53 protein-coding genes (1 of these 53 cut by a window edge) are annotated in these 53,492 nt (G+C 37.1%); 27 read left to right on the top strand and 26 right to left on the bottom strand.

Features of this window, described 5'->3' with window-relative positions; all coding sequences use genetic code 11:
* Positions 1 to 366: 366 nt before the first annotated feature.
* The 7 genes from rpmH (at position 367) to glpX (ending at position 7,759) form a co-directional block, all read left to right on the top strand.
* A complete protein-coding gene (gene rpmH, locus PCNPT3_RS13455) occupies positions 367 to 501 on the top strand; it encodes a 50S ribosomal protein L34 (RefSeq protein ID WP_015466401.1) in 135 nt (44 codons plus the stop codon).
* 10 nt (positions 502 to 511) lie between these two features.
* Positions 512 to 868: a ribonuclease P protein component gene (rnpA, locus tag PCNPT3_RS13450; RefSeq protein ID WP_015466400.1), complete on the top strand. Its 357-nt coding sequence runs from the start codon at positions 512 to 514 to the stop codon at positions 866 to 868.
* A complete protein-coding gene (gene yidD / locus PCNPT3_RS14090; RefSeq protein ID WP_015466399.1) occupies positions 835 to 1,107 on the top strand; it encodes a membrane protein insertion efficiency factor YidD in 273 nt (90 codons plus the stop codon). Before rnpA ends, yidD begins: the two co-directional genes overlap by 34 nt.
* Positions 1,108 to 1,112: 5 nt before the next feature.
* Complete coding sequence (gene yidC / locus PCNPT3_RS13445) at positions 1,113 to 2,795, top strand: membrane protein insertase YidC (protein WP_015466398.1); 1,683 nt, start codon at positions 1,113 to 1,115, stop codon at positions 2,793 to 2,795.
* 331 nt (positions 2,796 to 3,126) lie between these two features.
* The gene (mnmE, locus tag PCNPT3_RS13440) at positions 3,127 to 4,494 is read left to right on the top strand and encodes a tRNA uridine-5-carboxymethylaminomethyl(34) synthesis GTPase MnmE (protein ID WP_015466397.1); all 1,368 of its coding nucleotides are present in this window, start codon (positions 3,127 to 3,129) and stop codon (positions 4,492 to 4,494) included.
* 1,043 nt (positions 4,495 to 5,537) lie between these two features.
* The gene (locus PCNPT3_RS13435) at positions 5,538 to 6,107 is read left to right on the top strand and encodes an anthranilate synthase component II (protein WP_015466396.1); all 570 of its coding nucleotides are present in this window, start codon (positions 5,538 to 5,540) and stop codon (positions 6,105 to 6,107) included.
* A gap of 635 nt (positions 6,108 to 6,742) precedes the next feature.
* Positions 6,743 to 7,759 (top strand): class II fructose-bisphosphatase, encoded by a 1,017-nt coding sequence (gene glpX / locus PCNPT3_RS13430; RefSeq protein ID WP_015466395.1) that lies wholly within the window; start codon positions 6,743 to 6,745, stop codon positions 7,757 to 7,759.
* 67 nt (positions 7,760 to 7,826) lie between these two features.
* Here the strand turns inward: glpX and coaA are convergent, their stop codons facing one another.
* The 7 genes from coaA to aroE form a co-directional block, all read right to left on the bottom strand.
* Complete coding sequence (coaA, locus tag PCNPT3_RS13425; protein WP_015466394.1) at positions 7,827 to 8,777, bottom strand: type I pantothenate kinase; 951 nt, start codon at positions 8,775 to 8,777, stop codon at positions 7,827 to 7,829.
* Complete coding sequence (locus PCNPT3_RS13420) at positions 8,758 to 9,420, bottom strand: hypothetical protein (RefSeq protein ID WP_015466393.1); 663 nt, start codon at positions 9,418 to 9,420, stop codon at positions 8,758 to 8,760. Before PCNPT3_RS13420 ends, coaA begins: the two co-directional genes overlap by 20 nt.
* 117 nt (positions 9,421 to 9,537) lie before the next feature.
* A complete protein-coding gene (locus tag PCNPT3_RS13415; protein WP_015466392.1) occupies positions 9,538 to 10,140 on the bottom strand; it encodes a thiol:disulfide interchange protein DsbA/DsbL in 603 nt (200 codons plus the stop codon).
* Between the two features lie 18 nt (positions 10,141 to 10,158).
* Positions 10,159 to 11,163 (bottom strand): serine/threonine protein kinase, encoded by a 1,005-nt coding sequence (locus PCNPT3_RS13410; RefSeq protein ID WP_015466391.1) that lies wholly within the window; start codon positions 11,161 to 11,163, stop codon positions 10,159 to 10,161.
* 53 nt (positions 11,164 to 11,216) lie between these two features.
* A complete protein-coding gene (ccoG, locus tag PCNPT3_RS13405; protein ID WP_015466390.1) occupies positions 11,217 to 12,620 on the bottom strand; it encodes a cytochrome c oxidase accessory protein CcoG in 1,404 nt (467 codons plus the stop codon).
* A 194-nt stretch (positions 12,621 to 12,814) separates the two neighbouring features.
* Positions 12,815 to 13,081, bottom strand: coding sequence for a YihD family protein (locus tag PCNPT3_RS13400; protein WP_015466389.1), 267 nt, complete (start codon positions 13,079 to 13,081; stop codon positions 12,815 to 12,817).
* 8 nt (positions 13,082 to 13,089) lie between these two features.
* Positions 13,090 to 13,908 (bottom strand): shikimate dehydrogenase, encoded by an 819-nt coding sequence (gene aroE / locus PCNPT3_RS13395; RefSeq protein ID WP_015466388.1) that lies wholly within the window; start codon positions 13,906 to 13,908, stop codon positions 13,090 to 13,092.
* A 279-nt stretch (positions 13,909 to 14,187) separates the two neighbouring features.
* Here aroE and PCNPT3_RS13390 point away from each other — a divergent pair, with 279 nt between their 5' ends.
* Complete coding sequence (locus PCNPT3_RS13390; protein WP_015466387.1) at positions 14,188 to 15,159, top strand: LysR substrate-binding domain-containing protein; 972 nt, start codon at positions 14,188 to 14,190, stop codon at positions 15,157 to 15,159.
* 90 nt (positions 15,160 to 15,249) lie between these two features.
* Here the strand turns inward: PCNPT3_RS13390 and PCNPT3_RS13385 are convergent, their stop codons facing one another.
* Both PCNPT3_RS13385 and PCNPT3_RS13380 read right to left on the bottom strand, forming a co-directional pair.
* Positions 15,250 to 15,471 carry a helix-turn-helix domain-containing protein gene (locus PCNPT3_RS13385; protein ID WP_015466386.1) on the bottom strand — a complete coding sequence of 74 codons (222 nt, stop codon included), beginning with the start codon at positions 15,469 to 15,471 and terminating at the stop codon, positions 15,250 to 15,252.
* A 10-nt stretch (positions 15,472 to 15,481) separates the two neighbouring features.
* Positions 15,482 to 16,024: a DUF2975 domain-containing protein gene (locus PCNPT3_RS13380; RefSeq protein ID WP_015466385.1), complete on the bottom strand. Its 543-nt coding sequence runs from the start codon at positions 16,022 to 16,024 to the stop codon at positions 15,482 to 15,484.
* Positions 16,025 to 16,325: 301 nt separating this feature from the next.
* On the opposite strand from PCNPT3_RS13380, the gene PCNPT3_RS13375 reads away from it, so the two are divergent.
* Positions 16,326 to 18,215 (top strand): methyl-accepting chemotaxis protein, encoded by a 1,890-nt coding sequence (locus PCNPT3_RS13375; RefSeq protein ID WP_015466384.1) that lies wholly within the window; start codon positions 16,326 to 16,328, stop codon positions 18,213 to 18,215.
* Positions 18,216 to 18,285: 70 nt separating this feature from the next.
* On the opposite strand, the gene PCNPT3_RS13370 is transcribed toward PCNPT3_RS13375, so the two are convergent.
* From PCNPT3_RS13370 to PCNPT3_RS13315, 12 genes are all read right to left on the bottom strand, one after another.
* Positions 18,286 to 18,621: a YggL family protein gene (locus PCNPT3_RS13370; RefSeq protein ID WP_015466383.1), complete on the bottom strand. Its 336-nt coding sequence runs from the start codon at positions 18,619 to 18,621 to the stop codon at positions 18,286 to 18,288.
* A gap of 69 nt (positions 18,622 to 18,690) precedes the next feature.
* Positions 18,691 to 20,742, bottom strand: a complete 2,052-nt coding sequence (locus PCNPT3_RS13365) for a hypothetical protein (protein ID WP_015466382.1) — start codon at positions 20,740 to 20,742, stop codon at positions 18,691 to 18,693.
* A gap of 27 nt (positions 20,743 to 20,769) precedes the next feature.
* A complete protein-coding gene (locus PCNPT3_RS13360; protein WP_015466381.1) occupies positions 20,770 to 21,555 on the bottom strand; it encodes a glycosyltransferase family 2 protein in 786 nt (261 codons plus the stop codon).
* On the bottom strand, positions 21,552 to 22,556 hold the full coding sequence (locus PCNPT3_RS13355; RefSeq protein WP_015466380.1) for a glycosyltransferase: 1,005 nt from the start codon (positions 22,554 to 22,556) through the stop codon (positions 21,552 to 21,554). Before PCNPT3_RS13355 ends, PCNPT3_RS13360 begins: the two co-directional genes overlap by 4 nt.
* Positions 22,556 to 23,680 carry an FAD-dependent oxidoreductase gene (locus PCNPT3_RS13350; RefSeq protein ID WP_015466379.1) on the bottom strand — a complete coding sequence of 375 codons (1,125 nt, stop codon included), beginning with the start codon at positions 23,678 to 23,680 and terminating at the stop codon, positions 22,556 to 22,558. The genes PCNPT3_RS13355 and PCNPT3_RS13350 overlap by 1 nt, the downstream gene beginning before the upstream one ends.
* The gene (locus PCNPT3_RS13345; protein ID WP_041771315.1) at positions 23,677 to 24,033 is read right to left on the bottom strand and encodes a DMT family transporter; all 357 of its coding nucleotides are present in this window, start codon (positions 24,031 to 24,033) and stop codon (positions 23,677 to 23,679) included. Before PCNPT3_RS13345 ends, PCNPT3_RS13350 begins: the two co-directional genes overlap by 4 nt.
* Position 24,034: 1 nt before the next feature.
* Positions 24,035 to 24,850: a sugar phosphate isomerase/epimerase family protein gene (locus tag PCNPT3_RS13340; protein WP_015466377.1), complete on the bottom strand. Its 816-nt coding sequence runs from the start codon at positions 24,848 to 24,850 to the stop codon at positions 24,035 to 24,037.
* 3 nt (positions 24,851 to 24,853) lie between these two features.
* On the bottom strand, positions 24,854 to 25,630 hold the full coding sequence (locus PCNPT3_RS13335; protein ID WP_015466376.1) for an NAD(P)-dependent oxidoreductase: 777 nt from the start codon (positions 25,628 to 25,630) through the stop codon (positions 24,854 to 24,856).
* A gap of 505 nt (positions 25,631 to 26,135) precedes the next feature.
* Entirely contained in the window at positions 26,136 to 26,480 is a 345-nt protein-coding gene (locus PCNPT3_RS13330; RefSeq protein WP_015466375.1) for a YggL family protein, read from the bottom strand.
* Positions 26,481 to 26,752: 272 nt separating this feature from the next.
* Entirely contained in the window at positions 26,753 to 27,616 is an 864-nt protein-coding gene (locus tag PCNPT3_RS13325; protein WP_015466374.1) for a YicC/YloC family endoribonuclease, read from the bottom strand.
* Between the two features lie 264 nt (positions 27,617 to 27,880).
* Positions 27,881 to 28,708: an HDOD domain-containing protein gene (locus PCNPT3_RS13320; RefSeq protein ID WP_015466373.1), complete on the bottom strand. Its 828-nt coding sequence runs from the start codon at positions 28,706 to 28,708 to the stop codon at positions 27,881 to 27,883.
* A 92-nt stretch (positions 28,709 to 28,800) separates the two neighbouring features.
* A complete protein-coding gene (locus PCNPT3_RS13315; RefSeq protein ID WP_015466372.1) occupies positions 28,801 to 29,232 on the bottom strand; it encodes an HIT family protein in 432 nt (143 codons plus the stop codon).
* Positions 29,233 to 29,360: 128 nt separating this feature from the next.
* Between PCNPT3_RS13315 and PCNPT3_RS14210 the strand changes: the two genes are divergently transcribed.
* The 4 genes from PCNPT3_RS14210 to PCNPT3_RS13300 all read left to right on the top strand — a co-directional run bounded on the left by PCNPT3_RS14210 (position 29,361) and on the right by PCNPT3_RS13300 (position 33,494).
* Positions 29,361 to 29,579 carry a DUF1289 domain-containing protein gene (locus PCNPT3_RS14210; RefSeq protein ID WP_156801544.1) on the top strand — a complete coding sequence of 73 codons (219 nt, stop codon included), beginning with the start codon at positions 29,361 to 29,363 and terminating at the stop codon, positions 29,577 to 29,579.
* A 2-nt stretch (positions 29,580 to 29,581) separates the two neighbouring features.
* On the top strand, positions 29,582 to 29,911 hold the full coding sequence (locus PCNPT3_RS13310) for a DUF2956 domain-containing protein (RefSeq protein WP_015466371.1): 330 nt from the start codon (positions 29,582 to 29,584) through the stop codon (positions 29,909 to 29,911).
* A 9-nt stretch (positions 29,912 to 29,920) separates the two neighbouring features.
* Complete coding sequence (dapB, locus tag PCNPT3_RS13305; protein ID WP_015466370.1) at positions 29,921 to 30,652, top strand: 4-hydroxy-tetrahydrodipicolinate reductase; 732 nt, start codon at positions 29,921 to 29,923, stop codon at positions 30,650 to 30,652.
* 802 nt (positions 30,653 to 31,454) lie between these two features.
* Positions 31,455 to 33,494: a DUF885 domain-containing protein gene (locus tag PCNPT3_RS13300; protein WP_015466369.1), complete on the top strand. Its 2,040-nt coding sequence runs from the start codon at positions 31,455 to 31,457 to the stop codon at positions 33,492 to 33,494.
* Between the two features lie 97 nt (positions 33,495 to 33,591).
* On the opposite strand, the gene PCNPT3_RS13295 is transcribed toward PCNPT3_RS13300, so the two are convergent.
* The 3 genes from PCNPT3_RS13295 to PCNPT3_RS13285 form a co-directional block, all read right to left on the bottom strand.
* Positions 33,592 to 34,242 carry a hypothetical protein gene (locus PCNPT3_RS13295; RefSeq protein WP_015466368.1) on the bottom strand — a complete coding sequence of 217 codons (651 nt, stop codon included), beginning with the start codon at positions 34,240 to 34,242 and terminating at the stop codon, positions 33,592 to 33,594.
* Positions 34,243 to 34,252: 10 nt separating this feature from the next.
* Positions 34,253 to 35,353: a YcbX family protein gene (locus PCNPT3_RS13290; protein WP_015466367.1), complete on the bottom strand. Its 1,101-nt coding sequence runs from the start codon at positions 35,351 to 35,353 to the stop codon at positions 34,253 to 34,255.
* Between the two features lie 370 nt (positions 35,354 to 35,723).
* Positions 35,724 to 36,083, bottom strand: a complete 360-nt coding sequence (locus PCNPT3_RS13285) for a DUF1422 family protein (RefSeq protein ID WP_015466366.1) — start codon at positions 36,081 to 36,083, stop codon at positions 35,724 to 35,726.
* Positions 36,084 to 36,420: 337 nt separating this feature from the next.
* Here PCNPT3_RS13285 and sthA point away from each other — a divergent pair, with 337 nt between their 5' ends.
* On the top strand, positions 36,421 to 37,851 hold the full coding sequence (gene sthA, locus PCNPT3_RS13280) for a Si-specific NAD(P)(+) transhydrogenase (protein ID WP_015466365.1): 1,431 nt from the start codon (positions 36,421 to 36,423) through the stop codon (positions 37,849 to 37,851).
* Here sthA and nudE read toward each other — a convergent pair.
* On the bottom strand, positions 37,848 to 38,411 hold the full coding sequence (nudE, locus tag PCNPT3_RS13275) for an ADP compounds hydrolase NudE (RefSeq protein ID WP_015466364.1): 564 nt from the start codon (positions 38,409 to 38,411) through the stop codon (positions 37,848 to 37,850). The genes sthA and nudE overlap by 4 nt on opposite strands.
* A gap of 255 nt (positions 38,412 to 38,666) precedes the next feature.
* Here nudE and yrfG point away from each other — a divergent pair, with 255 nt between their 5' ends.
* Positions 38,667 to 39,314 (top strand): GMP/IMP nucleotidase, encoded by a 648-nt coding sequence (gene yrfG, locus PCNPT3_RS13270; protein ID WP_015466363.1) that lies wholly within the window; start codon positions 38,667 to 38,669, stop codon positions 39,312 to 39,314.
* Here the strand turns inward: yrfG and PCNPT3_RS13265 are convergent.
* On the bottom strand, positions 39,311 to 41,824 hold the full coding sequence (locus PCNPT3_RS13265; RefSeq protein ID WP_015466362.1) for a penicillin-binding protein 1A: 2,514 nt from the start codon (positions 41,822 to 41,824) through the stop codon (positions 39,311 to 39,313). The two genes, yrfG and PCNPT3_RS13265, sit on opposite strands and share 4 nt — an antisense overlap.
* Before the next feature lie 180 nt (positions 41,825 to 42,004).
* Here PCNPT3_RS13265 and pilM point away from each other — a divergent pair, with 180 nt between their 5' ends.
* The 12 genes from pilM to trpS form a co-directional block, all read left to right on the top strand.
* Positions 42,005 to 43,063, top strand: a complete 1,059-nt coding sequence (gene pilM, locus PCNPT3_RS13260) for a type IV pilus assembly protein PilM (protein WP_015466361.1) — start codon at positions 42,005 to 42,007, stop codon at positions 43,061 to 43,063.
* The gene (locus PCNPT3_RS13255; RefSeq protein ID WP_015466360.1) at positions 43,063 to 43,632 is read left to right on the top strand and encodes a PilN domain-containing protein; all 570 of its coding nucleotides are present in this window, start codon (positions 43,063 to 43,065) and stop codon (positions 43,630 to 43,632) included. Before pilM ends, PCNPT3_RS13255 begins: the two co-directional genes overlap by 1 nt.
* Positions 43,619 to 44,191 (top strand): type 4a pilus biogenesis protein PilO, encoded by a 573-nt coding sequence (locus PCNPT3_RS13250; RefSeq protein ID WP_015466359.1) that lies wholly within the window; start codon positions 43,619 to 43,621, stop codon positions 44,189 to 44,191. The genes PCNPT3_RS13255 and PCNPT3_RS13250 overlap by 14 nt, the downstream gene beginning before the upstream one ends.
* On the top strand, positions 44,188 to 44,706 hold the full coding sequence (locus PCNPT3_RS13245; RefSeq protein ID WP_015466358.1) for a pilus assembly protein PilP: 519 nt from the start codon (positions 44,188 to 44,190) through the stop codon (positions 44,704 to 44,706). The genes PCNPT3_RS13250 and PCNPT3_RS13245 overlap by 4 nt, the downstream gene beginning before the upstream one ends.
* Positions 44,707 to 44,724: 18 nt before the next feature.
* Complete coding sequence (locus PCNPT3_RS13240) at positions 44,725 to 46,944, top strand: type IV pilus secretin PilQ (protein ID WP_015466357.1); 2,220 nt, start codon at positions 44,725 to 44,727, stop codon at positions 46,942 to 46,944.
* A 152-nt stretch (positions 46,945 to 47,096) separates the two neighbouring features.
* On the top strand, positions 47,097 to 47,612 hold the full coding sequence (gene aroK / locus PCNPT3_RS13235) for a shikimate kinase AroK (protein ID WP_015466356.1): 516 nt from the start codon (positions 47,097 to 47,099) through the stop codon (positions 47,610 to 47,612).
* Positions 47,612 to 48,682, top strand: a complete 1,071-nt coding sequence (gene aroB, locus PCNPT3_RS13230; protein WP_015466355.1) for a 3-dehydroquinate synthase — start codon at positions 47,612 to 47,614, stop codon at positions 48,680 to 48,682. The genes aroK and aroB overlap by 1 nt, the downstream gene beginning before the upstream one ends.
* A gap of 5 nt (positions 48,683 to 48,687) precedes the next feature.
* Positions 48,688 to 50,313 carry an AAA family ATPase gene (locus PCNPT3_RS13225; RefSeq protein ID WP_015466354.1) on the top strand — a complete coding sequence of 542 codons (1,626 nt, stop codon included), beginning with the start codon at positions 48,688 to 48,690 and terminating at the stop codon, positions 50,311 to 50,313.
* Entirely contained in the window at positions 50,306 to 51,124 is an 819-nt protein-coding gene (locus PCNPT3_RS13220; RefSeq protein ID WP_015466353.1) for a Dam family site-specific DNA-(adenine-N6)-methyltransferase, read from the top strand. Before PCNPT3_RS13225 ends, PCNPT3_RS13220 begins: the two co-directional genes overlap by 8 nt.
* Before the next feature lie 78 nt (positions 51,125 to 51,202).
* Complete coding sequence (gene rpe, locus PCNPT3_RS13215; protein WP_015466352.1) at positions 51,203 to 51,883, top strand: ribulose-phosphate 3-epimerase; 681 nt, start codon at positions 51,203 to 51,205, stop codon at positions 51,881 to 51,883.
* Entirely contained in the window at positions 51,871 to 52,533 is a 663-nt protein-coding gene (locus PCNPT3_RS13210) for a phosphoglycolate phosphatase (RefSeq protein ID WP_015466351.1), read from the top strand. The genes rpe and PCNPT3_RS13210 overlap by 13 nt, the downstream gene beginning before the upstream one ends.
* A gap of 16 nt (positions 52,534 to 52,549) precedes the next feature.
* Positions 52,550 to 53,492 carry the 5' portion of a tryptophan--tRNA ligase gene (gene trpS / locus PCNPT3_RS13205; protein WP_015466350.1) on the top strand. It continues 59 nt past the right edge of the window, so 943 of the gene's 1,002 nt are visible here — the first part of the coding sequence; the start codon lies at positions 52,550 to 52,552; the stop codon falls past the right edge of the window.

Raw genomic sequence — 53,492 nt, 5'->3', positions numbered from 1 at the left:
CATCATAATTAATTTTTAAGGAAATATTACCTAATAAGGGTGGGATATTTCATTATTTTAGACTTAATAAAAAGATCTTTGATAGATCCTTGCTTATTAATTACGCTTCTATATAATATTTGCACCCAAACCTTTAGGTAGGGGTAGTTGTTTAAATTAACCTTAAGAAGTTTTTCTTGTTGAGGTAATTATTTATTCGGCCAGAAAGAGGTATCTCTGATTGACTTTTGGTCTATCTATACATAGAATTCGCTCTCTTTTTAATCGGTTGATCATTTTATTTGTCGTTTTGTCTTTTTTAGAAAAGATAAACCGCTAAATTAAAAGATTGGCTACTGTACAGTACTTAACATAAGTGGAAAGAGCATGAAACGTACTTTTCAACCAAGCAACATTAAGCGTAAGCGTTCTCACGGTTTCAGAACTCGTATGGCGACTAAAAACGGTCGTAACGTACTAGCTCGTCGTCGTGCTAAAGGCCGCGCAAGCTTAAGCGCATAATTTCCCAGACGTGGTGAATTATTCGTATTCTCGGGAGTTACGTTTACTAACTCCCGAAGATTTTCAACCGGTATTTAAAAATGCTGTCCCTGCGGTTTCTCCTTACCTCACTCTTCTTGCACGAAAAAATTCCTTAGAACATCCTCGGATCGGAATGGCTATTCCTAAAAAGCATATTAAACGTGCTGTTGGGCGTAATCGTATTCGTCGTATAGTCAGAGAGAACTTTCGTCATCAGCAACATGATTTACCTGCAATTGATATTGTAGTAATTGCTAAAGCAGGTATTGCTGATTTATCAAATCAAGAGATCAATAAGGTTTTAGATAAATTATGGCGAAAATTAGTGCAGCGCTGCAGTGGCTAACCATTAAATTTATACGAGGTTATCAGTTAGGGATCAGTCCGCTGCTCCCGCCTCGTTGTCGTTTTATGCCAACTTGTTCTCAATATGCGATCGAGGCGATAAAATTACATGGAATAGTAAAAGGAGGTTGGCTTGCGAGCAAACGTCTTATAAAATGCCAACCATTCATTGAAGGGGGTTACGATCCTGTACCCACTTGTTGTGTAAAACATGATTTAATAAATAAAAGAAGAGATTAAAAAGTATGCAATCCCAACGCAATTTATTCTTGCTTGCCTTATTGTTTGTTAGCTTTTTGCTATATCAAGCGTGGGTTACAGAGCAAAACCCTCAGGTAAATGCAAATTTACAAACAACTGAGCAAACTCATAGCAATAATTCATCTGTTTCAGCAAGTCACAACTTTAGTGCCGATGTGCCCGCTTCGACAGCCCAAGTAACAGCCGGAGTTGATAACAATGTAACACCGTCTGCATCAGAAAAAACAGTGACTTTAGAGAATGACAAATTACGCTTAGAAATTTCTCTACTCGGTGGCGATGTAATTCTTGCAGAATTACTTGAGCATGACATCGATTTCAAATCTGAAACTCCATTTCGCTTATTAGAGAAACGTAAAGATTTCACTTATATCGCGCAAAGTGGCTTAATTGCGCAAGGCCCTGATGCAAGCAGTAAAGGACGCCCTCTTTATACTACTGCGCACGATACAAGATTGTTAGGTGAAGACCAAGAATCTGTGTCTATTGCATTACGCTTTGTTGATGCTAAAGGTAATGTGTTTACTAAGACCTTTACATTGCCTCGTGGCGGATACGCTTTAAATGTTGCTTATAATATCGAAAATAAGACAGATAAAGCCTTTGATGTGCAGTTCTACGGTCAATTAAAAGAAACCATTGAAAATCCAAGCGGTTCTGGCTCATCTAAAATGATGATGTCTGCATACCGTGGTGGTGCTTTCTCTACGACTGAGACGCGTTACGGCAAATATAAATTTGACGATATGCAAGATGCAGCGTTAAAAGAAACCACCAAAGGTGGTTGGGTTGCGATGCTTCAACATTACTTCGTTGCAGCTTGGATCCCCTCTGTAGATGACACAAACGTTCTTTATAGTAACGTTATTCGTGGAACAGATGCGGCTATCGGCTTTAAAGCTCCAGTGCAAACAGTTGAGGCTCATAGTGAAAAAACAATATCAGCTGATCTTTGGGTTGGTCCAAAGTTACAAGATGAAATGGCCGAAGTTGCGAGTCATTTAGATCTGACTGTTGATTATGGTTGGTTATGGTTTATTGCTCAGCCTCTCTTTAAATTACTACTCTTTTTCCAAGGTATCGTTGGTAACTGGGGTGTTGCTATCATTTTGATCACCTTTACAGTGAAAGGTGCGTTATACCCACTGACTAAAGCGCAATATACTTCGATGGCGAAGATGCGTTTATTACAACCTAAGATTAAAGAGTTACGTGAACGTTATAAAGACGATCGCCAAAAAATATCTAAATCAATGATGGAATTGTATAAGAAAGAGAAAGTAAACCCACTTGGCGGTTGCTTCCCTATTCTTCTACAAATGCCTATCTTCATTGCATTATATTGGTCTCTTATGGAAGCTGTGCAATTACGTCATGCACCGTTTGTTCTTTGGATCCAAGATTTATCAGTACAAGATCCCTACTATATAATGCCTATCTTGATGGGTGTGAGCATGTTCTTCATTCAGAAAATGTCTCCGACACAAGTAGAAGATCCAATGCAACAGAAAATCATGAAGTTTATGCCAATAATCTTTACGTTCTTCTTCTTATGGTTCCCTGCTGGGTTAGTACTTTACTGGTTGATGAGTAACATCGTTACTTTGATCCAACAAACTATTATTTTCAGACAGTTTGAGAAACAAGGTTTGCACTCCAAAAAATAGTGCTCTGCTTGTATCATAAAAAAAGGCGACGATATTAGTCGCCTTTTTTGTGTTTGTCGATAAACTGAGCGCTATTATTTCAGCGCTCTATTAATACCCATGTTACCTTCAAGCTAGCGCCCCAAATGGATCGCCAACTTTAACTTATCTTTGTTGTTGAGGTGTTGTTATAAAATATCAATATAAAATAATTATGTTTCAATTTTATGCCGAGAAGCTAAGCCCAATCTGGCTTGCTGATTTTGCATCTTGAAGTATCATGGGTATATATTAAATTAAGTCATTATCAGGCATTAAGATGTCTGCAATTATCACAGAAGGATCATGAATTATGACGAAGGTAACAGACACTATTGTTGCACAAGCAACCGCAACAGGCCGTGGTGGCGTGGGTATTATTCGTGTTTCTGGACCAGATGTTGAGCTTGTTGCTAAACATATTTTAGGTAAGTTACCCAAAGTACGTTATGCCGAGTATTTACCTTTTATGGATGATAAAGGTGAAGTATTAGATCAAGGGATAGCCCTATTTTTTAAAGCCCCACATTCCTTTACGGGTGAAGATGTTCTTGAATTACAGGGCCATGGTGGCCCGATAGTCATGGATATGTTGATCCAGGCTATTTTAACAATTAAAAACCTACGTGGTGCTGCGCCGGGTGAATTCTCTGAGCGTGCATTTCTGAACGATAAGATGGATCTTGCGCAAGCGGAAGCCATTGCAGATTTAATTGAAGCGACGTCAGAGCAGGCTGCGCGCAGTGCATTACATTCATTACAAGGTGAATTTTCTAATAAAATTAATGCACTCGTTGAGAGTTTGATCCATTTACGTATTTATGTCGAAGCCTCTATTGATTTTCCAGAAGAAGAAGTCGATTTTTTAAGTGATGGTAAAATAGCTTCAGATTTAGCACAAATAGTGGCGAATTTAGAGTCCGTAAAAAAAGAAGCGCAACAAGGCGCTATTTTACGTGATGGTATGAAAGTAGTGATAGCGGGAAGGCCTAATGCGGGTAAATCGAGCCTTTTAAATAGTCTTGTTGGCGCAGATCGTGCCATTGTGACTGAAATTGCGGGCACAACCCGTGATGTTATGCGTGAATATATTCATATTGATGGCATGCCTTTACATATTATCGATACCGCAGGTTTACGTGAAAGTGCCGATGAAGTTGAAAAAATCGGTATTGAACGTGCTTGGAAAGAAATTAAAACTGCAGATCGGGTGTTATTTATGCTTGATGCAACGACTACAGATTCAACCGATCCCTATGCAATTTGGCCTGATTTTATGAAGCAATTGCCGGAATCTGTAGGTTTAACGGTGGTGCGTAATAAAGCGGATCTAACCGGTGAGTCGGTATTAGTTAAAGAGGGTAATCAATATCCTGTTTATTCATTATCCGCTAAAACAGGTTTAGGAATGCAAGCTTTAAAAGAGCATCTAAAGGAATCTATGGGTTATACAGGCTCAACAGGAGGTGGCTTTATGGCACGTCGACGTCATCTTGAGGCGCTAGATAATGCACAACATCATTTACTCGAAGGAAAAGTGCAGCTTGAAGAATATAAAGCGGGCGAGTTACTGGCAGAAGAGTTAAGAATAACCCAGCAATATTTAAGTGATATTACGGGTGCGTTTAGTTCTGACGATCTTTTAGGGAAGATTTTCTCTAGTTTTTGTATTGGTAAATAAAAGCGTTCTTAATGATACTTGCGTGGGTTTAGGGGTAATAGCCTTACAATGAGTGTTTGATTTAAAGTTTTTTTGTAAGAGATTGACCATTTGATCATAAGGTTATTGTGCTAATTATTGTTTAAATTAAAATAAAATAATAATAACCTATTGATTTTATTGGTTTCGCTAATGTAAGACACGCTAACAATGAAAAAGTTTGTTTTTATTGTTCTTTTTTTTAGTGAATACGGCGTATTATTTAATCCGTAACGAGGAACAGGGTTTTACAGGAGTTGAATGTTGCTTCAAGTTACATTAGATAACAGGATGTTATTTTAAAGGGATATCAGGATGATTTCTCTTGGTTAGGATAACCACAGGACACTCTTAGGATAAGAGCAAATAAAGCCGGATGCTTTATTACAATGGACGTAAAGGATACTCTTAGGATAAGAGCAAATAAAGCCGGATGCTTTATACAATGGACGTAAAGGACACAACAGGATGTTGTGAAGGAACATCTTCAGGATGAAGAACAATAATGACGCGGATAGTTATTATTATGTCAGGATGACAAAATATGGACACCTTCTATGGATTGGGAGATGACCGATAAACAGGATTGTTTATTGTATATGGATATTTAAAAGGATGAGCCCGAAGGATTGGGAAGAGGATGCCTGGATGGCAGTAGTCAAATGGATTTTATGCAGGGAGCATCAACTGTCAAGGACTTGATAGAGTGACTAAAATAAGGGCAACTTCGGTTGCCCTTTCCTTTGCCTGTCATAAAATATTTTATCATCATCGCATAGCACTTTTCTGTTAAAAATTAATCTGCTTACGCCTTCTACTCCCCTTATTATATTACTTCTATGATCACGTGTATCGATAAATGATACTCTGCCTTTTAACAAACCTATCAAAGTGCTTTTTAGCCGATGCTTTACTGTGATTTGGCATAATAACATGTATAGTTTATGTTCTTTTTTTAGCTTGTTGAATGCATTTATTATCACGTGTTTTTATTCAGGGCCATGTTTTCAATAGGTTTGGTTTTTATGCTTCTTATGCTCGATAATTATGATTCTTTTACATATAACCTAGTGCAATACTTTGCACAATTAAATGTAGAGGTATTGGTTAAGCGCAACGATAAAATCAGTTTAGCTGAGGTCGCCTCGCTTGCACCTGAGCATATCGTCATTTCTCCTGGTCCTTGCACGCCTAATGAAGCCGGACTCTCTTTAGCGCTTATTGAGCGCTTTGCTGGGCAGATCCCTCTACTTGGCGTGTGTCTTGGCCATCAAAGTATTGCGCAAGTATTTGGAGGGAGAATTGTCCGTGCTCAGCAAGTCATGCATGGGAAAAACTCTTTAATCGATCATGACGGAAAAGGTGTTTTTAAGGGCTTAAAAAACCCTTTAAATGTCACTCGCTACCATAGTTTATTGATTGATCCTTTGAGCGTACCTGATTGTTTTGATGTGTCTGCGCGTGTGCAAGGCAGTGATGAGATAATGGCCATAAGGCATAAAACATTGGCACTCGAAGGTGTGCAGTTTCATCCTGAAAGTATTATGTCTGAGCAAGGTCTGAAATTATTAGAGAATTTCATTAAACTGACATAAATAAAAATGACAGTGTTGCTTTGGGATCGGCTCGTTTGAAAGGGCCTGTTTTTCTTGGACATAGATGCTTAGTCTAGATTTTTTAGAGAATAAGACCTATGAAAAATAAGACTTTTTTGTCTCTGTTAGATATTATCAATCGCCTTTACAGTAGGATATGCTCAAGCACTAAAGATATTATCAATGTGCTTATTTTAAAAGGATAATAGGCTATAATCGGAACACCAAAAATTAATCAGTATTGTATTAATTAAGGGGTCTATTTAGGTGTTTAGAAAAGTATTAAAGTAATACGTTGTGCGCTTACTTTTTAAAACACATAAATGAGCAGATAACGAGAGCATTATCTAAAAGTACGGTTGATCTGGGCTTTTTATCCAGAAGTACAAATAAAAGTGTGAGAGACTCATGGCACAGCATTGAGTCAAATAATAAGCACTAAGTCGGATAAATATTGAGTGAAAGAGACATGACATTGTTTAAATGTTAGTCATAAATGGAATAATATCACTTAGTAAGGTATCCAATAGAATATTTCACTTATGCACCTCGTGAAGAGACATATAATCGTTGTCTCATGCTGATAGTTAAAGTTGCATAGGTATACAATTTATAAAAATAGTGGAGCTACATTAATGAAACGTGAATTAGCAATTGAATTTTCTCGAGTAACAGAAGCTGCCGCCTTAGCTGGATTTAAATGGTTAGGTCGTGGCGATAAGAATATGGCAGATGGTGCTGCGGTAGAGGCAATGCGTCTTATTTTCAATCAAATCGATATTGATGGTGAAATTGTCATTGGTGAAGGTGAAATCGATGATGCACCGATGCTATATATTGGTGAAAAAGTAGGTACAGCTATAGAAGGCTGTAATGTGGTTGATATTGCAGTTGATCCTATTGAAGGTACGCGTATGACGGCGATGGGTCAATCAAATGCACTTGCGGTACTTGCGGTTGGCGAAAAAGGCTGTTTTTTACATGCTCCCGATATGTATATGGAAAAATTAATCGTGGGTCCTAATGCAAAAGATGCCATTAATTTAGAGCTTTCTTTAGAGCAAAACTTAAAAGCGGTTGCGTTAGCACTTGGTAAACCATTAACGGAGTTAACGGTTGCAACACTTGCGAAGCCTCGTCATGATCGCATCATTAAAGATATGCAAGGTTTAGGTTGCCGCGTTTTTGCAATCCCTGATGGTGATGTTGCTATCTCTATTCTTGCTTGTATGCCGGATAATCAAGTCGATGTCTTGTACTGTATTGGTGGCGCTCCAGAAGGCGTTATATCTGCAGCTGTGGTACGCGCTTTAGATGGTAATATGCACGCACGTTTACTGCCTCGTCCAATGGTTAAAGGGCCGACAGAAGAAAACATTCGAATAGGTGAAGAAGAAATTCGTCGTTGCGAAGCTGCGGGTGTTGAAGTCAATAAAGTCTTAAAACTTGACGATCTGGTAAAAAATGACAATATTATTTTCTCAGCTACTGGCATCACTAAAGGCGACCTTGTAGAAGGTGTCTCTTTAGATGGACGTATTGCAACGACAGAAACACTATTAGTACGTGGTAAATCTCGCACGGTGCGTCGTATACGCTCTATGCATTATCTTGATCGTAAAGATCAAAGATTAAAAGATATTATTTTATAAGATTGATTTTTTAATCGATATGAAAACGATAAAAACCGAACACGCTGGGTGTTCGGTTTTTTTTTATTTATTTTCGTAGTTTGACACTCGAAACTTGGTGGTTATAACCTTTTTTTAATATCAAATTTGCTCTATCACGCGTGGGGCGAATATTCTCAGAAAGATTGACGCCGTTAATTTCATCCCAAATTTTACTTGCGATATCAATTTGTTGTTGCTGGGTCATTTTAGAATAAGTATGAAAGTAGGCATCCGGATCGGTGAATGCGCCAACACTAAATTTAAGAAATCGTTGTAAGTACCACTGTTTGATCATGGCAGGCTCTGCATCGACAAAAATAGAAAAGTCGACGAAGTCAGAGACAAAAACACGAGTAGGGCGCTCCGGTTCATTGAGGGCTGTCTGTAAGACGTTCAGTCCCTCAATGATCACAATATCTGGTTTATTAATGGTGATTTTCTTATCGGGTAAAATGTCATAAGTTAAATGTGAATAAATAGGGGCGTCAATAGACTCTTTTCCTGATTTTATGGCAGCCACAAAATCAACTAAGGCTTTAGTATTAAAACTTTCAGGAAAGCCCTTTTTATGCATTAAATTATGCGCAACTAAATCTTTATTATTGCGCAAAAAACCATCGGTAGTAACCAGTGCAACCGACGGATGCTCTGGCCAGCGCGACAGTAAAGCCTGTAAAATACGCGCCGTTGTACTTTTACCTACGGCAACACTGCCTGCAATGCCAATGATATAAGGGACGTGCTCATGTTTTGTTTCTAAAAACTGATCGCGTACGCTATGACGTTTTTGCAGAGAGCCCACATATAAATTGAGTAAGCGAGATAAGGGTAGGTAAATGTCGATAACTTCTTGGATAGAAAGAGATTCATTGATGCCCTGTAATTGTTGCAAGTCATCAAGAGAAAGGGTTAATTCAACGTTGTTGCGTAAACGCGCCCATTGATCACGTTCAAAATGTATATAGGCATTATGGATATTATGTTGTTGGTTGCTCATTTTCTTCGTTCTCTTGCTCTATATAGATAGAATCTGCATTACCTTGAGGATCATCCGTGTAAATATGGTATTGGCCAGCAGGTTTAATTAAGCCTTCAAATAAATTAAGCAGGGAGACGGCAGAAGGGTCGAGATCGGTTTGTTTACTTAAACGTGTAAACGCAGCTTCATAATCACTTTGCACCCAGCAGCTATAAGCATAAAGGTCGATATAAGCTTCTTGTAACAGATAAACACCTTGAATTAAGACAATGTCTACATTATCAAAATCATATTCCACGGTAACGGGATGCATTATATTATCGCGTGTTACCGCTACTTTCACATGCCCAAATAGTTTAAGGGGTAATATTAATTGCTCGAACATTTCAGAAAAACGATAGGCGTTTAAGTAGTACTCTTCAGGGCTATTCATCGCATTAAAACGCACGCTGTCACTTGCACTCCAATCTTCTGTGTGCACAATGGCAACCGAGAGACCTTCTAAGCGTAACGCTTGTGCTACTTTTTCAGTTAAGTGACGTTTACCACCCCCTTCAATACCACTAATGGCAACAATCTGCGCTTTACAAGAGCCTTTTTGATTATGTAGATCGCGTAAAACAGATTTTATCTGTGCTGCATTATTAAATACAGTTTTCAAAATGAAAACTCCTTAAGAATAAAGTGCGGAAGTAAGCGCTTCATGGATATAACTTATAGAGGATATAATAAAGACCATACATGTGTAGGTATATGATCTTTATCACAAAGGGTTAATTTATTTCTTCGTTAGGTAAGTAATGAGTTCAATTAACTCTTCTTCACTACGTACAGATCCTGTATTCACTTGGTATTTACCATTGACGATAATGGCAGGTACAGCGCGAATATTAAAAGTCTCGGTATTGCGTTTCATCTGTGAAGCAAGACCTACAACAGGGAAGCTTTCCATTGCGCCTTGTGCTTCTTTATTTGAGATCCCCGCTTGTTCAAAGATGGCTAAAATATCTTTTTGGCCATTGATTGCACGGCGCTGTGTGTGTAATTGATCAAATATCATACTTGATACTTTATCTTCTACATTTAGCATTTCAGCAGCAGCTAAAGCGCGAGTAAGCTGTGGGCCCATGCCTTGACCTAAAAAGTCGACATGATTTTTCTTTATACTGACATTCTCATCTAAGTTAGCACGTAATGTTTTGATAATAGGTTCAAATTTAAAACAATGAGGGCAGTAATATGAGAAAAATTCCATGACTTCAGGGGTTTCTGTGGCCGTTTCTTTTACGACCTCATAATTAACGCCCTCTGTGAATTCCTTTGCTTGTGCGCTTAGAGGTAATAAAATTAACCCCAAAAAAAGTGCAAAAATCGTTTTCATTTCTTATGTCCTTTATACTCAGTATGGTTGTTGATAGTCAGGTTGTAGCGATAATGCTGGTGCCTGCATATTAATTAATTGTTGTTGTAAGGATTGTAACAAGTCCTTCCAGTATTGGTCTGTCTTAAACCAAGGAAAGTTCACTACAAAACTCGGATCTTTCCAGCGTTTGTTGATCCAGCTCACATAATGAATAATACGCATGCTACGTAAGGGCTCAATTAAAGAAAATTCCGAAAAATCAAAATCAAATTCTTCTTGGTAACCATCTAGTAGCATATTTAATTGTAATTGTTTATCTTGGCGAGAGCCATGTAATAACATCCAAATATCTTGAATAGCGGGTCCCATTTTACAGTCATCAAAATCAACGAGGTAGATTTGTTCTTGGTGGAGCATGATGTTACTGCTATGGCAGTCGCCATGTAAGCGAATACTTGTATAAGTTTGGGCTGCTAACTTTTCAGTTACGACTGTTTTTATTTCATGCATACAGCGAAACAATTTTGGGCGAATAAAGCGTGGGACATAGGGGCTTTTTTGTAGTGCTTCAATCGGCGCCGTTAACATGTTTTGTATATTGAGTGATTCACGGTGCTCAAAAGGTTGGACGCTAGAAATGCGGTGCATTTTACCGAGCGCAATTCCAATATCATACAATTGGTCAATATTATCGATTTCCATATTACGGGCAGATAATGCGCGAAACAGAGAGAAATAATAACCTTCGAAAAGGAATAATGTTTGTTCATTGAGTGTAACAGGCTCTGCGAGCAAACAACCCTGTTCTTTTAAAGTCAGTGAAAAATGGTGATCTTCAAGTAATTGCTCTTTACTCCAGCGTTGCGGGCGATAAAATTTTACAACATAACGAATATCATTTTCATCGGTAAAAAGAGACACTCTGTTTTCGTAAGAATTAAGCGCAATAAGACCAGTTTGAGGGTAAATACCAATACTGGCTAAAGCGTCTAATTGACGCTCTGGTGTCAACGATAAATAACTAAAATTTGCATCTTGCATAGGGGTCCCAATAAAACAGGCAAAGTACTGCCTGTTTAAGTGATTATCTTTGGCTATAAAGAGAGAAAGAAAGGTGTTTCTTGCTTTATTTCTTCAATATCATCAGCCTTACTGCTTAGTATTATAGTGATCATTACTTTTTTAGCTTTAATATCGTAGGGATCAACTGCAATCGCAATAGGCTGGGTGAAAACTTCTCCTGATTGTATCACTATCTCACTGGGACCAATAAGATAAGCGTCTTCTAAACCTGAAAAAGAGATTTGATAGGTTTGTGTGTTAATGGTTTTGTTGAGTATTTTTAAGGTGTAAGTATTTTCAATTAAACCTTCACTATTCTCGCGATATAATGCGCTTCTATCTCGAACAATTTCTAGCTCTGCACTGCTTAAATTAAATAAGTTAATTGCAAAGAGGCTGATCATTACCAGTAATAGCAAACCATAACCCACAATTTTAGGGCGTAATACTTTGGTTTTTTCTCCGGCGAGTTTATTTTCAGAAGTATAAGAGATAAGGCCTTTTGGGTAGCCCATTTTAAGCATCGTCGCATCACAAGCATCAATACAAGCCCCACAATTTATACATTCATATTGTAAGCCTTCGCGAATATCAATACCCGTTGGGCACACTTGAACGCAGAGATCACAGTCAACACAATCTCCGAGTCCTAACGCTTTAGGATCGCTTTTACGTCTGCGAGGGCCTCTTTGTTCGCCTCGTTTGGTATCATAACCAACGATATAAGTGTTTTTATCAAACATGGTGGATTGAAACCGGGAGTAAGGGCACATATGAGTACAAACAATTGAGCGCATCCAGCCTGCATTTGCATACGTTATGGTCGCAAAGAAAATAATACAGCCGGTAATTGTAACGCTACTGTTAAAAGTAAAAAAATCTAAATAGAGCTCATCGACAGGCACAAAATAAGAGCAAAAAGCCAGACCCGTTAGAATTGATACGCTTATCCAAGCACTGTGCTTGGCCGTTTTTCGAGAGAGTTTATGTAAGCTCCAAGGCGCTTTATCTAAGCATTTTCGCTTGTTAGCACTGCCTTCAAAATGCTCCTCAAACCAAATAAAAATAAATGTCCAGACGGTCTGCGGGCAAGTATAACCACACCATACGCGCCCTAGATAGGTTGTGAAAAAGAATAATGCAAAGGCTGCGATGATAAAAATCCACGCAAGTAAGGTTAAATCTTGAGGAAACAAAGTCATATTGAAGAGGTGATACTGTTGTTTTTCAAGATCAAATAAGACGGCTTGATGACCATTCCAACGTAACAGCGGGATTGCGATAAAAAACAAGATCAAACCCCACCCTGTATAGCGGCGCAGTTTTTGATACAAGCCATAAGTGGCACGGACATATATCCGTGAGCTCGGGTTGTAGCGATCTACGACATCTTTAGGTGTACTTTTTATTTCTTTTATTTTGATCTGTTCAAGCATCTGTTTTTACCGCAATAAGTGTTTTCATTAGTATAAATGAAAGGGATCTTGTAAAGCGAAACGTAGAGCACAAAATAACGCTTTTTTGACATTTTCATTAACAAATTTAACAAATAAAGGGGAAAGGGACAATAGGGAAGGATAAACGTTAAAAAAGAAGAAGGCTTTTAAAAGAAAGCCTTCGTATTATACTTTTATTTAAGTACACCACGGGCTTTTAAAAGTGCATTTTTAAAATCATCTTCAAAATCTTTTTTGATCCCTGGGATCATCTCATCTTTACCAATTTGAGCCATTTTCAAATGATAAATAAGCACTTCATCTGTTAGTTTTTCAACCGGTTGTTCAAAGGCTGCTTCTTTACGGATCAAGTCTAAGACTTCTAATAAGCTTAATTCTTTATTTTTTAACCAGTAAGGTTGTAATAGCTCTAATAATTCATTAATACGATGTGTATGCATGATCTTTCCTAAGTTGATAGATGTTGGCGTAGTAGATTTAATACTTGTGCGCTGCCGGGTTTAAGGCCTCTCCACAGTGCAAAGCTTTCGGCCGCTTGTCCGACTAACATTCCTAATCCATCAAGAATTAATCTTGCGCCGTGCGCCTTGGCCCACAGGTTAAATGCGGTTGCCTCATTACTATACATCATATCGTAAATTGCTGTTTCGGGGTGAATTAAAGAGGGGCTAATGGGCGGAACCTCGCCTTTTAAACTGGCTGAGGTTGAATTAATGATCAAATCAAATTCACCCTTTAAGTCATTAAATTTAATCGCATTTACTGTGCCATGATCATGAAATATCGTGGCTAAATCTTGTGCTTTACGATGCGTTCTATTGGCAATCACCAACTCAGACGGTTGCGCTTCAAGTAATGCGCCACAAACGCCACGCGCAGCGCCTCCTGCGCCTAATAATAAGATGCGCTTATTTTGTAAATCAACGTGGTGATTATTCAGATCTAAAATCAACCCCGCCCCATCGGTATTGTCGCCTATCAATAAACCGTCATCGGTAAGTTTTAAGGTGTTTACTGCGCCAGCAAGTTGGGCGCGAGGTGTTACTTTATGTGCATATTCAAAGGCTCTGATCTTAAAGGGTAGCGTAATATTACAACCTTTCCCTGAATTTTTGAAAAACGTATTTAAGGTGTTTTCAAAGTCATCCACCGAAGCTTCAATTGCTTGGTAATCCATATTTTGAGATGTTTGCTGAGCAAATTGAGCGTGGATAAAAGGTGATTTACTATGGCTTATTGGGTTTCCAAAAACAGCATAATGATCCATGTTTTTTCCAAAAATGAGAGAAGTGATGATTGAATTTAGCATTGATCTTAAGTTGTGGAAATATTGTTGATTAATAATTTTGTTTATTAAGTACAATCGTTGTTAACTTTTAGTCGAGATTGTTTATTTACTTTATTTTTTAAGATAGAAAAAATACGCTAAGCTATTAAGTAAATTGAATTTTATTTCTAATTATCACAAATATAGATAATTAGACAAAAAAACTGTTTTACCACTGTTTACGCGTAAAATATAGAATGCATATAAAAGGAAGTACGCATGAAACTCAAACAACTTCATTATTTAAAAGCCATTATAAATCATGATTTAAATATATCCTCTGCATCAAAAAGCCTTTTTGCGACCCAACCTGGGGTAAGTAAACAAATTGCCTTATTAGAAGAAGAGCTAGGAGTGAAGATTTTTGATCGTAAAGGCAAAAATTTAAACGCAGTGACTGATATTGGGAAAAAATTGCTCGATGAAAGTTTTAAAATGCTGGAGCTTGAGGCAAATATGTATGCCATGGTACGTGAACATCTTGATCCTCGCTCCGGTTGTTTAAATATTTATACAACGAATACGATTGCGCGTTTCTTATTACCGAAAACAGTGAATTACTTTATTAAGAAATATCCTGAAATATCGCTACATGTGGGTGCCGCGCATCCGGATGAAAATGGTGCCATTATAAAAAAAGGGCATTCTGATTTTTCAATTGTTGCGCAAAAAGTAGAGCGGGATAGCGAGTTAATCGTTTTACCCGCGTATAAATGGTCATTAAGCCTAATATTACCGGCGAAGCACCCATTGTGTAATGAGTCTGAAATAAGCTTAGAAAAAATCAGTCAGTATTCAATCATAAGTTATGAAGTTGGCTCAACGGGGCGCATTGTGCAAGATCAGGCTTTTGCTGAAAAAGGCCTAAAAGCCAATTATGTCATGACAGTAATGGATGTTGATGTGATCAAAAAATACGTCAGCATGGATATAGGGATTGGTATTGTGGCCTCTATTGCCGCGCTAAATATTTGTGATGAAGAGATTGTGAGTATTCCTCTCGAAGGTATCTTTTCACATTGTGATGCATGGATCTGTTATAGCCGTAATGTATTCTTACAAAAATATATGTATGATTTTATTGAGAGTTTTTCGCCTCATTTAACTAAAACCGTGATGCAAAAAATTGCGCATTCGAGTCATAATGAAATTATAGAGATATCTAAAAAATTCCAATTACCCAATTATTAAAAATCATTAGTACTGCTTTGAATACTTATCTGTCTCTATTGATACAGCAAAGAAAAAGCGATGTTTCAAAACATCGCTTTTTCTTTTACATTACTTCTCACTCATCTCATTTTCTTCAAAATATAAAATATCACCCGTTTGACACTGTAATGCTTGGCAAATTTTATCTAAGGTTGAAAAGCGGATCGCTTTGGCTTTACTGTTTTTAAGGATAGATAAGTTTTGCTCTGTTATTCCTACCTCGAGAGCCAGCGTTTTAAGCTTCATTTTACGTTTTAGCATCATGGCATCAAGGTTAATTTTAATGGTCATTATAATATCCTTAAATAGTTTGGCTGTTTTCTTCTGCGAGTTGATGACCTGTTTGCATCACCTTTGAAATGATAATAATTAAAAAAGCACTGCATAAGTTGAGTACATCATTACCTTCAAAGGAGAGAAAGAACATACGTTCACCCACCGGGTTGTTAAAGGTGAGAGTGATAGAAATAAAGCCAGTGTAAATAAAGTTACATAGAGTCCATATCAGCAAGGTATAACCCAACGTTTGATAAATACGGGCATTTTCTTCGCTAAAAATTTGCATGTTTTCATAATGTTTGAATAAACAAATTAACTTCTTAAGTGCATAGAGAGGGATCATTAATAAGAGGGCACTTACGCTCGCTGCGAGCAAGCGTATACCCGGCGTTAATGTGTTGGAAAGGTTATATTGTGAAACGTCAAAGCCTAAACCGTAGGCTTGATATAAATCGTAAGACGTATTGGCTGTTAGCCAAAATGCAACGAACAAAATGGGTAAAGTGACCAACATAATTTGCAGGAAAATGCGTAGACGTCGACTGAGTGTTTGTATGTTATGCATGATGCTCTCTTCTTTGTATATTCGTTAATGTGTTTTTATCATAACAACTATTTATCGTTTATCAATAAGTTTTTATTGATATTCATTTGTTTATGTTCGTTATTCGATAATTAAAAATATACAAAGACGAACATTCCCTTTTTGATTTGGTAAAGCGCAGGGGTAATATTGTTATTTTTTAGATAGAAAAACACCTTTGGAATGTGCTCTCGTTAGTCGTCACAGAAATTTTTTTACATTACAAGCTATGCTTATTAAATAGACAATATAATCGACATTCATCGGATAAAGGGAGGTTTCCATGAGCGCTCGCTATAAATTAATGCTCTCCATTGGTGCTTTGATCGCAGCTATCATTGGCATACTGTCACTACTTTCATATTATGAAATCAAGGCTTCTTCGACACAAGACTACCGAGAGAAGTTATCTAATAAATCTTTTTTAATTGCCAAGGCGGTTGAAGGTAAAATTGATAGTTATTTTATTGCATTGCAAAGCTTATCTCATGCATTAGAGGTCCAGCAAGGCCACTTAAAAATAGATGATAAAGCGATCCGTTTATTGGTGAACAATAAAGAGAAAATGCAGGTGTTAAATGTGTTTATTGGCCTACCTAATGGCGTAACCTATAGCGCATCTAACCAAGGTGAAATACCTAACTTTAATGCTAAGAAGAAACAGCGAGAGTGGTTTTCAATGGGAATGTCAGGTGCGGATCGTTCGGTAACTAAACCGTTTAATGCTAGTACTGGCGACCTAACGATGGTGATTGTGATGCCAATGAAGTCTAACGGCAAGATTCTTGGTTTATTGGGCATTAGCCTTAAAATGAATGATATTACTAAATATGTCCATGATTTAACGTCTGATCCTTCTATATTTGTTGCCCGTGAAGATGGTTTTTTAATGGCGGCGGATAAAGCCACTGCCGTCGGTAAAAACCTTTTTGAGTTATATCCCAGTTACCGAGAATTTGCAGATAAAAGTAAAAGTGAGCATACATATCGTTTAAATAATGGTGATGAGTATTATGTGATTTCATCTAAAATTGAGTCATTAAGATGGACTGTATGGGCTTGGGCTACGTGGGACGATATAAATGCTACCTCTTTGGCAGCGGTTAAAACCAATGTGATTTCGGGGTTTATTTTTATTATTATTGGTGTGTTGATCCTTTATTATCTGATCACAAAATTAATGTATGTGCCGATTGGTGGTGAGCCGAAAGAGATAGAAGCATTAGTGAATAAAATAGCGGGCGGTGATTTAACCGAAATACCGAAGTTAGATGAAAAGAGCATGGGGGTATACCGCTCTATTATTACGATGGCAACAAATCTTAAAGGCAGTATTTCTGATATCACGCAATCCTCATCTGAATTGCTGGAGGCGTCTGCTTTGCTGGGCGCCGCATCTGCGAAGGTCGACAGTTCATCTAAATCGCAAATGTTAGAGCTAGAGCAAGTTGCGACTGCGATGAATGAGATGACGGCAACGGTTGCAGAGGTTGCTCAAAACGCCGTTGAAGCATCCCAATCTTCAAATAAAGCCAATGAAAGTTCAAAAATAGGACTTAAAGTGGTGGCGTCAATGAATGCTGATATTACGCAATTAGTTGCAGATATCGGTCATGTACAAGAGGTGATCAGTAGTGTGCATAAAGAAACTGAAAATGTGGGGGGGATATTGGATGTTATTCGTGGTATTGCTGACCAAACTAATTTACTTGCTTTAAATGCGGCCATTGAAGCGGCGCGAGCCGGAGATCAAGGTCGTGGATTTGCGGTAGTTGCCGATGAAGTCAGAACATTGGCGACTAAAACACAAGAAAGTACCAATGAGATCCAATCTATGATTTTGGCGCTACAAGAGCAAGCGTCACGATCCGTCACCTTGATGATTGCTAATGCTTCGAGCGCAGAGGAAACAAGACTTAAAGCGCAGGAAGCGAGTAGTTCTTTGGCGCAGATTGAAACTGAAATTCAACTCATTTTGGATATGAACGATCAAATTGCCACGGCTTCGGAACAACAGTCGCAAGTATCTTCTGAGATCAATGAAAATGTGGTCAATGTAAATGATTTAGTTGCAAGTACCGCGAGTGATGTACAAAAGAACGTGCAAACGGCCGAAAAATTAAATGCAATGGCGATAAGCCTTAAAGAGGCCATTAGTATTTTTAAAATATAGTTTTAATGAGTATAAAGCCTCGATATGTATACATATCGAGGCTTTTATTCTCTGCAATTTAATTGCAGCTTCAGTAAGCGTAATTTGCATCAACTAAAGCGTCAATGTCTATATCTTTAATAAAGGACTTTGTCTTTAACCAAGTTGAAAGTGCATCACGATCATCATCAGAGGCTGAGCCATAACGATCGCTTGAACATACAAATGCGTTGAGAGCATCGGTACCGCCACCGAAACTTATCAGCAGATTTCTAGCTTCAACAAAGTCCACCATTTCATCTAAAAAAGTGTCTAAAATATCTTCATCAATATCGGAGAAGCTCATTGATGCTTCAAACCCATAAATGGTAAATTCACCAACATATAATTTTTTGCGGAGTCTACGATTTCTTTTGGGTGTTATCATATTTATGTTTAATAAGGGCGGATATTAGCTATATTATACGCTAAATAAACCACTAAAGATCTTGTTTCTTTATTCAGAGTTTGTGATTTTTAACTTAATTATATTAGGATATGCATCATATTTAGGTGTTAGTAACTTACCTGTAACAGATACATTAATATAATTTTCTGAATAAGTTATTTTTTCCACTGTGCGCTCCCCACTGAAAGAAAAAATCAACTTATCACCCAGTGTTATTGATTGTCTGTTTGCAAAATTATTTTGAATGAAAAAAGCAGCCTTAGATTTGTTGATTCCTTTTGTTACAAAGCGGTCAGTTAGATTAAAAGACTGAAACTGGTTAACAAATCGTTTATTCGTTAAATTAACATAATTAAACCAAATTTGACCATCGTTTTTAAACTGACCTGTACGAAATCCTTTCAATGGATAGTTAGGGAACGTGATAGACGTTATACAAAAAATATTATTATCAAACCAACTGTTATTTACTATTTCCTTCTTTTCCCAGTAAAAGTCTAAGTTATTAAAATGTACATTATTGGTTAGGGTTTTAGATTTAAGAGGGATTAGATGCAAAAAGAATTTCGCATTTAAATTTTCGTTACATTTTTTATTCGAATAAAAAATATCTTTACCATAATAACTTACAGAGATATCACCGTTATTAATAAGTTCAAGAGAATGTAAGTTTGAAGTTAATTTATTTACATGCCGTTGTTTAAAATACAAAGAACGAACAACAATGAGCAAACCAACTAAAATAATGAAACAGATACAGTAAGCTTTATTTCTTTTTGAATAACTTCGAAATATTTTTATGGTTAATTCACACAAAAAACCGGAATAGGAAAACATTAAAAGTAAAAAGGGAAGATACCATAGGATTTGGTTTATAAAATAGTGAACATATGAATGACCCTTCGCCAAAAAAAACCAAGATAAAGGAGCAAGGATCGCTACCCAAGTACTGACGAGAATGGCCAAATGTAATCTTTTCTGTCGTGGAAATTTCCGTTGAATAATGAACGTTCCAAATAAAGATAAGAATAATAACCACAGAATTAAACCACCAAAAGATACTGTCCCCCCTACAGAAAAAACATTCTCTAAATTAAACGCTATACCATTCCAGTATTTAGTAAATACTTCAGAAAAAGTAGACTCTAAAGATTGTCTGAAAACCTCAGGTACAGAATCAGGGTTACCACTGGTTCTTTTCAGTACTATTTGAGTAATAACATTCACTGCTTTCGATATGCTTCCTAAATATGACGTTAGTTGAGCTATGTGAATAGTCATAGCGACTAAGAGACCAGATATCGCAAATACAGAAATTAAAATAGATCTTTTTATCAATTCGTAGAGAGTCCAACTATCTTTTATGGCATAAAAAATAAAAGGAATGATCATGGAAATAAATATTGTAGACATATATTCATAACCAGCTAGAGACTTTACAAGTATGGCTATAAATATGGCCCAATATAAGTACCTAAACCTATTTTCTTTATTATAGATACTCATTAAAAATACTGTGGATATGATAAAAGGAAGAATAATTAGAAAAAACATCCAGTAAAGGTTGTTAGCGAATACAACTAACCACTGCGAGATTGCGATTAGAAATATAGACGAGACTGCAGATCCACAGCCTAAATTTCGAAAAGAAAAGATTATAAAAACAGATAATAGAAAAGCCAAGGATAATGAGGTTATGCACTTATTTATGAATAATATTTTGCTTGGATTTACGTTAAAAAATGAAAGACTCCGATCTGTTAATGAATAAAAAAAACCTTGAACACCAGCAGATGATGAATAAATATCAAATTTAGATTCAGGTGTGATACCTTTTACATACACATTATATTGATAATCTATTTTATCGATATCTATGTATCTCCCCAAAAAACCACCATGTGAAAAATAACCATGGTTATTTGTTTCCACTATACGGCCAACAACAAGTGATTCTGAAGCTCTCTGATAACCATCAAAAAAATCATCTGAGGCTGCTCCGAAGATATTAAATTGAAAACTTAACATAAAAATAAACATTGAAGTAAAAAATAGAGAGACTTCTTTTTTATGATACGATTTACTTAAATGATAAAACATTTATTAAAGCCTTTTAAATTATTTTTATTATAAAGAATACTTACCTAAACAAGTACAAAATAGCGTTTTTATTAGGCTTAAATTCCCTTTTATAGGGGATATTTTGGTCGGAACCTTCCCTTTAGGGTATGTTCTCGTTACGGGTATTTCGATACAACGATATCCCTGTCTTGCAGATTCAATGGCTAGATAATAGTGATACTCATAGCTCGTGAAAACATCTCGGAATACAGCCATATTGTCTGATAATAGTAATTTTGTACTATATGCTCTGAACCCGTTAGTTGTATCTGTGTATTTAAATCCAGATGCTAGTCTTATCATGGGGATATGTAATATTTTTAGGCCTAATAACCTTGATCTTGGGGTGTTAATTGCTTTACCTCCGGGGATAAATCTAGATCCTTGAATGTGGTCATAGCCCATTTTTAATTTATCTACGAAATCATTAATGTTTTCGATGCTGTCTTTATTATTACCATCAATCACAACCACACCTTTATAACCATGTTCTATTGCCCATGAAAAAGCAATTCGCATTTGGCTTCCTAATTTACCAATTTCTTTTTTGATTAATAATGTGTTCACACCTAGTTCTTCTAATTTTTTAGTATTTGTTGAACCGTCGGTGCTACCACCATCCGAAATAATAATATCTACAAGTAAGTTAGCGTTTTTCATTCTTAGTAATTGTTTGTGTAGCTTGTCACCCTCGTTAATGACAAAGATAGCAACACAGAAATCATGTTTTTTTTCTGAGGAGAATACTTCTTCATACTTTGGTATTTGATAGTATTCGAGTTTATCATTCATTTATTTCGTCCTGATTGACTGTTATTGTTGTGTTCATTTATAGATGTGAATTGAACATTACTGCGATCTTCGTTCAACATGACAGAACTGTTTCGCTCATAAACAACGTTGTACTCTTTGTGCTCACTCTGGTCTTGTAATAACCTTGCTAAATATTCACCAAAAAATGCAAGCATGATAAATAGCATTGCAAATAATGTAGACATAAATAAAATTGTGGTAGTCCAACCTGATGCAACTTGATCATTGAAAATATGCGCAATAAGACTATAGAGTGAAAATAACATAGCGGTGAGACTGCCTATCACACCTAGGGCACTCATCCAGCGAAGGGGTTTCGTTGAATTGAATATCATATGGTGTAAGGTTTCTTGTATCGCACCGACTATACTTTTACTTTTTACTCTGTCAATAAATGAATCACATTGAAATGTGTAGATCGGGTAGCCGATATTAGCAATCCTAATGTGTAATTTACAATAGAATCTACCGGATTCAGTTATTGCATTTATTGCTCTTCGGCTAAGACAAAATGTTCCCGTAGAGTTACTTGGCAAACTATAACCTATTGATGTTAATAATGTTGATGATAATTTTCTTAGGATTCTATATGTAATTGAATTTACCTTTTCCGATACGCATATAACAATATCATTACCTAGGATCCCTTGCTTAACCACTAGAGGTACTAATTCATTGTTATCAGATAGAATGTTTAGATTTACCACAAAATCACCAATGGAATTTTCTATGCCGGCAGCCAAAGCTACATCAGGATTTACTTCTTGAGATAATCGGATATGTCGAATTGACTGATGTATTGAAAGTGTATTCGCTAATATATGATGATTATCATCGTTAGAGTTCTGATCTATAATTACAATCTCATAATCATGGTATTTTTTATTCAAGTAAGGAGAAAGTCGCTCTATATAACTAACTAACTGTTCAGTTTGGTTTTTAACTATTAACACAACGGATACAAAAATATCACTTTTCATTATATGTCTAACCCTAATTTATTAATTGTTTGAATAACATCATATACGTTATCAATTTTACCACCCATGACGCAGTGTAATCCCGGTAATCCGTAGTTAGCTTTAAAGAGTATGGGTCTAGAGTCATCCGTATCACTACGGGGCAATATAGTCTTAACTTCCCAGAGAGACTCTTTATAATTAATATCCGATAGCATTGGTATATATCGCTGGGCATCTAGTTTCATTTTTTTAAAAGCACTACGTTTATAGCCGTCAATTAAAAGTTTATGAGCGTTAATATATGTAGAATGATTGTTGTCATTCCACTCGTAATGAGGGGTATAACGAACATGACTAAATGAGTGAGCCTGTTTGGATGGGAAAGGCATAATAGAAAAGAAAGGACCACACATAACTGTGATACCAATTTTTTTTAATTCATCAGGAACATTTACTATGCACATTTCTGTCATTTCATGTCGCAAGGGAATTAGTTCAATTTTGGATTCTGCTAATACTGCGTTTAATAATGAATAAGTGCAATTAAATACCTGCTTACTTATAATGTTAAATTTGTCTGTTTTTGACTTTATTGTAAGCTCAAGTGAAGTCTCTTTATCTCTTTTTTTTATACATTCGACGACATGATTAAATAAAATATCAACACCACTATTTTGTATGCGTTCAAGCATTATTTTCTTTAATAATATTGCATCGAAAGCAAATTCTTTTACTTGATATATAGCATCAACCATATTAGGTTTAATCAATCTTTGTATTTTGGATGGTGCTGGTTCGTATGATGCACCGATTCGATCGCAAAATTTTTCGAACTGTTTTGGCGTTACTTTTCCTAAACGATTAGATATCATGTAATACTTATCAAAATCACTATCAATGCAAGCCTCAAATTCATCTACGAAGCGAGGGAATGAAATTCGAGAACGTAAAGCTGTCAGTATACTTCTTGGGTAGTGATAACCATTATGTACCCTAGCTTGGTTCGTATATGATGCTCTTTGCATAGCATCATCTTCTTTTTCTACAATCAGTACTTTTTTATTTAATTTTGAAAAATATTCAGCAAGATACAATCCAAAAAAACCACCACCAATAATGGTGATATCATAATTTAGAGTCATAGTGATTTCACCGTTAATGCACAAACCCCTAGTATTATCAAAGCGATCCCTGCGATGTTAATTAGCGATAGACTTTCCCCAAAAAAAATAACTGACGCAATACAGACTAATGCTATAGAGCCACTAGTTAATATCGGGTGAGCTACATTTAAAGGTAGATAAGTAAGCGTTAAGGCATACAGTAAAAATGCCAAGCCATAAAGACCAACACCTGATATCAATGTGAAATTACTTATTATAGATAATGGTTTGCTTATCTCTATAGGATTCTCTGTGGAAGTCATTGCGACTTTGATTAGCACACTTGCAGAAGCGTTTGATAAAATTCCCAATATTAATATTAACCATTGCATGTTAATCATCCAGATAAATTGTTTTTATTAAATTAATTGATTGTTCAATTTCTTTTAGTGTCATTGATGGAGACGTTGTGAGCATCTCAATAGTCATCGGCATATTGGGTAAATACTGTTGTATAGCTGCGGATGCTTTTCTGTGAAATGAGTTATTGATATTGAGAGGTGCCAATTGTGGTTCGCTAATATGAATATGATGAACAAAAGGTGCTACATGTTTAATAATATCATCGGCGGATTCATTATTTATATCCATTGCTCCTATATCGAGTTGCATTCGAATATTTGTATGATTTATAGCTTTAACCATATCTGCCGTTTCTATACTGTTTGTCATAAAGTTAGATTGATAACACTCTGGATTTGGCTCTAAACAAATAACAACATCACTCGCCCTAGCTATGTCCCCTAAGCGATTAAAGAAACAACAGGATGTTTCAATAGTCTGTTTATCACTTAAATGGCTTCTGTCGCGATTTTTAGGAGAGCCAAAAACAAGTTTACGAGCGCCTAATATATTACCTATATGGCAAATATCAGCAAGGTGTGCTAAAAGTTTATTTTGTACGGCAAGTGTACCAAATACATTTAATCCATTAGTGCCAAACAATAATGATTGCATGCCTAGAGGTGTTATCCCTTGATTAAGCCAATATTTCTTAACCTTTATTATTTCGTCATCTTTAATTTTATGGATATTGTTAAAATATTTTGGTGGTGCAATATCAATATAGGACACTCCACTGTTAACCAATATTTCAGCGACATCTTTATCAAGGGAAACATCCCAAGCTATGTTTGAAATAGATATCATTAGTTATAGTCTTTTTTGTTCTGATTGGGCATAACAACGGATAGCTAATATAATTTCTTTTTTTGAATATTGGTATGCAGATTCACTATTATATAAATTCGAAAATGTACTTCTAAAATCATATTTAGCGACTTGGTTATCCAATTCATTTATAAAATCAATATTGAAGCATTCATTAGCAATTTCATGTACAGAAATCGGCTCTGAAGTTAGATGGATTAATTTACAACGGTTATGCATTGCAATTTTTATGTCAGACCAAAGATTGACCATGGGGTAAAACTGGAATACACCTCGGTGATCTATAGCATTTATATTATTGTTATTTAAAAAGTCATAAATCACATTTTTTTTCAAACCAGGCCCAACTAGACCAGGTAGACGAACAATAAGATAATCATCAAAATGTGTTTTTACGAATTCTTCTAACTTACACCTATTTAATCCATAGGTGTGTAATCCTGTTGTATCTACTGGAGTGGATTCGACTGCGAATAGTGGATCTTTAAATACATCCACAGTACTTATTAAAATAAAACGATTACATTTGATAGTCGATATGTATGAGATTAAAGAATCAATAGATCGCTTATCTTGTTCTGGGTTTTTATTGGCTATCCACTTGACGGCAGGGGCACCTGCACAGACAACGGTATCATAGGTTTTATCTTGAATATCGGATATATTTGTGGACCGGTATAACGCATCAAAGTTAATTTGTTTTAATAACGTTGTACCAACAAATCCGGAATATCCGATTAAAGCATTTCTAGTTTCCAATCCTAACCACCATGATAATATGAGATATAAATAACACACATATTATCATTAAATTATTTTTTTCCTAGGGAATTTAAGTTTAAAAGGGGGGTTATTTGACCTTTTTACATGTCGCTCTAAACAGAGAGTGGTAGCTCAACGAAAGCACTTAAGTAATACGGGGATACTTTTGATAGTAATTTGCGTGTGCCGTAAATTAAATAATGATATCAATTGAAATACGAATGAATATTGGTAATTTATACTGGTATTAAGAGGGTTAAGCATATTGTTTTTTTATATCAAGGGCCGCGTTTGTAAATCAACCTATTGCTAGTATGTATCTATAATTAGTAATGAGAATGCGGGAGCGTCCTCTCAGGTAATGCCGAGGTTAGAAAATGTTTACGAACAACTCGATACACCGCTCGAAATAAATATTTTTTTAATATCTACAATGTGATTTTAGCTTTAATAAGAACATGCTTGCTAAGGATATAAATCCTCAGCAAGCACTACATGTTACTTAAAAAGCGTAATTTGCATCAACTAAAGCGTCAATGTCTATATCTTTAATAAAGGACTTTGTCTTTAACCAAGTTGAAAGTGCATCACGATCATCATCAGAGGCTGAGCCATAACGATCGCTTGAACATACAAATGCGTTGAGAGCATCGGTACCGCCACCGAAACTTATCAGCAGATTTCTAGCTTCAACAAAGTCCACCATTTCATCTAAAAAAGTGTCTAAAATATCTTCATCAATATCGGAGAAGCTCATTGATGCTTCAAACCCATAAATGGTAAATTCACCAACATATAATTTTTTGCGGAGTCTACGATTTCTTTTTACAGTTTGCTCAATTTTCATTTTTATTCTCTCTCATTTCATTTGTTAGCTATTAAATATATTGCTTACCAATATCACGTAAATTTCGGTGGAACCTCGGACTCGTATCGGTGGTTTCATTGGATCCATTATTACTATCAACTTTCGTCAAAAGAACGGTGTCCGTGCAGGATTTAATGTGTCATCACATTACCATAAATTAAAAAGAACATCCCAGAATCAATCAAAACAACGAAACCCCTTATGTAAGGCATTACGTTGTAATGATTAACAATCAGAAAGCAGTTAAAACATCACTCTATGTTCTGTACCTGTTCGCGCATTTGCTCTATCAGTACTTTGCATTCAACGGCCGCTGCTGTGATGTCGGTGTTGATGGCTTTAGAGCCAAGCGTATTAGCTTCACGGTTAAATTCTTGCATCATAAAGTCGAGGCGGCGACCAACAGCGCCTCCTTTATTGAGAACATTGTGTGCTTCACTGATGTGAGAGACTAATCGGTCTAACTCTTCTGCAACATCTGATTTTTGCGTGAGTAGTACGAGCTCTTGCTCGACGCGGGTACTATCTAAATCTACGCATGCATCACTGAATTTTTTTAAAATTCGCTCTTTTTGCCAAATTTTAATTTCGGGCATAAAAGCCTGCACAATAGTGACTTGCTCTGCAATCGCGTCTAAACGAATTTTTATCATTTGTGCAAGGTTTTCACCTTCGGCTGCACGGGCTGCGATAAAGTCTTCTAATGTTGCTTCAAAACCCTGCATTAAATCAATGCTGATAGCATCTACATCTTGCTCTGGCGCTTGTAGGACACCCGGCCACTTTAAAATGGCTAAAGGATCGATACTTCCGGATCCTGTTTGTGCAACAACCCACTGCGCTTTTTCTATCACTTGTAAGGCAAGCTCATTATTTAAGCTAAGTCCTTTGGGGTTTACTTCGTTGCTTTCAAAGCGTAAGTGGCATTCTATTTTTCCACGTTGTAGGTGTTGCTTGAACGTATTTTTTAGTTTTAGCTCTAAGCCTCGAAATTGCTCAGGCAGTCGGAAGTAGGTTTCTAAATAGCGTTGATTAACAGAGCGTATTTCCCAAACTGCGGTTCCCCAGTCTCCTTGGATCTGTTTTCGAGCGAAGGCGGTCATACTGTAAATCATTATTTATTCCTTTTGTATCATTTCACTTAGTAAGTGTGCCCATGTTACCTCAAGATGCATTATCTGGCACTCGCTATGATAATAATTAAAGGCACAACCCTTGTTAAGCGGAGTGTTTATCCATGGGTTGCAATGCAGAGGAGCTATTAGAGAATGTCACCAAAGATCAAGCCCAACTTTGCTTGCTCTTTGGCTCTTGACGTATCACTGCTATATATAAAACATCTTTATGTGCTTATCTTAGCAATAGAGATTAAATAAGTATTATGCAGACATTAAGCGTGACAGGGCGTCTGCTTCATCAAGCATGGTTGAAAATTCTTCGACTAAGCCTGCTTTATTTAACTGTAAGTTATCAATAAGAGAAATAGGGAAGCGTGCCACTATCATCTCTGCGGGTAAGTTGGCTTGCCATGCAAAATGCGTAAAGACAGCAAGGCGGATCAAAACGGCTTCTGACGAAGGTGGATCAAAAGAAAGAGGGTTCAGTTGTTGTTCGATAGCGCGGCAAAATACATCTGAAAACTGCCAATAAAGGGCGAGTTTCACTCCGACTTGGCTGTGATCAAAGCCAAAGATCTCGCGTTGAGCTGATAATTTAGGTGTGCCAAGGTCAATCGACATTGCAACTAAACCACACTCATCGGGTCTTAAAATTTGTAGGAGTAACTCTCCAATATTGTGCATCATTGCGCAAGTAAAAGCCGTTTCGGGATCAACGTTCGTATGTCCTGCAAAGGTTTTCGCTATGCTGGCAATACTAAAGGTATCTTTCCAAAATTGGTTTTTATCAAATCCTGGCGTGTCTGGAAACACATTTGATAAAGTGGCTGCGACGACAATACTACGTACTTGATTAAAGCCAAGACGAATAACGGCTTGTGAGATAGAGTTGACCTCTTTGCCTCGTCGATAAGCAACGGAGTTAGCCATGCGGATAACTTTCGCACTAATGCCTTGATCCATTCCTATTTTTTTAGCAATGTCATTTACACTGGTGTCTTCATTGGCAAAACTTTCCATCAATTCTAATAAGAGGATGGGTAAAACGGGGAGTTGCTTCACCTCTTTAAAAAGTTTTGAAATGTCCATGAAACACAGTCCTTATGTGAGTTACTTAATAATGATATAAAAATATCATTGTAAGTGATAAAGGCCACACACTAAAGCGTTCTTTGCTTATTTTATATATATTGTATGTTGTTAAATGCTTGTTCTTTACAAAAAAACATTAACTTTTCTTTGATCTCTTGGGCTTCTTTGTGTGGATATTCTTCGTGGTGTGAGCATCCCCAAACTACCCCAGGCCAGCATAAGTCCGACTGACTTCTGCCAATAATATGCACGTGCATTTGTTGTACTATATTACCGATGCTCGCTATATTTAATTTATCGATCGTGAAAGCATATTGAATAAAAGCACTGAGTAGGTTTGTTTCTTTTTGTAAGTTAAGTTGTTGCGCGGATGATAATTGAAATAATTCAATGGTCTCTGTTTTAGGCACAATAATAAACCAAGGGAAATACTTGTTATTGAGCAATAGCCAAAGACAATGCTCTGTTTCCGCAAGTTTAAAGCAATCTTTTTCTAGTCGCTTATCTAATTGAAAGATCATGTGTTCTCCTTAAATGTTTAAAAAATGTTAAAATATATAAATGAGCCGTTTATTTTTAGAGCGACACTTGGATCTTGGCACAAACTATCTTACTGTGCGAATAGATCTCATTATATGAGGATAAAAACATGAAGTTTAGTCGATGTACCAGTCAATGTACCAGTGCGGGAGACCGATGCCAAGGTTGTGGGAGAACGCATGTGGAAATTAAGCAAACGCAGCAAATTGTTGCAAAGTTAGTAGGCCATTTAGTTGATTATCAGTATGATGATCCAGAGCATTTTTTACAAATGATCACTCAAAAAGCATTAAAACGCTCCAAAATTATTAATGATAAGAGTAGCTGATAATGACAAAGTTAAAAAAAGGGGATGTTTCTGTTGAAACAGAAACGGAAGCATTGCGCCTTGCTAAAAAGAGCCAAAAAGAAGGGCAAACTAAAGAGCAAACACGTTTAGTCGCACAAGGTATTCAAAAAGGCATCGCAGAATATAAAAAAAGTGCTAAAAGTAAATTACGCCAAGCAGATAAAGCGAAAAAGAAACGTCAAAAAACGACAACAGACGAGTTGCCTCCCACATTAAACGTTCCCCAGAAAAATACACAGGCACGTTTAGCTTGGGCTTTATTGGCGCTAAGCTGGAGTTTTTTTGTAGTGTATTTATTCGTAATGAAATAGGAATTAAACATGATAAAAGTGATTATTAATGGGGCTAAAGGGCGCATGGGCCGTGAAGCTGTACAAGCTGTTAACAATGATAGTGAGCTTGAAGTTGTTGCGCAGTGTGATGCGGGTGATGATTTAGGGGCTTTGATAAAGGCCACACAAGCACAAGTGGTGGTAGATTTGACCATTGCATCGGCAGGTTTTAATAATACTAAAATAATTTTAAATGCCGGAGCTTGTCCGGTTATTGGTACCAGTGGTTTTCAGGAAGAACAAGTTAAAATATTACAGGCTCTCGCATTAGAGAAAAAATGTGGTGGATTAATTGCGCCTAATTTTTCTATTGGTGCGGTATTAATGATGAAATTTGCAGCCCAAGCCGCTCAGTATTTCCCTGATGTTGAGGTGATTGAAGCGCATAGCCCAGAAAAAGAAGATAGCCCATCAGGTACAGGAATACGCACGGCAGAATTAATCAATGCAGCACGTAGAAAAAGCCCGACAAAATGCAGTGATAACGAATTACTTAAAGGGGCACGTGGCGCCGATTTAGAGGGTGTTAAGATACATTCTATTCGCTTACCAGGGGTGGTCGCACAACAAACCGTCTTTTTTGGTGGACACAGTGAAACACTTAAAATTGAACATAATTCATTAAGCCGCAGCTCTTTTATGCCGGGGATATGTCTTGCATGTAAAGAGGTAGTTAAGCGTAACACGCTGGTTTATGGGTTAGAATGTTTAATGGATTAACTTTTATCACAGAGATTGGTTTAATGCTGAAGTAGATAATTTCGAGCATTTCTATGTTCAGCTCTCAATTTTTATGGTTGGTGAGACTTTTAATTTATAGACGCGTTATTACACTTTATTGTTTGCATATTGAATATTCTGCCACAACTTTTTAAAATTGTTAATTTATCCTGTATTGTCATCATTTGTTCTTCTTGTTTTTACTGCTATTTTATAATGCACTTGCCAAAGGGGTGACTTTAGCCAGCTAAGGCGCTCTCTAAATATTTGATATAAATTTAATCTCCCATCAAAACCCCAAGACTTAAGGATGCAGTTTTTGATTTGTAAGTTATTGATTTTTTATGTTTTTGTCTAAAAAAAATACATCTCAAAGTTCGGTATTATTGGCCACCTCTTTTTTTATAAACTATTTTCAAGTGATTTTTTTAACCTGTTTAAGTTTGTTTTTGATCCTTTAATTTATCCTATTGATTTTCTTTCTTTGTAAGCCATTGAAACTTATTGGTTTATTCTTTTTTATGTTTGTCATTTCCTGTTTTTATCATCCTTAAAACATTGAGTTATCCTATTTTTTATGGGGAAAAGTCACATTTTCGTTTGGTTTTTTGGTTTTTTTATATAAATAAATATCTTTTTAATAAGTAAATATTAATTTGTAGTTTATTTTTTAATTATATGAGTTACATCAAAAAAACACCTGTGCAGTGTGAATTGTTTCACAAAAATCAGTGCGCCCTTCCATTAGACTGAACGCGAAAGGAATTACTCATTAAGGGTTATAAAACACAAGGAAAGAAATATGAAAGGTATTAGTAATATGCGATTGTCTTCATTGTCATTGGCTTTATTGGCCATCACAGCGCTGTCCGCATGTAATGATGATTCATCTACTACACCTACTACATCTCCAGATGTAGAAAAGGTTGCAGATATGAGAGCCGTTTTCTCTAATTATCAAACTGCGATAGGCGCTTTGGATAGTTCATCATTTGGTATTATCAATGATGAAATAGCCTCTGCTCGAGAAGAGTTAGATAAAACATATCTTGAAAAACTACAAATGATTGATCGCAGTACATTATCTGATGAAGATAAAATTTATTACGATACTTTTATATTTGATCGCAATATCGCTATCAGTGGTGCGGCTTTCCATAACGTCCGTTTCGGTAATTTTGCTATTCCTATTACCCATTTTTATAATTATATTGAATGGAATGCAGAGTGGGTTGGTGCAGCGCAGAGCGACCTTGCCGCTTATCAGGATCATATGAAAATTATCGTTGAATTTACGGCTTGGGTTAAGAATTTACATGAGCAATATGCTCTGGGTGAAGAGGAAAATAGCTCATTACCTAAAGTGCTTTTACAGCGTTTACTTGAAAGTATCGACTCGACTATTAGCAAAGATAGTTACGCGCTACTAAAAGGTGGATTAAAAGATATTCAAGCAAAAAGTGGCGATTATGATCCTGCCTTTACGAGTGAATATGAGCGCACCGTTGACGATGCAGTTGCAGAAATAGAGTCCCTTATTACCTATATAGAAGGTGATTTAATGGCTTCTGCTCGAGGCACAGGGGCAACGGGTAGTATAACTGATGAGCATATCGGTTGGGGAGATTTACCAAATGGGAAAGCGTGGTATCAGTGGCAGTTAGATCGTAACAGTACAACTGGAAAATCAGCAGAAGAGCTTCATAAATTAGGTGAAGCATTAGTTGCAGATGCAAAATCTGAGATGGAGCGAGTTGCTAGATTAGTTGTGAGCAAACATGGAAAGACCATAACGGCTGATTGGCGTGATGCAGATAAAAATATTACAAAAGGTAGAGTATTTATAATTGAGAAAGCCGATGAAACCATTGATCTTGCAGAATTTTTTGCTTATCTAAACAGTGAGCAATTTTTCTATGAGCGTGATGGGCGTACAACCGAAGACACTGACTATGCTAAAACATGTCTCGTAGCATCGAGCCCTAGTGCTTGTGAGGCCGCACTTGTTGATTACAATAAGTTTAAAAATGATGCCAATACAGTGGTTAGTGAATACTTTAAAACAATTAAAGCCGATTACACGATAGTGCCTACTCCTGCTGGCTCTGAATTATCTGTTGGTGTGGCGTCTTATGGTAGTGGTCATTTTAACTTAAATACTCACCCTGATTACAGTTTACAAAAATGGAATGTGTCTACCTTATTATTACATGAAGCGGCACCAGGGCATCACTTCCAAAATGCTTATTCAAATGAGTATCCTGCAAAAGATATCCCAGGATATATTAGCAATGTTTGGTATACCGCTTATTCAGAAGGTTGGGCGTTATATACCGAATGGCTTGGTTTAGAAATGAGCATCTATGGAGAGTTAGATGAGAATGGCAAACCAACATTTGTTAATGCTACGGGTATGTGTAAAGACGAGTTAGATTACACAAACTTCCAAGGTGGGATTTATTTGGATGCTAAAGAATGTAATGCGTTACAGTACTTTGGTAGTCTAAACGAAGCTCAATTACGTAATATGCGACTTGCTGTTGATACAGGTATCCATGCTAAAGGCTGGAGTATTCAAGAGGCTCGTGACTATATGCATGCTAATTCTGCGATGGGCGTCGGCGATATTGAGTCAGAAAGTTTCCGCTATGCAGCTTATGTCGGTCAGGCTGTGTCATATAAATCAGGTTACTTAGTGATCAGAGAATTATTGGCTAAAGCGCAAACTCAACTGGGTGATAAATTTAGTTGGATTGCATTCCATGATCAACTTCTTAAATATGGTGCACAGCCAATGGAAGTAATGGAATCAAGTGTTGATAACTGGTTAAAAACACAATAAAAATATACTTTTAATGTGCAGTGAAGGTGGTCATATAATGATATGGCCACCTTTTTTTTGTTTTAAAGAGAATAAAAGAGAGATAAACACCTCTATTTTAAGGCTTATGCTCTGCAATTAAGCGCATAAAAAGCGTTTCTACATTTTTAAACTCATCCTCTATTTTAAAAATATGACTGTTTTTATTTAAACTGGCCACGCATTTCATGGACGGTAGGAAAATCAGCTGTTGATGTGTTTTTGTCTCTTTTAATGCAAACTCATCGGTTGAAAAGCAAGACTCAGAGATGTTGTCGTAAACTTTGAATATGTTTACTAATGTTGCCATGCTTGGGCCCGAAAGCGTGTGCTGCGCGAGTGTCATTCCGACGGGATTCGATAAAATGATATCAAAAGGGTAAGAACGATAGGTTAATGTGTTATATATTTTACGTAATTGCATCGTGCTTGGCCGCGTTGCCGTATGTATTTTTCCATCGATACAAAATCGAACTAAATGCTCTTTGGCCATAAAAGCCATCATATCAGTATCGATAATGGCATGCTCTTTACCGACAAAATCGGGTAATAATTTTAATACGTCTAAATGATTTTGACGCTTAAAACAATTACTACGGTTTAGATGTAGCATGCGTCCATCTGCTAAAATATAACCTGCCTCATAAATATTAGTGGTTAAGCCTAATATCTCAATGAGTTTTTCAGTATCACTTGTAGGTATGTGTTGATGCGCCTTATCCCTTTGCATGTATTGGCTCCTAATAATCGATACTAATATCTGAAAGTGGAATACAACTACACGAAAGTATATATCCTTGCTCTTTTTGTTGTTCACTTAAGGCGGAATCATTGAGCTGTATGACCTCTCCCGAGATAAGTTTGACGCGACAACGTCCACAAATACCATTACGACATGCGTGTGGTAGTGGTATTCCAGCCTGCTCAGCCTGTTCGAGCAGTAAGCCTTGATTATTCCCTTTTTTAATCACATTGAGTGGTAGATATTCAATGTTTATGCGTGTTTTTTTTGTAGCGGTTGCGTCACTTTGCGCGCTATAAAACGCAGGATACAGAGTCTCTAATATGATGACTTCATCACCCGCTTTTATGACACCTTTGTTAAGCGCTATCAGATATTGTCCAAAATGGACCTCGCCTTGTGTATAGCGAAAGGAGGCTAATGTTTGTAAGGGCTCTTTGGCATTACTTTTACCGCTATCGGGATCAATATTAATAAATTGGCAACGAGGGCAGGCTTGGCTCAGCATAAACTCTACTTCGCCTATTTTAATGCGTTTCCAAGTGTCTTCTACAAAAGGAAAGTCACCTTGGACAACTAAATTAGGGCGAAGTTGAGTCTCACTCACTGGGTTTTCTAAACGGCAGTTTAATTGCTCTAATGATCGTGAATTGATCAATAAAATAGGATAAGCATCGGCAAAGGATACGAACGCCTTTGCTTCTTTAATTTTTCTTTTGTTTGTAGGGTCGCAAAATACCAATTGGCAAGGTGTATTGAGGTAGGTTGAAAACCATTTATCTATGTTAGTGGTGCAATGTAGAGCTTGCACTTTATCTGCCCAGATTTGTGCGGGTGTAGGTGCTTTGTCCAACAAATTAAGATCTAAGGTGATATCAATCATCTGTGGTGCACTGATCAATAGTTTATTTTTAAAAGACTGCACATGTACTTGTGTTAATTTAGGAAAGTTTCTCGCGGTGATACATATACCTGATGCGTCAATTAACATATAGCGACGATCTAAAAATAAACCGAGTTCTTCAACCTTTGCTTGTTGTAGGGCAATGGCCTTAGTTGATTTGATAGGGTAAATATACAGAGAGGTTAATATTTGCAATATTATGATCCTATTATCAGTAGTTAATCTGATATGTATATACCCATAATACTTCAAGATACAAAATCAGCAAGTCTATCGGCCTGATAAAGGATCTGCGCTAACAGAGGTATAAACGTGGCTTATTAACATCAAAATTAAAGGGGATATATTTTAGGTAACGCATTCGCTTTGGGATCTTCATCCCAATTTAGTTATCTTTTTGGCATGCTCATCGCGAAATAATAGCTGTTTTTTTTATCTGTCATCTTTGTGTGTATATTGTGTGCATCTCGTTATGTTAAAAATCGAGATCAGATATTTAACATAAAAAGGATGCAGTTAAGAACTTAGGCGAATCAATGTTTTTTTGTCTTTTTATATCAGTTGCTTATGGTTCGTAATGTTTATTTCCAAACATCAGTCTATACATCAACCAGATACATAAAATCAGTATCATGATCACGGAAAATAAATTAGAGCCTAACTCGGGGTGTAGTGCGCCGGTGTAAGCATGGTAAGAAAACAGACCGATAAAGAGAGTCGCCCACGCGGGACGAATACTTTCTTCATGGTTATCGTTAGCAATATATAACGCATAAAAACGATCACAGGAAAAAATCAGGGTTAAGAAAGCAAAAGGCGATAAAGGCATTAAACTCACCGTTAGCATAGAGAAGCAGGCACTTGCAGATAAACCGATAATAAAGGTGTAAATCAGCCAGCGTAGTGAGACATTATAATTTTTCATGGTGGTCGCCTTAAATATTCTGCTTTGAGCAGAGGATAGCCGGATCAAGCCCGCGTCTTTACTTCTCTGTATTTTGTATCTATACCATTGTATCACACGATAAAAATATGCCATGCATACTCTTCGTATGCAAACTTGGGGTGTTAATACCAAAGGAACTAAAAAGGTTACCCGTCTTGCTTGTTGAAATTATCTCTACCTGCGTTGTGAGTTTTGAAGTTAGAACAACTATCTCCTACAACTCACGCCTTGCTAGTGTTAATTTTTCCTGCGCAATACATGAAAACTTAATTAATTCCTTTGCTATAAGAGCCATCTTTTATATTTGAGGATCAAAATGTCTGCAAAAAAACAAAAAACCACCCATTCCGTTAAATATGATCATGATGTTATTATTATTGGCAGTGGACCCGGAGGTGAAGGTGCTGCTATGCAACTTTCTAAAGGGGGCGTTAATGTCGCGGTTATTGAGAAATATCATCAAATCGGCGGAGGCTGTACGCATTGGGGCACTATCCCTTCAAAAGCATTAAGACATAGTGTCAGTCAACTTATTGAACTTAAAAATAATACATTATTTACGCAAGAGTACCATTACAAACAATCTTTTACTTTTGCGGATGTTTTACGCCACACTGAGAAGGTGATCGCTAAGCAAGTACGCATGCGCAGTGGTTTTTATGATCGTAATAATTGTACTTTATATTTTGGTGAAGCCTCCTTTATAGATGAGCATACATTAAGTATCAAAAATAAAGATGGTAGCATTGAGCAGATAACCGGAAAAAGTATTATCATTGCCACCGGATCTCGTCCTTATCACCCGAAAGATATTGATTTCACTGCTTCTAACATTTATGACAGTGATACTATTTTATCCCTTGATCATCATCCTCAGCATATTGCGATTTATGGTGCAGGTGTTATTGGTTGTGAATATGCTTCTATTTTTAGAGGTTTAGGTGTTAAAACGGATCTTATCAACAGTCGTGACCGATTATTGTCTTTTTTAGATGCAGAAATGTCAGATGCGCTTTCTTACCATTTTAGAAATTCAGGTATTATTTTACGCCATGACGAAGAATATGAAAAAATAGAGAGTCTTGATAAAGGTGTTATTTTACATTTTAAATCAGGTAAAAAGATGAAAGTGGACTGTTTACTTTTTGCTAATGGGCGCGCCGGTAATACGGATAAATTAAACCTATCAGCGGTTGGGTTAAAGGCCAACGATCGTGGGCAATTGTCGATTAATGATCATTACCAAACCACTCATTCTAATATTTATGCGGTTGGGGATGTTATTGGTTATCCTAGTTTAGCCAGTGCAGCTTATGATCAGGGGCGTATTGTTGCGGATGTTATTTTAACTTGTGAAGATCCTAAAAAATTGATCCAAGATATTCCGACGGGTATTTTTACGATACCAGAGATAAGCTCGGTTGGAAAAACAGAGCAAATGTTAACCCAACAAAAAGTACCCTATGAAGTCGGACGGGCGCAGTTTAAAGATCTGGCGCGATCGCAAATACTGGGATCTGATGTAGGCAGTTTAAAAATACTCTTTCATCGTGAAACAAAAGAGATATTAGGCATACATTGTTTTGGTGAGCGCGCCGCTGAGATCATTCATATTGGCCAAGCCATCATGGAGCAAAAGGGTGCGGGTAATACCATCGAGTACTTTGTGCATACGACTTTTAATTATCCGACCATGGCAGAGGCTTATCGAGTCGCAGCTTTAAATGGTTTAAATCGATTATTTTAAGTATTTGGAGCGCGTAGTGTTTTTAGTGCGAGTAATAGAGCACTAATATTACGTGCCTCTTGAAAATCATCGCGCTCTAATAATTCATCGATATTGGCAAGGGGCCATTTTATTACTTCTAATGGCTCAGGTTCATCGCCTATTAATGTTTTAGGATAAAGATCAAAGGCCATAAAAAGAGTCATTTCACTGTTAAAGTAGCTGGGAGCCATGATTATTTTTTTTAATTTTTGTAACTTCTTGCTGGCAAACCCCACCTCTTCTTGAAGCTCGCGATTAGCGGCTATCTCAGGGCTTTCGCCGGGATCAATTAACCCTTTTGGAAAACCTAATTCATAGCTATGGGTGCCCACCGCGTACTCGCGGATCAAAAGCAAAGTATTCTCATCATAAAACGGCACAATAAGCACAGAGCCTAAGCCTGCGCTCTTCATACGTTCAAATTCGCGGCGCTCACCATTACTAAATTTTAATTGCACCGATTCAATATTAAAGAATCGACTTTTGGCAACAGAAGTACATTTGATTATTTCTGGTAATTTATTTTTTGAGTGGCGCATATCTTCTCCCTGTCGAGACGTATCTCGCGTAGCCGCCTGCTTTATACCTATGATACTTCAAGATGCAAAATCAGCAAGCTCAATTAGAGCTCAGCTCTCTTAAAGTGAACCGCGTCTTCTTATAAAGTTTAACGTGTGTTTAAAGGTAATATTGTAGATTGAGAAATCTATAATGGACTTATTTTATCGATGTCTCTTTTCGTGTATGGTGTTGCTCTTTGTAAATTGCTCACTCGAGGTAGGGATTTAAAGGTTATGAATATTAACAAAGATGTTGATTTTATATTATTAGATATGGATGGCACACTATTAGATCTTCACTATGATAGCCATTTTTGGTTAGAATTTATCCCGCAACAATATGCAATAAAAGAAGGGCTATCGTTAACCCAAGCGATAACCTATGTTTACGCGCAATATGCCAAGGTCAGTGGTCAATTAAATTGGTATTGCCACGATCATTGGTTTAAAACACTGGGTTTGGATATTAAAAAATTACAACATATGACCAAGTCTAAAGTGAAACCTCGAGTGGATGTTCTTTTGTTTTTAGAGCATTTGAAAACATTAGATAAACGTGTATTTATGATCACTAACGCACACCGTAATAGCGTTGAGATGAAGATGCAAATGACAGGTCTAAGCCCCTATTTTGAAAGGATCATTTCCAGCCATGATATGCAAATAGCCAAAGAAAATAGGGAGTTTTGGACGCGACTTGAGAAAGATTTTAAGGTGAATTTTGTGCGCAGTTTATTTATAGATGATAGTGAAAAGATTTTAAAAGTGGCAGAAAATTCAGGCGTGCGCTGGTTGCGTGGGATAAATACACCCGATAGCACTATCCCTGCACAAGCGATGCAGGGATTTAAAACGATTAACTTATTTTCTGAGCTTCTTTAAAAAATCTCACTTTCTTCTGCATTTTCACTGTTTGAAGAGGTGCTTGGATCTGCATATTCAGTGGGCTCTGTGCCGTTGGTAAAGAATTCAAAACGGCTGTGATAATCGGTTTCTTTACTGAGAAGCCCGCTTTCACGATCAATGCGTACTGTGCCGATATCTTCTGGCATAGGCGCCATATATTCCGGCTGATCTAAACCGACGTCTAGCATAAAACTGTTCCATGCAGGGAGTGCAGTGCGCGCACCAAATTCACTGCCTGAGATTTGATTTTTATCCAGATTACTGTTCCAGCTTACTTTGCCTAAATTTCGATTGAAATTATCAAAACCGACCCAAGAAGTAGCGACTATTTTACCGAGATAACCCGCAAACCAAGCATCTTTAGAGTCATTAGTGGTACCCGTTTTACCACCAATATCGGGGCGTTTTAAGGCGGTCATAGCGCGCCAACCTGTGCCATTCCAACCGGTATTATTACGCCAGCTTCCGCCTCCCCAAATTGCAGTTCGTAGTAATTCACGAACTAAAAATGCATTTTCAGAGCTAATACTTTGTGGCGCAATTTGATCTTGTGCAACGGGTGAGATAGCGCATGTTTGGCTATCATTTTCAGGTGCTATCAGCGTGTTTTGTGACGCTTGGTTATATAATTTATTACAATCAGGACAGACTATTTTAGGTTGAGCTTGATAAATGACCGTACCCAAGGCATCTTCGATGCGTTCAATAATATAAGGTTCAACTTTATAACCGCCATTGGCTATCATTGCATAGCCAGTCGCAAGGTTTAAAGGTGTGATCGAAGCCGATCCCAGCGCCAAAGTTAAATTATGCGGAAGTTTCTCTTTGTTAAAACCAAATTTCACCAGCTGATCAATCACTTTATCGACGCCTAAATCCTGTATTAAACGTACAGAGACGACATTCTTAGATTTACCAAGACCTAAACGTAAGCGAATAGGACCATCATACACAGGTGGTGAGTTCTTAGGGCGCCATGCAGTGCCACCTGTCCAATGATTGATTGGGGCGTCGTTAACAAGCGTTGCTAGGGTATAGCCATTATCGATAGCTGCAGAGTAAATAAAGGGTTTTATAGTAGAGCCTACTTGGCGTTGTGCTTGTGTTGCGCGGTTAAATTTACTTTGTACAAAGCTAAAGCCACCTACCATCGCGGTGATAGCCCCATCTTTTGGATCTAATGCAACAAAGGCACCACTGACGTCGGGATATTGGGATAATAATAGTCCGTTATCGCTATATTGCACCCAGATTTGATCGCCGGCTTGAACAATATCACTGGCAACTTTAGGTGCTCTGCCTTGGCGTTTATCATTAATATAACGGCGTGCCCATTTTAAACCATCCCAATTAATAGTTTGTAATTTCTCTGGCATTTTTTTACTTTGAACTTCGATCGATTGTGCATTGACGTTAAGTACAATCGCCGGGTAAAGATCTGCAAAGTAGGGCTGTTTTTTTAAATAATCACGGATTTTTTCAATATCCCACGCAGGCTCAGGTGCTTCCCATAATGATTTTTTCGCGCCACGATAACCATGGCGTTGATCATACGCGTGTAAGTTGGTAATAAGGGCTTGATTTGCCGCTTTTTGATATTTTTTATTGATCGTGGTGTAAACGTTAAAGCCATCATTATAGCTTCGATCAATACCATATAATTCAATTAATTTATGACGCGCCATTTCTGCGACGTAATGTGCGGATAATGTGATCTCTGCACCATGGTATTTACTTAAAATTGGGGAGTTAACCGCGTCAGTGTATTCTTGTTGAGTTATATAGTTTTCTTCAAACATGCGCATTAATACAAGGTTGCGACGTTTTTGTGCATTACTTGGAGAATAAATAGGATTCAAGCGTGAAGGCGCTTTAGGTAAGCCTGCAATCACTGCCATTTCACCTAAAGTTAACTCTTGTACTGTTTTTCCATAATAAACTTGGGCTGCAGCTCCAATACCAAAAGCGCGGTGACCCAGTGATATTTTATTTAAGTACAGCATTAAAATCTCATCTTTACTGAGTATTTTTTCGAGCTCAATAGCGATAAAAATTTCTTTTATTTTACGAATAAACGTTTTTTCGCGGGTTAAAAAGAAGTTTCGTGCAACCTGCTGGGTAATGGTACTTGCGCCTTGTTTGGCTTTTCCTGTGCTCGCGTAAACGAGGGCCGCGCGTACTATTCCAATAGGGTCAATGCCAAAATGTTGATAATATCGGTTATCTTCTATGGAGATAAATGCATTGATAAATTGCTTGGGAACCTGATCAATCGTCAAAGGGATGCGCCGTTTTTCTCCAAATTGCGAGATCAGCTCTCCATCAATACTAAACACTTTCATAGGGACTTGTAGTTTAATGTTTTGAATACTGGCAACATCAGGTAAGTCGCTTTTTACATTGTAATAAACACCCGCGATAGTTGCTGCGCCGAGTGCCGTTAATAAAATAAATGTAAAAAATAGGCGTTTGATCCATTTCATCATCGCATATGTCCTCAAAGGGTGTTTATTGATCTTGGTATATAATTATGCACAGTATATAGTGATATTAAGGGAGATAAAGAGGGAAATTTGAGTTATATATTGAATTGTAAAGAATTTGCCTTTATTGTTAACCCTTAAATTACATTTAGTTCACTTTAAAAGACAACTAGCAAGGATGTTATGTTTTTTTCTATTAAAAAAATTAAAGCAGACGCAGTGATCGGTCTTGATTTTGGATCCTGCTCTATTAAAGCGATTGCGCTGAGTAAAAAGCAAGGAACATGGTGTGTAGACGCAAGTGCCGAAGTACCACTCACTCCTGGTTTAATTGTTGATAGTCGCCTTGAAGATATCAGTAAACTCTCTAAGTTAATTAAACAACTGCGTAAAAGCTTTCCGCGTGCCACTAAAAAAGTAGCGATCGCTGTTACTGGAACGGATGTGATCACCAAAATTTTGAGTGTGAATGCCGATTTGACCGGTTTAGATCTCGAAGCACAAATAGAGATGGAAGCTGAAAATAGTATTCCTTTTCCCCTTGATGAAATTTTCCTCGATTTTGAAATTCTAGAAGCCGACGCCAAAAACACACAATTACATAATATATTACTCAGTCTTGCCAGGCGTGAAACGGTAATGTCTCGGGTTAATTGTGTCGAAGAGGCTGGATTGACTGCACATATCGTAGATATAGAAAGCCATGCTTTAACGCGTGGCTGTGAATTGTTGATTTCAACTGAAGAAATGGAGCAAGGCGTTGCCATTATTGATATTGGCGCATCACAAATGATGTTAAACGTATTGCATCAGGGGCAAATTATTTTTTCACGTTCAAGAAATCATGGCGGTGCTGTCTGCACGCAAATGTTAGTTGAACATTATGGTATTACTTTCGAGAGGGCTGAAAAAAATAAAATCAGCCGTGATTGGGAAGATGATTGCATCGAAGAGGTTATCACGCCCTTTGTAAACTTAACGGCAAAAAATGCGCGTTTTGATTTACGTATGTTCAGTAATACATTAAATCATATTCACATAAGCAAAGTTATTTTAACGGGTGGCTGTTTATTAATGCCGGAGCTTGTCACCCAATTAGAGGCAGAATTGGACGTGTGCATAGAGGTCGCTCAACCCTTTAAAGACATGAAATTTAAGTGTGATAAAGATAAAGCCAAATTACGGCGCAATGGGGCAAAATATTTAACGGCAATTGGGCTGGCATTAAGGGGAGTAAATTAATGTCAAATATTAACTTATTACCATGGCGAGATGCTGCAAAAAAGAAAAAGAAACAGTTCTTTATTACTTTGCTTTGTTTGAGCTCTTTGTTGATGCTGTCTTTATCTTATGTAAGCATGTTGTATGTCGATGATTTGATCCAAACGCAGCAGCAACGTAATAATTACTTAAAAACTGAAATGACGATCATTGATATACGTATCGCTAAGATAAAAAACATCAAAAAAGAGAAAAAGGAATTAGAACGGCGCATTAACTTGATCCAAAAGTTAGAGCATAAACGTAATGGGGCCACGCGTTTATTTAATATTTTAAGCAAAGAGGTTCCCGAGGGGATCTATTTAAAAAAAGTTTCATTTGTTAATAATAAAGTGCTGGTACAAGGCGAAAGTGAATCCTATAACCACGTATCAAATATGTTACGAAAAATTGAAGCCTCTGGATGGCTGGGTGATGTAAATATAAATTCAATCGTGACAGCAAATGATACGGATATAAAATGGTATCAATTTTCTATGGAATTTAAGGTGATAGGTAATCAAAGGAATGTGAATCATGGATCTAAATGAATTAGATTTTGAAAATGTAGGCAGTTGGCCCGCCTTATACCGTGGACTTTTCATTGCATTTTGTTGTGTTTTAATCAGTGGTGCTTTCTTTTATTTTGTCACTACTGCGCAATTAGATGAATTAGAAGCGGAGCAAAATAAAGAATTTATCCTTAAAAAAGATTTTAAACTTAAAGCCGCATTAGCTTCTAATTTAGAAGCCTATCAAGAACAAATGATAGAGATCCATGTCATTCTTGATGAGCTTATTCAAAAGCTACCCAGTAAGAAAGAAATAGCGAGCTTACTCGACGATATTAGCTTTATCGGAGCAAATAACGGCTTATTATTTAAAAGTATTAACTGGGGGGCATTAAAAGATGCGGAGTTATCCGTCGAGGTGCCGATAACAATAGAGGTCGAAGGTAATTATCAGCAATTAGGGCAGTTTGCTGCAGATATAGCCGCGTTACCACGTATTGTTATTTTAGATCGCTTGCTTTTAAAGAAGACAGAAAATGGGACTTTATCCTTAAACGTTATTGCAAAAACGTATCGTTATAAGGGAGATAAGAAATGAAAAAGTTATTATCGGTATTAGTGCTTTTTTCTCTTTTTTCTTGCAGTGATGAAAATAATGAGGATTTACATGAGTTTGTGCAAAATACAAAATCTTTGACTTATCCCATCCACGATAAGATCCCAGAATTGAAAAATATAGACGCATTAATCTTTACCGAAACCCTCGGGCGAGACCCTTTTGCTACGCCTTATTTAAGTGCCGCAAAAGATCACGGTTTACTGCCGAGCAAGTGTCCTCAGCCAAATATTCAACGCAAGAAAGGAATATTAGAAAGCTATCCTTTAGATAGGCTTGCTATGAGTGGTACTGTACGTATTAATAAAACATTATTTGCTTTGATCCAAGCCTCCGGTGGTGAGTTATATCATGTGAAAAAAGGTGATTATTTGGGGTTAAATCAAGGGAAAATCTCAGATGTTAGTAATAAAAAAATAGAGTTAGTCGAATTAATCGCAGATAATACAGGATGTTGGCAAGAAAGATCGACACAAATAATATTGCCATCTGAATAAGCAGGGATGAATGAAATTATGAGCTTAGTAAAATCAAGAAAAAATATTGTGCATTTATTGGCCGTGCTATTGTTGTTTTGTAGCGTTCCTTTATTTGCGAGCACGCAACTGAGTAATGTTCAGGTTAATCCTCTTATTGATGGCCAATTTGAATTACAATTTGAATTTACAGAAATACTTGGAAAATACAGCGATAAATTACATTATAAACCTGATCAGTTGATTGTAGATATTGACGGTGCTAATTCTATTTTAGCAATAAACCCCATTGTAATTGATAAAAAATCAATTAAGTCAGTGACGACTAAACGAACAGAGCAAGGTTTACGCTTGCTTATCTCCTTAAAAAAATTAATGCCTTATTATATTGTGAAGAAAAAAAATCTTTTGTTGATCCGCTTTGGAAATATAGATATTAATAAAATAGATAAGGGAGCCTCAGAAAAAAAGGATGTTTTATTAGAATCTATTATGCAAAATGTACAGAGTTTGCTTAATAAGAATAGTTCAGCATCGAAACTTAAAATGATACCCGTGGTAGTACAGGCATCTATACCCGCACAGACATTTAAATCAAGTGAACCTAAGTTAAGTGAACCTAAGCCCGAGAAGCTTAAAAGTAAGATGTCTACACGTAGTACTATTACTAAAACGCCGAGTGGTTACATTAACAACATTGTTGCTTTTGACTTTAAACGATTATCCAAAGGCCAAGGCGAATTCTCTATTTCTTTAGAAAATTCTAGCGTAGCAGTTGATATAGAGCGTAGAGATAAGCAACTTATTGTGCAGTTCAAAAGTACGTTTATCGGTAATGAACAACTGTATATTATGGATGTGTTAGATTTTGCAACGGTGGTTGAAAACGTTGAAAGCTTTACAGAAGAAGGTAATGCTCGCTTTGTATTCACCATGAATGACGAATATAACTATGAATATGATCAGTTAGATACACTATTTACCCTTAATATTTACAAAAAAACAAAAGCAAAAAAACAAAAGAGCTATGAAGGTAAAGCGATATCTCTTAATTTCCAAGATATTCCGGTGCGCACCGTATTACAATTAATTGCTGATTTTAATAAATTTAATCTCGTTATTACGGATTCTGTGGGCGGTAATATCACTTTGCGCTTAGATGATGTGCCTTGGTCTCAAGCGTTAGATATTATTTTAAAAGTGAAAGGCTTAGGTAAGCGCATACAAGGCAATATTTTAATGATTGCGCCCGAAGCTGAGCTTGCTTTGACGGAGCGCGAACAACTACAAACGAACAAAGCTGTTTTAGAATTGGCGCCGTTATATCATGAGTATATTCAAATAAATTACGCGAAAGCGACCAATATAGCCGCTATATTATCTTCTGGAGACGTGAGCTTATTATCGGATAGAGGCTCTGTAAATGTAGATAAACGCACTAATATGCTACTTTTGAAAGATACAGCAAGAGTGATTAAAGCCGTAAAAAACATGATAAAAGTGTTAGATATTCCCGTTCGTCAAGTTGTTATTGAAGCGCGAATGGTGACAGTGAATGATTCCGTAGGAGAAGAGTTAGGTATTCGCTGGGGTAACTCCAATGTTAATGGTGATTTATCTACAAGCGGAAGTTTAGATGGCCTTACTAATGGGTCACTCGATGAACGTTTAAATGTTAATTTACCTGTTGTTGGCGCTGCGGGGCGTATCGCTTTTCGTATCGCAAAACTCGCAAGTGGTAAAATATTAGACTTAGAGTTATCCGCTTTAGAAAAAGAAAATAAAGCTGAAATCATCGCGAGTCCTCGTATAACCACCGCAGATCAACAAACGGCATATATTGAGCAAGGTACAGAGATCCCTTATGTCGAATCAGCCTCATCGGGCGCGACAGCAGTGAGCTTTAAAAAAGCGGTACTTAGTTTACAAGTGACGCCACAGATAACACCAGACAATAAAATCATTTTAGACTTAGTGATAACTCAGGATTCTAAAGGGGATGTTATCCCAACCGGATTGGGTCAGGCAGTATCAATAAATACCCAAGAAATAAAAACACAAGTACTCGTGGGTAATGGTGAAACAATCGTTCTCGGTGGTATTTATCAACAACGGATCATAGACACTGTTCAGAAAGTGCCTTTTTTAGGTGACATTCCTTTCTTAGGTGCTCTATTTAGAACGACCATCAAAGAAAACCGAAAATCAGAATTACTGATTTTTGTAACACCAAGGCTGGTAATGGAAACGCATTATTAATCGATAATAAAAGGCTAAAATGTAATATTTTGGCTTTTTTTTCGCCTTTATTAGTTAAAACTTGCAATCCATGAGTAACAATTGCGATAATGCGCAGCACTTCTTTTTTTAAAGGAACTTTCCTGTAATTAATTATTGAGTAAAAAACCAACATGGCAGAACAACGTAATATTTTCTTAATTGGTCCAATGGGGGCTGGTAAAAGCACAATTGGCCGTCACTTAGCACAAATGCTACATCTTAATTTTCATGATTCAGATGCTGAAATAGAGAAAAAAACCGGTGCGGATATCGCCTGGGTTTTTGATGTGGAAGGCGAAGAAGGATTTCGAACTCGTGAGCAGGGTATATTAGATGAGCTCACTCAAAACCACGGTATTGTCTTAGCGACAGGTGGAGGCGCTATCATTCGCGCTGAAAATAGAAATCACTTATCTGCGCGTGGTATTGTTGTTTATTTAAAAACGAGTATTAATAAGCAATTAGCAAGAACATTAAAAGATAAAAGACGCCCATTATTGCAAACAGATGATCCGCGTGTGGTGTTAGAGGCGTTAGCGAAAACACGTAATGCTTTGTATGACGAGGTTGCGGATTACACTATCGAAACGGATGATCAAAGTGCCAAAGTGGTCGCCAGTCAAATTATTTCATTATTGGATTTTTAATGGATACATTAATTGTAGAATTAGGTGAGCGACGCTATCCAATTTATATTGGAGAGGGGTTGTTACATAAAAAATCATTATTTGAAGGTGCTATTGCAGCGAAAAAAGTAATGATAGTGAGCAATGATGTTGTTGCTCCCCTATATCTACAAGCATGTAAAAAATCACTTGAAAATTTTGAGGTTGATGAGGTTATTCTCCCTGATGGAGAAAAGCATAAAAATTTAGCCTATTTTGAAAAAATTTTAATGGCGCTATTAACTAAAAAACATGCCCGTGATACTACTATCATCGCCTTAGGTGGCGGCGTTATCGGTGATATGGCAGGTTTTGCTGCCGCATGCTATCAACGTGGCATTGATTTTATACAAGTACCGACCACTTTACTTGCCCAAGTTGACTCTTCGGTAGGTGGAAAAACGGCGGTTAATCATGCATTAGGCAAGAACATGATCGGGGCGTTTCATCAGCCACAAGCCGTGATCATTGATATCGATTGCTTGCAAACGCTAGCACCGAGAGAATTTGCAGCCGGTATGGCAGAAGTCATTAAATATGGCATTGTTTACGATCAGGATTTCTTTACCTGGTTAGAAGATAACATTGCTGAAATTAAAGCATTAAAACCAGAAATAATGACCTATTTGATCAAACGCTGTTGCGCTATTAAAGCGCGCGTCGTTGCCGAAGATGAAAAAGAGCAAGGTGTACGCGCATTACTTAATTTAGGACATACATTTGGTCATGCGATAGAGGCCGAGCAAGGATATGGAAACTGGTTACATGGTGAAGCGGTTGCTGCAGGTATGGTCTTAGCCTGTAAAATGTCGAGCTTACTTGGTTTGATAGATAACTCACAAGTGCAACGCGTTTGCCTGCTACTGACCCATTTTGATTTACCTGTTAATGCACCTTCTTCAATGGATTTTTCCTCTTTTATGGTACATATGCAATTAGATAAAAAAGTATTAAATGGGAAATTACGCTTTGTTTTACCTACAGACATTGGTTGTTGCGGTTTATTTGATAATGTGACAGAGACGCAACTTCGCTCTGTTATTGAACATTAAAGCCAATGGTTGAACGTACTTTGATCTCAATCTCACCACAGCTACAATTAATTGAGCGTCTGCAGCATTTAATTTATTTGTCGTCGTCTTTAATTTTTATTTCTGCCGAGGACGGTGCGGGTAAAAGTACCCTGTTTGAACAACTTGCTAATAAATTAAATACCAATATTAAACAAGTGCATTTACGTTTTAATGAACAATTGAGTGATGAGATAATTCGTCAAAAAATCATTACACAACTTTATGATAATGCGCTTTTTGATGCGCATGACAGCTTGTATGTCTCCATTGCGCAGTTACAAGAAAAAAGAGCGATGCCTCAAGCTTTATTAATCAGTATTGATAATGCCCAATATATCTCTGCTGAGATATTATCGGAACTCGCGTATCTTTGTATGCATAAAGCATCACTGGGTGATGTTGAAATAAATGTCATGTTGTCGAGCCATGAGGAAAATAATCAACAAGGGATTGAACAGCTTAATAAAAAGTACCCAGTACAAGAAAAAGGCACCTTTGTTGAGTTTAAATTAGCCCCGTTAGATATTGAAGATGCATCCAGACTGTTGATGCATTACTTTGCACAAGTTAATTACTCTTCTCGACTGGAAAATCAAGACGCGCTGACTCAGCAATTAAAGTTATGCTCAGGTAATCCCCAAAAAATTATCGCTCTCGCAGAAACGATCATGGCGGGTGCCGATAATGTAGCGCCCCCAAGTCGTTTTAGAGCACGTTTACCCGCATTATTACTGATGTTTTTATTATTGTCAGTTGCAGTGGCTATTGCGACTTATGTCTACCCGCAATTACTTTCTTATATCAAGCAGACAAATGTTCTTATCTTTGAAGATGATAGCAACGTCTCACCTGAGCCCATGGATACACTCCCTGACACACAGGCAGAGTTACTTGCTGGAAGTTGGTCTGAGCAGGAACAATCTGAAGTGACAGATAATTTACTGTTAGTGGGTGAGAGCAGTGCTAAAAAGCAGCAGTTACTTCTTGCCAATAAAGAATTACATTTAGTCGATGTTAAGAATGAGGAGGCCAAGAGGGCGCCACTTATTAACGACGTGAAAAAGAAAACGCTATTGACGCCAACATACACCGATGTCGTATTAAAAGTGAACGCTAATAAGCCACTCGATGTTTCTGCACCAATTAAAGCAACATTGGATATTAATGCACTTAAAAAAAGCGCTTTAATAAAAAAATCGATAAAATCTAAGACAGAGGCACCTAAACCCAAGACCGAGACGCCTAAAGCGGAGCCGTTAAAAACAAAAAAACGCGTCACAGTGCAACAATACAATAAATTTTCACCTCATTTATCCTCTAAAAAGTTACTAAAAATAGATGCGGATTTTTATACCTTACAGCTGTCTGCAATGTCCACTCAAGAAGCAGTAGAAGACTTTATTCGAGCGAATTTTCCACAAAAAGATCTTTATCTATATCGCACTATCCGCAAGGGAAAACCTTGGTACATTGCGGTTTATGGACAATACCCAAATTATGAAGCAGCCTTAGAAAGCAGTCATCAATTACCAGGGTCATTATCTAAATTAGATCATTGGATAAAAAAATATACATCGGTTCATCAGGATCTGCAGTTAAATCATGACTAAAAAAAATAGAGCCTTTTTAAAATGGGCAGGTGGTAAATACTCACTGATAGAGCAAATTAATCAACGTTTACCAGGATCTAAGCGCTTAATTGAACCGTTTGTGGGTGCTGGCTCGGTTTTCTTAAACAGTGATTTTGAGAGTTACTTGCTCAATGATATTAATCCCGATTTGATTGAGATGTACAAAATTATTAAACGTAAACCATTACAGTTTATTAATGACGCTCGGCATTATTTTCAGCCTAAATACAATAATGAAGCTATCTATTATCAAATGCGCACGGAGTTTAATGCAACGAGTGATGTTTACCAGCGCGCGTTATTATTTTTATACATGAATCGACATGGTTATAACGGATTATGTCGTTATAACCAAAAAGGCGGTTTTAATGTCCCTTTTGGGCGTTATAAAAAACCTTATTTTCCCGAGAAAGAACTTATTTTTTTTGCAGAGAAAGCAAAAAAAGCAACGTTTGTATGCAAGTCATATGAAAAATTATTTCAATACTTACGTGATGATGATGTTTTGTATTGTGATCCTCCCTACGTCCCCTTAAGTGACAGTGCTAATTTCACCTCCTATGCACGCACTGGTTTTTTGCGTAAAGATCAGGAAAAATTAGCTTTATTAGCTGAGAATTCAAAATGTTGTGTTCTTATTAGTAATCATGATACAGCGCTTACTCGTGAGTTATATGCCAATGCTGAATGTGACTTTATTAATGTGGCACGTACAATCAGCAGTAAAGCGAGTTCGCGTAAATCTGTTTCAGAAGTATTTGCGCGCTTTAGAGCACACTCTCCTAATTAGATATAAGAATAAATAGTTTGTTAGCCTAGGCTAAAGTAGAATGTGCGCTCAATTACCCCTTGATATTGGAAGCGACTCATGACTGATTATTTAATTGCCCCTTCAATCCTATCTGCAGATTTTGCACGTTTAGGCGATGATGTAAAAAAAGTATTGCAGGACGGCGCAGATGTGGTGCATTTTGATGTAATGGATAACCATTACGTGCCTAATTTAACGATTGGACCTATGGTCTGCAAAGCGTTACGTGACTATGGAATAACAGCCCCTATTGATGTGCATCTAATGGTTAAGCCTGTCGATACAATGATTGTTGATTTTGCTAAAGCAGGCGCATCGATTATTACTTTTCATCCTGAAGCATCAGAGCATGTAGATCGTTCATTACAATTAATTAAAGAGCACGGCTGTAAAGCTGGTTTAGTGTTAAATCCTGCGACATCGCTTGAAGTATTAACGCATGTAATGGATAAACTAGATGTGATTTTACTGATGTCAGTTAATCCGGGCTTTGGTGGACAATCATTTATTCCCCATACATTAGATAAGCTTCGCGCGGTTAAAAAATTGATCCAAGCAAGTGGACGCGATATTCGTTTGCAAGTTGATGGTGGCGTTAAAATTGATAATATCCAAGAAATAGCAGAAGCGGGTGCTGACATGTTTGTTGCAGGATCTGCCATTTTCAACGAGCCTGATTATAAAACGGTGATCGATGCTATGCGCGTAAAACTGAGTAATGTGACATGCCAAAAATAAAAAACATTAAGCTCATCTGTTTTGATTTAGACGGTACATTAATTAATAGCGTACCGGATATGCGTCTGGCATTAAATGCGATGTTAGCGGATTTTGATTTAGCTCCCTGTAAAGATAGCGAAGTAAAAACATGGGTAGGTGATGGTATTCCAACAATGGTTGAACGCGCTTTAGCGCACGCGAATAATAAGCAGGTTTCTTTAACGCTCGCAATCAGTGCATTTGAAACACATTATGCACATTACTTAAATTCAGCTTCTTGTCTGTATGACAATGTACGTGAAACACTCTTCACGTTACAAAAAAAAGGTTATAAAATCGCATTGATCACCAATAAAGCAGAGCGTTTTTTAGATGGCCTATTAAATAATTTTGAAATATATCATGCTTTTGATTTGTTATTAGGTGGGGATACGCTGGAGAAGAAAAAACCAGATCCACTGCAAATTGAATTTGCTTGTGCACAGTTTAAGGTTGATAAAAGTGAAGCGGTAATGGTGGGAGATGCGAAAAACGATATTCTAGCAGGGCAAAATGCTGGCTTGATAACGATTGCACTGACCTACGGTTACAATTATGGCCAACCGGTTTCTAACCTAAATCCTGATCATATTATTGATCAATTTAACGAATTATTAGTGCTTTTATAAGCATCTAGGAGAATAAATGAGTAAACCAATCGTATTAAGTGGTTGCCAACCATCTGGATCATTAACGATCGGTAATTATATGGGCGCCTTAAAGCAATGGGTAAGCATGCAAGAAGATAATGATTGTCTGTTTTGTCTTGTTGATTTGCACGCGATCACTGTGCGCCAAGATCCTATTGCATTACGTAGAGCCATTTATGATGGTCTGGCGATGTACCAGGCAATCGGTATTGATCCGCAAAAGAGCACTATGTTTATTCAATCACAAGTGCCAGAGCATGCTGAGCTTGCATGGATATTGAACTGCCATACACAAATGGGTGAACTGAGTCGAATGACACAGTTTAAAGAAAAATCACAAAAAGCCAATGCGAGTGTCAATGCTGGATTGTTTGGTTATCCCGTCCTCATGGCTGCTGATATTTTATTATATCAACCTAAAAGCATCCCTGTGGGCAGTGATCAGAAGCAACATTTAGAATTGGCGCGCGATATTGCGATCCGTTTTAATAATCACTATGGACAAACTTTTGTGGTACCAGAGCCTGCGATCCCGACACATGGCGCACGTATTATGAGTCTGCAAGAGCCGACTAAAAAAATGTCTAAATCAGATGAGAATGTAAAAAATGTAATTGGTTTGCTTGAAGATCCTAAAGTGATCAGCAAAAAAATAAAAACAGCGGCCACTGATTCAGATGAGCAGGCACGTATTTATTTTGATAAAGAAGAAAAACCCGGGATCTCGAATCTATTAACATTATTATCGTGCTCTACAGGTCAGTCTATTGAAAGCTTGATCCCTGCTTATGAAGGCAAGATGTATGGTCATTTAAAAGCAGATACAGCAGATGCTGTTGTGAGCTTACTTGAGCCGATTCAAGCGCGTTATAAAGCGTTACGTGCAGATGAAGCGTCATTACAACATATCGCTCGTTTAGGCGCTGAAAAAGCACGTG

The sequence above is a fragment of the Psychromonas sp. CNPT3 genome (assembly GCF_000153405.2).
Classification (GTDB): Bacteria; Pseudomonadota; Gammaproteobacteria; order Enterobacterales; family Psychromonadaceae; genus Psychromonas.
This window is presented reverse-complemented; position numbering and strand designations above follow the sequence as displayed.

Bases quoted from the DNA above. Each gene is read 5' to 3' on its own strand.
- rpe (WP_015466352.1), top strand. From the start codon at position 51,203: ATGACTGATTATTTAATTGCCCCTTCAATCCTATCTGCAGATTTTGCA.
- nudE (WP_015466364.1), bottom strand. From the start codon at position 38,411: ATGCGCCACTCAAAAAATAAATTACCAGAAATAATCAAATGTACTTCT.
- PCNPT3_RS13220 (WP_015466353.1), top strand. From the start codon at position 50,306: ATGACTAAAAAAAATAGAGCCTTTTTAAAATGGGCAGGTGGTAAATAC.
- PCNPT3_RS13340 (WP_015466377.1), bottom strand. From the start codon at position 24,850: ATGATATCTATTTCAAACATAGCTTGGGATGTTTCCCTTGATAAAGAT.
- rpmH (WP_015466401.1), top strand. From the start codon at position 367: ATGAAACGTACTTTTCAACCAAGCAACATTAAGCGTAAGCGTTCTCAC.
- PCNPT3_RS13240 (WP_015466357.1), top strand. From the start codon at position 44,725: ATGAGCTTAGTAAAATCAAGAAAAAATATTGTGCATTTATTGGCCGTG.
- PCNPT3_RS13380 (WP_015466385.1), bottom strand. From the start codon at position 16,024: ATGCATAACATACAAACACTCAGTCGACGTCTACGCATTTTCCTGCAA.
- PCNPT3_RS13390 (WP_015466387.1), top strand. From the start codon at position 14,188: ATGAAACTCAAACAACTTCATTATTTAAAAGCCATTATAAATCATGAT.
- PCNPT3_RS13435 (WP_015466396.1), top strand. From the start codon at position 5,538: ATGCTTCTTATGCTCGATAATTATGATTCTTTTACATATAACCTAGTG.
- PCNPT3_RS13365 (WP_015466382.1), bottom strand. From the start codon at position 20,742: ATGTTTTATCATTTAAGTAAATCGTATCATAAAAAAGAAGTCTCTCTA.
- yidD (WP_015466399.1), top strand. From the start codon at position 835: ATGGCGAAAATTAGTGCAGCGCTGCAGTGGCTAACCATTAAATTTATA.
- PCNPT3_RS13415 (WP_015466392.1), bottom strand. From the start codon at position 10,140: ATGAAAACGATTTTTGCACTTTTTTTGGGGTTAATTTTATTACCTCTA.
- sthA (WP_015466365.1), top strand. From the start codon at position 36,421: ATGTCTGCAAAAAAACAAAAAACCACCCATTCCGTTAAATATGATCAT.
- PCNPT3_RS13375 (WP_015466384.1), top strand. From the start codon at position 16,326: ATGAGCGCTCGCTATAAATTAATGCTCTCCATTGGTGCTTTGATCGCA.
- PCNPT3_RS13225 (WP_015466354.1), top strand. From the start codon at position 48,688: ATGGTTGAACGTACTTTGATCTCAATCTCACCACAGCTACAATTAATT.
- PCNPT3_RS14210 (WP_156801544.1), top strand. From the start codon at position 29,361: ATGAAGTTTAGTCGATGTACCAGTCAATGTACCAGTGCGGGAGACCGA.
- coaA (WP_015466394.1), bottom strand. From the start codon at position 8,777: ATGAGCAACCAACAACATAATATCCATAATGCCTATATACATTTTGAA.
- PCNPT3_RS13255 (WP_015466360.1), top strand. From the start codon at position 43,063: ATGTCAAATATTAACTTATTACCATGGCGAGATGCTGCAAAAAAGAAA.
- PCNPT3_RS13300 (WP_015466369.1), top strand. From the start codon at position 31,455: ATGAAAGGTATTAGTAATATGCGATTGTCTTCATTGTCATTGGCTTTA.
- PCNPT3_RS13315 (WP_015466372.1), bottom strand. From the start codon at position 29,232: ATGATCTTTCAATTAGATAAGCGACTAGAAAAAGATTGCTTTAAACTT.
- dapB (WP_015466370.1), top strand. From the start codon at position 29,921: ATGATAAAAGTGATTATTAATGGGGCTAAAGGGCGCATGGGCCGTGAA.
- glpX (WP_015466395.1), top strand. From the start codon at position 6,743: ATGAAACGTGAATTAGCAATTGAATTTTCTCGAGTAACAGAAGCTGCC.
- PCNPT3_RS13325 (WP_015466374.1), bottom strand. From the start codon at position 27,616: ATGATTTACAGTATGACCGCCTTCGCTCGAAAACAGATCCAAGGAGAC.
- PCNPT3_RS13345 (WP_041771315.1), bottom strand. From the start codon at position 24,033: ATGCAATGGTTAATATTAATATTGGGAATTTTATCAAACGCTTCTGCA.
- PCNPT3_RS13285 (WP_015466366.1), bottom strand. From the start codon at position 36,083: ATGAAAAATTATAATGTCTCACTACGCTGGCTGATTTACACCTTTATT.
- aroE (WP_015466388.1), bottom strand. From the start codon at position 13,908: ATGGATCATTATGCTGTTTTTGGAAACCCAATAAGCCATAGTAAATCA.
- aroK (WP_015466356.1), top strand. From the start codon at position 47,097: ATGGCAGAACAACGTAATATTTTCTTAATTGGTCCAATGGGGGCTGGT.
- PCNPT3_RS13330 (WP_015466375.1), bottom strand. From the start codon at position 26,480: ATGAAAATTGAGCAAACTGTAAAAAGAAATCGTAGACTCCGCAAAAAA.
- mnmE (WP_015466397.1), top strand. From the start codon at position 3,127: ATGACGAAGGTAACAGACACTATTGTTGCACAAGCAACCGCAACAGGC.
- PCNPT3_RS13400 (WP_015466389.1), bottom strand. From the start codon at position 13,081: ATGCATACACATCGTATTAATGAATTATTAGAGCTATTACAACCTTAC.
- PCNPT3_RS13310 (WP_015466371.1), top strand. From the start codon at position 29,582: ATGACAAAGTTAAAAAAAGGGGATGTTTCTGTTGAAACAGAAACGGAA.
- aroB (WP_015466355.1), top strand. From the start codon at position 47,612: ATGGATACATTAATTGTAGAATTAGGTGAGCGACGCTATCCAATTTAT.
- PCNPT3_RS13350 (WP_015466379.1), bottom strand. From the start codon at position 23,680: ATGACTCTAAATTATGATATCACCATTATTGGTGGTGGTTTTTTTGGA.
- pilM (WP_015466361.1), top strand. From the start codon at position 42,005: ATGTTTTTTTCTATTAAAAAAATTAAAGCAGACGCAGTGATCGGTCTT.
- PCNPT3_RS13210 (WP_015466351.1), top strand. From the start codon at position 51,871: ATGCCAAAAATAAAAAACATTAAGCTCATCTGTTTTGATTTAGACGGT.
- PCNPT3_RS13250 (WP_015466359.1), top strand. From the start codon at position 43,619: ATGGATCTAAATGAATTAGATTTTGAAAATGTAGGCAGTTGGCCCGCC.
- PCNPT3_RS13360 (WP_015466381.1), bottom strand. From the start codon at position 21,555: ATGAATGATAAACTCGAATACTATCAAATACCAAAGTATGAAGAAGTA.
- PCNPT3_RS13265 (WP_015466362.1), bottom strand. From the start codon at position 41,824: ATGATGAAATGGATCAAACGCCTATTTTTTACATTTATTTTATTAACG.
- PCNPT3_RS13320 (WP_015466373.1), bottom strand. From the start codon at position 28,708: ATGGACATTTCAAAACTTTTTAAAGAGGTGAAGCAACTCCCCGTTTTA.
- yidC (WP_015466398.1), top strand. From the start codon at position 1,113: ATGCAATCCCAACGCAATTTATTCTTGCTTGCCTTATTGTTTGTTAGC.
- PCNPT3_RS13245 (WP_015466358.1), top strand. From the start codon at position 44,188: ATGAAAAAGTTATTATCGGTATTAGTGCTTTTTTCTCTTTTTTCTTGC.
- PCNPT3_RS13295 (WP_015466368.1), bottom strand. From the start codon at position 34,242: ATGCAAAGGGATAAGGCGCATCAACACATACCTACAAGTGATACTGAA.
- PCNPT3_RS13355 (WP_015466380.1), bottom strand. From the start codon at position 22,556: ATGAAAAGTGATATTTTTGTATCCGTTGTGTTAATAGTTAAAAACCAA.
- yrfG (WP_015466363.1), top strand. From the start codon at position 38,667: ATGAATATTAACAAAGATGTTGATTTTATATTATTAGATATGGATGGC.
- PCNPT3_RS13410 (WP_015466391.1), bottom strand. From the start codon at position 11,163: ATGCAAGATGCAAATTTTAGTTATTTATCGTTGACACCAGAGCGTCAA.
- ccoG (WP_015466390.1), bottom strand. From the start codon at position 12,620: ATGCTTGAACAGATCAAAATAAAAGAAATAAAAAGTACACCTAAAGAT.
- PCNPT3_RS13385 (WP_015466386.1), bottom strand. From the start codon at position 15,471: ATGACCATTAAAATTAACCTTGATGCCATGATGCTAAAACGTAAAATG.
- PCNPT3_RS13370 (WP_015466383.1), bottom strand. From the start codon at position 18,621: ATGATAACACCCAAAAGAAATCGTAGACTCCGCAAAAAATTATATGTT.